Genomic DNA, 57,228 nt, shown 5'->3' with positions numbered 1-57,228 from the left:
CTGGCAGCGAGTCTGCTCCTTCCCGTTCGACGGGCGGCGCTGGCACCAGGACGAGTGGTTCTATCTGGCGCGAACCAGCCAGACCACGGTGAGCCCCGGCGGCCTCACGGAGCTGGAGGCGCGCAGTACCAAGGGGTTGAGATGGTGGACCTCCGCCGAACTGTCGGCGGCGCGTGAGACGGTGTACCCGACAAAGCTCGCCGAGCTGCTGCGCACGCTGCTCGACGAAGGACCCCCGAGTACGCCGGTCGTCCTCGCCCCGGAAATCGCCTAGGGGCGCCTGTGACCGGCGCACAATGGGGGGACGCACGGCTGAAGGGGAACATGCCATGAGCGCCGAGGACCTCGAGAAGTACGAGACCGAGATGGAGCTGAAGCTCTACCGGGAGTACCGAGACGTCGTCGGGCTGTTCAAATACGTGATCGAGACCGAGCGTCGCTTCTACCTCACCAACGACTACGAGATGCAGGTGCACTCGGTCCAGGGCGAGGTGTTCTTCGAGGTCTCGATGGCCGACGCATGGGTCTGGGACATGTACCGACCGGCCCGTTTCGTCAAGCAGGTCCGTGTCCTCACGTTCAAGGACGTGAACATCGAGGAGCTCAACAAGAGCGACCTGGAACTTCCCGGCAGCTGAAACCACCCGCAGGACTGAGCCGGTTCTCCACAACCGGCCCGTCGTCCACAGGGCCGCACACGGATCGTCACGGAGTGTCACCTTCAATAGCGGAGGTGGTATCAAATGAACGCGAACGCGACGCAGGCCCTGGGACGGTACGGAGAAGACCTGGCCGCCCGCTGGCTCACCGGGACCGGCATGCACGTCCTCGCCCGCAACTGGCGTTGTGGCCGCACCGGAGAGATCGACATCGTCGCCCGGGACGGCGACACCCTCGTCGTCTGCGAGGTGAAGACCCGCAGGGACGGCTCCTACGAACACCCCATGGCCGCCGTCACCGCGCGCAAGGCCGACCGCCTCAAACGGCTCGCCGACTGCTGGCTCCACCGGCACGGCGGAGCCCCGCCCGGCGGCGGCATCCGCATCGACCTGATCGGCGTCGTCCTGCCCCGCCGCGGCGCCCCGCACCTCACCCACGCCAAGGGGGTGGCGTGATGGGATTCGCCCGCACCTGCTCCGTCGCCCTGGTCGGCGTCGAAGGTGTCGTCGTCGAGGTACAGGCCGACCTCGAAGCCGGCGTCGCCGCGTTCACGCTCGTCGGACTCCCCGACAAGAGCCTCAGCGAGAGCCGCGACCGGGTCCGCGCCGCCATCGTCAACTCGGAAGCCGAGTGGCCGCAGCGGAAACTCACCGTCGGCCTCAGCCCGGCCTCCGTCCCCAAGAGCGGCAGCGGATTCGACCTGGCCGTCGCCGCCGCCGTACTCGGCGCGGCCGAACGCATCGACCCCCGGGCCATCGCGGACCTCGTCCTCATCGGCGAACTCGGCCTCGACGGCCGGGTCCGGCCCGTCCGCGGCATCCTGCCCGCCGTACTCGCCGCCGCCGAAGCCGGCTACGAACAGGTCGTCGTCCCCGAACAGACCGCCGGCGAGGCCGCACTCGTCCCCGGCGTCTCCGTCCTGGGCGTCCGCAGCCTGCGTCAGCTCATCGCCGTCCTCGCCGACGAACCCGTCCCCGAGGAGGAACCCCCGCAGGCCGGCCGGCCCGACGCGATGCTCGCAGGACTGCTCGTCCCCGGCGCCGGAGTCGGCACCGGGCTCGCCGCCGAGTCCGGGGACGGACCCGACCTCGCGGACGTCGCCGGGCAGCACACCGCCCGCACCGCCATCGAGGTCTCCGCCGCCGGCGGCCACCACCTGCTGCTCTCCGGACCGCCCGGCGCCGGAAAGACCATGCTCGCCGAACGGCTCCCCACGGTGTTGCCCCCGCTCACCCGGCAGGAATCCCTCGAAGTCACCGCCGTCCACTCCGTCGCCGGCATCCTGCCGCCCGGCGAACCCCTCGTCCGCCGCGCGCCCTACTGCGCACCCCACCACTCGGCGACCATGCAGTCCCTCGTCGGCGGCGGCAACGGGCTGCCGCGTCCCGGAGCGGTCTCCCTCGCTCATCGGGGCGTGCTGTTCCTGGACGAGGCGCCCGAGTTCTCCGGGAAAGCGCTCGACGCACTGCGGCAGCCACTGGAGTCCGGGCACGTGATCGTCGCCCGCGCCGCCGGGGTCGTGCGCCTACCCGCCCGGTTCCTGATGGTCCTCGCCGCCAACCCCTGCCCCTGCGGTCGGCACACCCTGCGCGGCTCGGACTGCGAATGCCCCTCCTCGATCATCCGCCGTTACCAGGCCCGGCTCTCCGGACCCCTCCTCGATCGGGTGGATCTGCGGGTCGAGGTCGAACCCGTCACCCGGTCCGATCTCCTCGGGCAGGGCGGGCGCGGCGAGACCAGCGCCGTGGTCGCCGAACGGGTCCGCGAGGCGCGCGACCGCGCCGCCGCCCGGCTCGACGGCACCCCCTGGCGCGTCAACAGCGAGATCCCCGGCCACGAGCTGCGCACCCGCTTCCTCGCCGTCTCCGGAGCCCTCGCCGCCGCCGAACGGGACATCGAACGCGGCCTGCTCACCGCCCGCGGCCTCGACCGGGTCCTCCGCGTCGCCTGGACGGTCGCCGACCTCGCCGGCCACGACCGGCCCGACGCCCAGGACCTCGCCCTCGCCCTCGAACTCCGCACGGGCATCGCCCGCGGCGTCGCGGCCCCGGTGCCGGCCCCGGTGCCGGCCCCGGTGCCGGTGCCTGCCGGAGCGGGAACGGGAGCGGGGGAATGGTCATGACGGGGGAAGCGCCCACGGACGGCGAGCGGGCTCCGGACGGCGAGCGGCTCGGGGACGGCGAGCGGGCTCGGGACGGCGAGCGGCTCGGGGACGGTGATCGGGCTCAGGACGGCGAGCGGTTCGCTCGGGCCGAGCTCACCCGGGTCGTCGAACCGGGCGACGAACACGCGGGGCGATGGCTGGGCCGGTACGGGGCCGTCGGATTCCTCGACCGGATCCGCGCCGCCGCGGACGGCGGCGACGACGCCTTCCCCGGGACCGGGGCCAAGCGGGTGCAGGGATGGTGCCACCGTGCCGCGCAGGCCGCGGCCGACGCCGCCCCCGAGCGGGACCTCGACGCCGTCGCCGCGCTCGGCGGACGATTCGTCGCCCCCGGCGACACCGAGTGGCCCCGCCAGCTCGACGACCTCGGGGACGCCCGGCCCGTCGGCCTCTGGGTGCGTGGCCCCGCCGACCTGCGGGCCTGGGCACTGCGCTCGGTCGCCGTCGTCGGGGCCCGTGCCTGCACCCCGTACGGCGCGCACATCGCCACCGGTCTGGCCTCCGGCCTCGCCGAACGCGGCTGGGTGGTCGTCTCCGGCGCGGCCTTCGGCATCGACGGCGCCGCGCACCGCGGTGCCCTGGCCGTCCACGGCGCCACGGTCGCCGTGCTCGCCTGCGGGGTCGACACCCCGTACCCGCGCGGTCACGCCGGACTGATCTGCCGCATCGCCGAACAGGGCCTCGTCCTCGGCGAGCTGCCGCCGGGCAGCCATCCCACCCCCGCCCGGTTCATCCTCCGCAACCGCGTCATCGCCGCGCTCACCCGCGGCACCGTCGTGGTGGAGGCCGAGTACCGCAGCGGATCCCTCGTCACCGCCCGTGCCGCGCAGCGGCTCGGCCGGCACACGATGGGAGTTCCCGGACCCGTCACCTCCGGCCTCTCCGCCGGTGTCCACGAACTCCTGCGTGACACCGGCACGCTCGTCACCGACGCGGCCGAAGTGATCGAACTCGTCGGTGCCATCGGTGAACTGGCACCCGCGCGCCACGGCCCCGTACTCCCCAGGGACTTCCTGGACCCCGACTGCACCAGAGTCCTCGACGCGCTGCCCGCCCACGGCACCACCACCGCGCAGGACATCGCCCTCCGCGGCGGCACCACCCCCGACGAGACCGTCGCGCGCCTGTACGAACTGCACTCACTGGGGTTCGTCGAACGTCTGGACGGTCGATGGAGATTGACGAACACGGGCAGAAGCGGGTCGAACATGCGGCGAGGCGGTACTTGACCTGGAGCATTCGGGTGAAAAGGTGAGGCAGATGAGCAACCGAGTTCTCTCGGCCGTACCCGCGGGGCCGCAGCGCGCCACGGACCGGGTTCGAAGATGTGGCCGAGCCCGGCTACCCGGACAGGCACGATCCCCGGGCGTTCGCGTACCGCGACAGTCCAGTCACGCTACGCTCGCCAGGATCCCCACCCAGACGGCAGAACGGCACAAGGCAACGCATGCCCCAGCACACCTCCGGGTCTGACCGCGCCGCGGTGCCCCCAGCAGCCCGGGGCACCGTGCGACCGCCCGCACCGTCATCGCTCGACGAGCTCTGGCGCTCCTACAAGGACACCGGCGACGAGCGCCTGCGGGAGCAGCTGATCCTGCACTACTCACCGCTGGTGAAGTACGTCGCCGGCCGGGTCAGCGTGGGGCTGCCCTCCAATGTGGAACAGGCCGACTTCGTCTCCTCCGGCGTCTTCGGACTCATCGACGCCATCGAGAAGTTCGACGTCGAGCGGTCGATCAAATTCGAGACGTACGCGATCACCCGCATCCGCGGCGCGATGATCGACGAACTCCGGGCCCTGGACTGGATCCCGCGCAGCGTGCGGCAGAAGGCGCGCAACGTCGAGCGCGCCTACGCGACCCTCGAGGCGCAGCTGCGCCGCACGCCCTCCGAGGGCGAGGTCGCCGCCGAGATGGGCATCGCCCTGGAGGAACTGCACGCGGTTTTCAGCCAGTTGTCGCTGGCGAATGTGGTCGCCCTGGAGGAGCTGCTGCACGTCGGCGGCGAGGGCGGCGACCGGCTGTCGCTGATGGACACCCTGGAGGACACCGCGGCGGACAACCCCGTCGAGGTCGCCGAGGACCGCGAGCTGCGCCGGCTGCTCGCCCGGGCCATCAACACGCTCCCGGAGCGCGAGAAGACCGTCGTCACCCTCTACTACTACGAGGGACTCACCCTCGCCGAGATCGGCCACGTCCTCGGCGTCACCGAGAGCCGGGTCAGCCAGATCCACACCAAGTCCGTGCTGCAGCTGCGAGCCAAGCTGGCCGATGTAGGGCGCTGACCCCGCGGGGCCGGTCGTACAGTGGAGCCGTGCCCAGGATTCGAGCGGCCTCCGTGGCCGAGCACCGGACCATGCAGCGCGGCGCCCTGCTGGACGCCGCGCGCTCCCTGCTGTCCGAAGGCGGGACGGAGGCGCTGACCTTCCCCGCCCTCGCCGAGCGCACGGGCCTGGCCCGCTCGTCCGTGTACGAGTACTTCCGCTCGCGCGCCGCTGTCGTCGAGGAGCTGTGCGCCGTCGACTTCCCCGTCTGGGCCGCCGAGGTCGAGGCCGCGATGGCCGCCGCGGACACGGCCGAGGGCCAGGTCGAGGCGTACGTCCGCACCCAGCTCGACCTCGTCGGGGACCGGCGCCACCGGGCCGTCGTCGCGATCTCGGCGAGCGAACTGGACGACGGCGCCCGCGAGAAGATCCGCGCGGCCCACGGCGGCCTCGTCGCGATGATCGTCGAAGCCCTCGCCGCCCTCGGCCAGCCGGAACCCCGCCTCGCCGCGATGCTCCTCCAGGGCGTCGTCGACGCCGCCGCCCGCCGCATCGAACTCGGCGCCGCGGAGGACCCGGCCACCATCGCCGAAACGGCCGTATCCATGGCCCTCCACGGCATCCGCCCGTCCTGACCCCGGGGCCCCCTCCCCCCTCCCCTCCCACCCCCGCCCCCTCCCTCCCGCCCCCGGAACGCCCCGCCTCAGGGCACGTCGAACACCGGCAGGAGCCGGGACGGCGGGCGGGCGATCAAGGTCAGGGGGTTCAGATACACGTCGCCTCTGAGTAGACCCCAGTGGAGGCAGCTCTCCTTGCAGTGCGGGGGAGTGGCGGACACGCTTGCCACCACCTCGCCCGCTGCCACCTCCGTGCCGCGTTCCGCTACCGGCTCCACCGGGGTGTACGTGGTGCGCAGGGGTGGGTCGCCCGTGGTCGGGAGGGTGATCGTGAGGACGCCGCGGCCGGCCACCCGGCCCGCGAAGGTGACCACCCCTGCCGCGGCCGCTCGGACCGGGGTGCCCGGCGGGGCCGCGAGGTCGACGCCGCGGTGGCCGGGGCCGTACGGGGAGGCCGGTGGGGACCAGGGGCGTACCACCTCGGGGCGCGGCGGGCCCACCGGCCAGACGAAGGCCACCGGGAGCGCCAGTGCGAGCAGCAGAGCGGTCGTGTTCATGGGCGACAGCGTCCCGCGACTGTCCGATCCGTGCGGATCATGGACGGTATCTGTGGACAACCGACCGGTTGTGGACAGCGCCGTCACCCGGCACGTCCGGGGTCCCGTACACTTCCTATGGCGACCCGGGTCACCGGGTCGACTTCGCACGCCCCGCCACCACCGTCAAAAAGTCGTGGCAGCGCCTTTCGGTCCCTCGTGGCACGGCGCGCCGGGGCGTCAGGACACAACCGAGAAACTCAAGGAGATACGGCCATGGCCGTCGTCACGATGCGGGAGCTGCTGGAGAGCGGCGTCCACTTCGGTCACCAGACCCGTCGCTGGAACCCGAAGATGAAGCGCTTCATCTTCACCGAGCGCAACGGCATCTACATCATCGACCTGCTCCAGTCGCTGTCGTACATCGACCGCGCCTACGAGTTCGTCAAGGAGACCGTCGCGCACGGCGGCTCCATCATGTTCGTCGGCACCAAGAAGCAGGCCCAGGAGGCCATCGCCGAGCAGGCCACGCGCGTGGGCATGCCCTACGTCAACCAGCGCTGGCTCGGCGGCATGCTGACCAACTTCTCCACCGTCTACAAGCGCCTTCAGCGTCTGAAGGAGCTCGAGGCGATCGACTTCGAGGACGTGGCCGCCTCCGGCCTCACCAAGAAGGAGCTCCTGGTCCTCTCCCGCGAGAAGGCCAAGCTGGAGAAGACCCTCGGTGGTATCCGCGAGATGCAGAAGGTGCCGAGCGCCGTCTGGATCGTCGACACCAAGAAGGAGCACATCGCCGTCGGTGAGGCGCGCAAGCTCCACATCCCGGTCGTCGCGATCCTCGACACCAACTGTGACCCCGACGAGGTCGACTACAAGATCCCGGGCAACGACGACGCGATCCGCTCCGTCACCCTGCTCACCCGCGTGATCGCCGACGCCGTCGCCGAGGGCCTCATCGCCCGTTCCGGCGCCGCGACCGGCGACTCGAAGCCGGGCGAGAAGGCCGCGGGCGAGCCGCTCGCCGAGTGGGAGCGCGACCTGCTCGAGGGCGAGAAGAAGGCCGACGACGCCGCGGAGAAGCCGGCCGAGGCCGCTGCCGAGGCCCCGGCCGCCGAGGCTGCTCCGGAGGCTCCGGCCGCCGACGCCGAGCAGGCCTGACCTTCACACTTCGGTTGCTGACGGCGGGGGCTCACGAGGCCCCCGCCGTCCACCCGTAGATCTTCGTAGATCTTTCAGACTTCGAGAGAGAAATACAGACTCATGGCGAACTACACCGCCGCTGACGTCAAGAAGCTCCGCGAGCTCACCGGCGCCGGCATGATGGACTGCAAGAAGGCGCTCGACGAGGCCGAGGGCAACGTCGACAAGGCCGTCGAGGCGCTGCGCATCAAGGGCCAGAAGGGTGTGGCCAAGCGCGAGGGCCGCTCCGCCGAGAACGGCGCCGTGGTCTCCCTCATCGCCGACGACAACACCTCCGGCGTCATCGTCGAGCTGAAGTGCGAGACGGACTTCGTCGCCAAGGGTGACAAGTTCCAGGCCGTGGCCAACGCGCTGGCCGCGCACGTCGCCGCCACCTCCCCGGCCGACATCGAGGCGCTGCTCGCCTCCGAGATCGAGCCCGGCAAGACCGTTCAGGCGTACGTCGACGAGGCCAACGCCAACCTCGGCGAGAAGATCGTCCTGGACCGCTTCGCGCAGTACGCCGACGGCTACGTCACCGCCTACATGCACCGCACCATGCCCGACCTGCCGCCGCAGATCGGTGTCCTGGTCGAGCTGGACCAGCCGAACGCCGAGGTCGCCAAGGGCGTCGCGCAGCACATCGCCGCCTTCGCGCCGAAGTACCTGTCCCGCGAGGACGTCCCGGCCGAGGTCGTCGAGTCCGAGCGCCGCGTCGCCGAGGAGACCACCCGCGCCGAGGGCAAGCCCGAGGCCGCTCTCCCGAAGATCGTCGAGGGTCGCGTCAACGGCTTCTTCAAGGAGGCCACCCTCCTCGGCCAGCCGTACGCGCTGGACAACAAGAAGTCCGTCGAGCAGGTCCTGAAGGACGCCGGTGTCACCCTGAAGCGCTTCGCGCGCATCAAGGTCGGCATCTGAGCCGGTATTTGATCGACACGGGAGCCCGCTAGGGTTTCCACAGCGGTCGCCGGCCGCCCAGGCGCCGGAGACCGCAGATCTGACGAGGAGGCCATTGCCGCAGGGACACCAGACCCACCGGCAATGGCCTTCTTCGTATGTGCACGAGGAGATCTCCATGAACCAGGGCGCCGCACAGGGCGACGACAATCACGGCAACAAGGCCGGCCGCTTCATGCTGAAGCTGTCCGGCGAGGCATTCTCCGGAGGCACCGGCCTCGGCGTCGACCCCGACGTCGTGCACGCCATCGCGCGCGAGATCGCCGCCGTCGTCCGTGACGGGGCGGAGATCGCCGTCGTCATCGGCGGTGGCAACTTCTTCCGGGGCGCCGAGCTCCAGGTCCGCGGCATGGACCGGGCCCGCTCGGACTACATGGGCATGCTCGGCACCGTCATGAACTGCCTCGCCCTCCAGGACTTCCTGGAGAAGGAGGGCATCGACTCCCGGGTCCAGACCGCCATCACCATGGGCCAGGTCGCGGAGCCGTACATCCCGCTGCGCGCCGTGCGCCACCTGGAGAAGGGCCGCGTGGTCATCTTCGGCGCCGGTATGGGCATGCCCTACTTCTCCACCGACACCACCGCGGCCCAGCGCGCGCTGGAGATCGACGCCGAGGCCCTGCTCATGGGCAAGAACGGCGTGGACGGCGTGTACGACTCCGACCCGAAGACCAACCCGGACGCGGTGAAGTTCGACGCGCTGGAGTACGGCGAGGTGCTCTCCCGCAACCTCAAGGTCGCGGACGCCACCGCCATCACGCTCTGCCGCGACAACAACCTCCCGATCCTCGTCTTCGAGCTTCTCGCGGAGGGCAATATCGCCCGCGCGGTGAAGGGTGAGAAGATCGGCACTCTCGTGAGCGACCAGGGCACCCGGGCCTGAAACCGGTACCGCCCCGCGAGGGGATGGACAGAGCCCTGCCGGTCGTACACCGTGCAGGACAAGACGCTACGACACGCAGGAGCAAGTGGTGATCGAAGAGACCCTCCTCGAGGCCGAGGAGAAGATGGAGAAGGCCGTCGTGGTCGCCAAGGAGGACTTCGCCGCGATCCGCACCGGCCGTGCGCACCCGGCGATGTTCAACAAGATCGTGGCCGACTACTACGGCGCCATCACGCCCATCAACCAGCTGGCGTCCTTCTCGGTGCCCGAGCCGCGCATGGCCGTGGTGACCCCGTTCGACAAGAGCGCGCTGCGCAACATCGAGCAGGCGATCCGCGACTCCGACCTCGGCGTCAACCCGAGCAACGACGGCAACATCATCCGTGTGGTGTTCCCGGAGCTGACCGAGGAGCGCCGCCGCGAGTACATCAAGGTCGCCAAGGGCAAGGCCGAGGACTCGAAGATCTCGATCCGCTCCGTGCGCCGCAAGGCCAAGGAGGCCATCGACAAGCTCGTCAAGGACGGCGAGGTCGGTGAGGACGAGGGCCGCCGCGCCGAGAAGGAGCTCGACGACACCACCGCGAAGTACGTCGCGCAGGTGGACGAGCTGCTCAAGCACAAGGAAGCCGAGCTGCTCGAGGTCTGATGAACGACTCTTCCTGGGGAGCCCCGGCCCCCGCCGGCTACTGGGGACCCGACCAGGGGCCCGCCCCGGCGGGTCCCGGGGGGCCGCTCCCGGCGGGTCCCGCATACGATCAGCACCGGGCACAGCAGACTGCGCCCATGCCCATCGTGCCCGACGTTCCGGCCGCCGGAGACCAGGAGCCCATGCCCACGCCGCCGCCCCAGCAGCCCCCGCAGAAGAAGAGCGCGGGGCGTGACCTGGGGGCGGCGATAGGGGTCGGCGTCGGCCTCGGTGCCGTCATCATCGCCTCGCTCTTCATCTGGAAGCCCGCGTTCGTCGGCGTGATAGCGCTCGCCGTTGTGGTCGGCCTGTGGGAGCTCACCACCCGGCTGCAGGAACGCAAGGGCATCAAGGCGCCGCTCGTCCCGCTCGCGGTCGGCGGCGCGGCGATGGTCGTCGCCGGGTACGTCCGCGGAGCCGAGGGCGCGTGGGTGGCGATGGCGCTCACCGCGCTCGCGGTGCTCGTCTGGCGGATGACGGAACCGCCCGAGGGCTACCTGAAGGACGTCACGGCGGGCGTGTTCGCGGCGTTCTACGTGCCGTTCCTGGCGACGTTCGTGGCGCTGATGCTCACCGCCGACGACGGGCCGGAGCGGGTGCTGACGTTCCTGCTGCTGACCGTGGTCAGTGACACCGGGGCGTACGCGATCGGCTGGCGGTTCGGCAAGCACAAGCTGGCCCCGAGGATCAGCCCCGGCAAGACCCGCGAGGGTCTGCTCGGCGCGGTGACTTTCGCGATGGCGGCGGGCGCGCTGTGCATGCAGTTCCTGATCGACGACGGCACGTGGTGGCAGGGCCTGCTGCTCGGCCTGGCGGTGGCGGCGAGCGCGACGCTCGGCGACCTCGGCGAGTCGATGATCAAGCGCGACCTGGGCATCAAGGACATGGGCACGCTGCTCCCGGGACACGGCGGCATCATGGACCGGCTGGACTCGCTGCTGCCGACGGCGCCGGTGGTCTGGCTGCTGCTGGTGCTGTTCGTCGGCACGGCCTGATCCTTCGGCACGTCGCCGGCGGCACGTCGGCGAAGGGCCCGTCACCCTGAGGGGTGACGGGCCCTTCGCTGTCTCCCGGCCGTCCGTGTCCGCCAAGTGGAGGACGTCCGTGGCGGGTCGCCGACCCCCCTTCGGGGTGATGGGGAGGATGCGACCATGACATCCGAGGCGGACACGGCAGGCGGCCGGGCGGGCGCGACCTCCATCCTGCTGACGCTGGCCGCGGGGCAGTTCCTGATGGCGCTCGACAGCTCCGTCATGAACGTCTCGATCGCGACGGTGGCCGACGACGTGGGTACGACGGTCACCGGCATCCAGGGCGCCATCACCGCCTACACGCTGGTGATGGCGATGTTCATGATCCCCGGCGGCAAGGTCGGGGCACTGATCGGCCGCAAGCGCGCCTTCATGATCGGCTGCGTGATCTACGGCTGCGGCTCCCTCACCACCGCGCTGGCCCCGAACCTTTCCGTCCTGCTGCTCGGCTGGTCGTTCCTCGAAGGCATCGGCGCGGCGCTGATCATGCCCGCGATCGTGGCGCTGGTGGCCGGCAACTTCCCCGTCGAGCGCCGCGCCGCCGCGTACGGGATCGTGGCGGCCGCGGGCGCCGTGGCGATCGGCCTCGGGCCGCTGATCGGCGGCATCGCCACGACGTACTTCTCCTGGCGCTGGGTCTTCGCCGGGGAGGTCCTGGTGGTGCTGGTCATCCTCGTGTTCGCCCGTCGCCTCGCCGACCCGGAGGCCGAGGAACACCCGCGCATCGACCTGCTCGGCGCGGTGCTGTCCGCCGCCGGTCTCGGGATCTTCGTCTACGGCGTGCTCCGCACCGACGAATGGGGCTGGTTCCGGCCGAAGCCCGACGCGCCGGCCTGGCTGGGCGTGTCCGTGGTCGTCTGGATGATGCTGGTGGGGCTGATGCTGATCTGGCTCTTCCTCCGCTGGGAGTCCCGCGTCGTGAAGCGCGGCGGGGAGCCGCTCGTCGACCCGTCCATGCTGGAGAACAGGCAGCTCACCGGCGGTCTGACGATGTTCTTCTTCCAGTACCTGATCCAGATGGGCGTCTTCTTCGTCGTTCCGCTCTTCCTGTCCGTCGCCCTCGGGCTGTCCGCACTGGCGACCGGTGTGCGGATCCTGCCGCTCTCGCTGACGCTGCTCGCGGCGGCGACGCTGATCCCGCGCTTCCTGCCGGACATCTCGCCCCGCCGGGTGGTACGGCTCGGAGTGCTCGCGCTGCTCGCGGGCGCGGTGGTCCTCATGGCCGCGCTCGACGCCGACGCCGGGGCGGAGGTCGTCACCGTCCCGCTGCTGCTGATCGGGCTCGGCATGGGGGCGCTGGCGTCCCAGCTGGGGTCGGTCACGGTGTCCGCGCTGCCGGACGAGCGGAGCGCGGAGGTCGGCGGCATCCAGAACGCCGTCACGAACCTCGGGGCGTCGATCGGTACGGCGCTCGCCGGATCGCTCCTGATCGCCGCGCTGACCTCGTCCTTCCTGAGCAGCATCGAGCAGAACCCGGCGATCCCGGCGGAGGTCGCGAACCAGGCCAACGTCGAACTGGCGAGCGGCGTGCCCTTCCTCTCGGACGCCCAGCTCGAGACCGCCCTGGAGGACGCGGGCGTCGCCCCGGACGTGGCCGCGGCCGCCCTGGACGCGAACGACGCCGCCCGCCTCGACGGCCTCCAGGCGGCCCTGGCGATCCTCGCTCTCTGCTCCGTCGTCGCCCTCTTCTTCACCGGCCGCATCCCCCGTACCCAACCCGGCTCGCCGGGTTCGTGACGGCGCCCCCGGCCGCCCGACGGTCTTCGGATCGGGGACATCCGCCCGCGTCTGCGACACTGGGGGGACCATGCCCAAGCCCGGAGAACTCACTTTCGTCGCCCCCCGCGGAGCCAAGAAGCCGCCGCGGCACCTCGCCGACCTCACGCCCGCCGAGCGCAAGGAGGCCGTCGCCGCGATCGGCGAGAAGCCGTTCCGCGCCAAGCAGCTGTCCACGCACTACTTCGCGCGGTACGCGCACGACCCCGTCGAGTGGACCGACATCCCCGCCGCCTCCCGCGAGAAGCTCGCCGGGGAGCTGCTGCCCGACCTGATGTCCGTCGTCCGGCACATCTCGTGCGACGACGACACCACCCGCAAGACGCTGTGGCGGCTGCACGACGGCACGCTCGTCGAGTCGGTGCTCATGCGGTACCCGGACCGGGTCACCATGTGCATCTCCTCGCAGGCCGGCTGCGGGATGAACTGCCCGTTCTGCGCCACCGGGCAGGCCGGGCTCGACCGGAACCTGTCGACGGCCGAGATCGTGCACCAGATCGTCGACGGCATGCGCGCGCTGCGTGACGGCGAGGTTCCCGGGGGCCCGGCCCGGCTCTCCAACATCGTCTTCATGGGCATGGGCGAGCCGCTCGCCAACTACAAGCGGGTCGTCGGCGCGATCCGCCGGCTGACCGACCCCGAGCCGGACGGCCTCGGCCTGTCGCAGCGCGGGATCACCGTGTCCACGGTCGGTCTCGTCCCGGCGATGCTGCGCTTCGCCGACGAGGGCTTCAAGTGCCGGCTCGCCGTCTCGCTGCACGCGCCCGACGACGAGCTGCGCGACACCCTCGTGCCGGTGAACACCCGCTGGAAGGTCCGCGAGGTCCTCGACGCGGCCTGGGAGTACGCGGAGAAGTCCGGCCGCCGGATCTCCATCGAGTACGCCCTGATCCGGGACATCAACGACCAGGCCTGGCGGGGCGACCTGCTCGGCCGGCTGCTCAAGGGCAGGCGGGTGCACGTCAACCTCATCCCGCTGAACCCGACGCCCGGCTCGAAGTGGACCGCCTCCCGTCCCGAGGACGAGAAGGCGTTCGTCGAGGCGATCGCCGCGCACGGCGTGCCGGTGACCGTCCGGGACACCCGTGGCCAGGAGATCGATGGAGCCTGCGGACAGCTCGCCGCGGCCGAACGGTAGTCTGGGCCTCGTACATCTGCATATTCCGACAGGGGAGCGCCACAGCGCTGAGAGTGCGGTAACACGCTGTTGAACAGGCACAGCGGCCGCAGACCCTCTGAACCTCGCCCAGGTCATTCTGGGTAGGAAGTTCGGTCGTTACTCGAGCTGTTGCGCCCTGCCCGCAGCCGGTGGATCCGCACGTCCCCGGCCGCGGGCAGGGCCGCGTCTTCTCCTGGTCATACCCAGGAGGAATCAGTGAGCACCAAGAAGGCCGCCGCCGTCGCGCTCGTCGCGGCGCTCGGCGTCACGACGCTGGCCGCGTGCGGCAGCGACAAGGCCGACACCGCCGGCGAGGGCACGAAGTCCAAGACCGTCACCCTCGTCAGCCACGACTCCTTCAACGCCTCCAAGGAGGTGCTGGCGGAGTTCACCGAGCAGACCGGCTACACGGTCAAGGTCCTCAAGAGCGGCGACGCCGGCGAGGCCGTCAACAAGGAGATCCTCACCAAGGGCTCCCCGCAGGGCGACGTGTTCTTCGGCATCGACAACACCCTGCTCTCCCGCGGCCTCGACAACGGCCTGTTCGAGCCGTACGAGGCGAAGGGCCTGGACCGGATTCCCGCCGAGCTGCAGCTCGACAAGGCCAAGCACCGGGTCACCCCGATCGACTCCGGCGACATCTGCGTCAACTACGACAAGAAGTACTTCGCGGACAAGAAGCTCGCCCCGCCGCAGACCTTCGACGACCTGGCGAAGCCGGCCTACAAGGACCTGCTCGTGGTGGAGAACCCCGAGCGGTCCTCCCCGGGCCTCGGCTTCCTGCTCGGCACCGCCGCCCAGTACGGCGACGACGGCTGGCAGGCGTACTGGAAGAAGCTGAAGGACAACGGCGTCAAGACCGTCGACAGCTGGGAGCTGGCCTACAACCAGGAGTTCTCCGGCTCCGCGGGCGGCAAGAAGGCCAAGGGCGACCGGCCGCTGGTCGTCTCGTACGCCTCCAGCCCGCCGGTCGAGGTGCTGTACTCCGAGCCGCAGCTGAAGGAGGCCCCGACCGGCGTCTCCACCGGCACCTGCTTCCGGCAGACCGAGTTCGCGGGCCTGCTGAACGGGGCGAAGAACCCCGAGGGCGGCAAGGCGCTGATCGACTTCCTGATCTCGAAGAAGTTCCAGGAGGACATGCCGCTGCAGATGTTCGTGAACCCGGTGGTGAAGGACGCGGCGCTGCCGGAGCTGTTCACGAAGCACGGCGAGGTGATCGCGAAGCCGCAGACCATGGCGCCGGAGAAGATCACCGAGAAGCGTGAGCAGTGGATCCAGACGTGGTCGTCGCTCGTCCTGAAGTAGTCGGGCGCCGGGACCTCCGGGGGAGCGCGGCGCGGCTGGGGCTGATGGCCCTGCCCGTCGCGTTCTTCGCCGTCTTCTTCGCCTGGCCCGTCGTGTCGATCGTGGGCCGCGGCGTGCGGACCGACGACGGCGCCTGGCAGTTCGGCCGGATCGGCGAGACGCTGAGCCGGCCGGACATCCTCGACGTGCTGTGGTTCACGGTCTGGCAGGCGGCCGCGTCCACGGCGCTCACCCTGCTGGTCGCGCTGCCCGGCGCGTACGTCTTCGCGCGCTTCGCCTTCCCCGGCAAGGCGGTGCTGCGGGCGGTCGTCACGGTCCCGTTCGTGCTGCCCACGGTCATGGTCGGCACGGCGTTCCTGGCGCTGGTCGGGCGCGGCGGGCTGTTCGACGAGCTGTGGGGCGTACGGCTCGACACGTCGGTGTGGGCGATCCTGCTCGCGCACATGTTCTTCAACTACGCGGTCGTCGTTCGGACCGTCGGCGGGCTGTGGGCGCAGCTCGATCCGCGGCAGGAGGAGGCCGCGCGGGTGCTCGGCGCCTCGCGGTGGCAGGCGTGGCGCCGGGTGACGCTGCCGGCGCTCGCGCCGTCGGTCGCCTCGGCCGCGCTGATGGTCTTCCTGTTCACGTTCACCTCCTTCGGCGTCGTGCAGGTCCTCGGCGGATCCGCGTACTCGACGATGGAGGCGGAGATCTACCGGCAGACCGCCCGGCTGCTGGACCTGCCGACGGCGGCGGTGCTGACGCTGGTGCAGTTCGCGGCCGTCGGCGCGATCCTCGCCGTGCACGCCCGGACGGTACGGAAGCGGGAGAGCGCGCTGAAGCTCGTCCCGGCGGAGCTCACCGCGCGCCGGCCGCGCGGCACCGGCCAGTGGGCGCTGCTCGGCGGCGTGCTGCTGTCGGTGACGCTGCTGATCCTGCTGCCGCTCGGGGTGCTCGTGGAGCGGTCCTTCTCCACGCCGGACGGGTACGGGCTCGACTACTACCGGGCGCTCGGGTCGGTCGACGAGGGCGGCACGTTCCTCGTGCCGCCGATGGAGGCGATCGGCAACTCGCTGGAGTACGCGCTCGTCGCCACCGCCGTCGCGCTGCTGATCGGCGGACTCGCCGCGGCGGCGCTGACGCGGCGGGCCGGGCGTCTTGTACGCGGGTTCGACGCGCTGCTGATGCTGCCGCTCGGGGTCTCGGCGGTGACCGTCGGCTTCGGGTTCCTGATCACGCTCGACGAGCCGCCGCTCGACCTGCGGGCCTCCTGGATCCTGGTGCCGCTCGCGCAGGCGCTGGTCGGTGTGCCGTTCGTCGTACGGACGATGCTGCCGGTGCTGCGGGCGGTCGACGCGCGGCTGCGGGAGGCGGCGGCGGTGCTGGGCGCGTCGCCGCTGAAGGCCTGGCGGGAGGTGGACCTGCCGATGGTGTGGCGGGCGCTGCTGATCGCGGCCGGGTTCGCGTTCGCGGTGTCGCTCGGCGAGTTCGGGGCGACGGTGTTCATCGCCCGGCCCGACAACCCCACCCTGCCGGTCGCGGTGGCGCGGCTGCTCGGCCGGCCCGGGGAGCTGAACTACGGGCAGGCGATGGCCCTTTCGACGATTCTGATGGCGGTGTGCGCGGCGGCCCTGCTGCTGCTCGAACGGCTGCGCACCGAGCGGACCTCCGGGGAGTTCTGATGCTGAGGCTGGACGGCGCGACGGTACGGTTCGGGGCGCGCGCCGCGCTCGACGCGGTGGACCTGGCGGTCGCCGAGCACGAGATCGTCTGTGTGCTCGGGCCGAGCGGCAGCGGCAAGTCGACGCTGCTGCGCGCCGTCGCGGGGCTGCAGGCACTGGACGGCGGCCGGGTGCTGCTCGGCGGCGCGGACCAGCACGGGGTGCCGGTGCACCAGCGTGGGGTCGGGCTGATGTTCCAGGACCACCAGCTGTTCCCGCAGCGGGACGTGGCGGGGAACGTCGCGTTCGGGCTGCGCATGCACGGCGCGGGCCGGGCTGAACAGGCCGCCCGTGTCGGGGAGTTGCTGGACCTGGTCGGACTGCCGGGCGCGGAGCGGCGGGCGGTCGCCGAGCTGTCCGGCGGCGAGCAGCAGCGGGTCGCGCTGGCCCGGGCGCTCGCGCCGCGGCCCCGGCTGCTGATGCTGGACGAGCCGCTGGGGCAGCTCGACCGGGGGCTGCGGGAGCGGCTCGTCGTCGAACTGCGGGAACTGTTCGGCCGGTTGGGCACGACGGTCCTCGCGGTCACGCACGACCAGGGCGAGGCGTTCGCCCTGGCCGACCGGGTGGTGGTGATGCGGGACGGCCGGATCGCCCAGACGGGTACGCCGCTCGAGGTCTGGCAGCGACCGGCCTCGGAGTTCGTCGCCCGCTTCCTCGGCTTCGACAACGTGGTCCCGGCGACGGTCACCGGCGACGCGGCGGACACCCCCTGGGGCAAGATCCCCGTCCCGCCCGGCTCGGCGGAGGGCCCCGGCCTCCTGCTGGTCCGCCCGACGGGCGTCCGCCTGGTCGCCCCCGACGAGGGCCTCCCGTGCACGGTGGGAACCCGCACCTTCCGCGGCCACCACGTGGCCGTCCACCTCCGCCCGGCGGAAGGCCCTCCACTGGAGGCCGAGTTGGCCCTCCGCGACGCCCCGGAGGAGGGCACGAGCGTGGGCGTCACCTTCGACGCGGCCGAGGTGGTGCTGCTGGGCGAGGGCGACAGCGAGGCCGAGGGCGGGCGCGAGCCCGCGGCCTAGCCGAGCCCGCGGATCCCGGCCGGCGGCCCGCTGGTCTCCGCGGCCTCGCCCGGGCCCATGGTCGGGGGCCGCAGCCGTTCGGGCGCGGCTCGCCTGCCGCGCCGGGCCCGCCGGGTCCCGTGGCTCCGCCGGGTTCCGGGCAGGACGGCCCGCAGCGTTCGGGCGCCGTACGCCTCGCCCTGCCCGGTCCCGCTCAGCAGCTGCCGCAAGCTCGCCTCGTCGCCTGCTGGTACGTGTGGGTCGCGCGGCCCAGGGCGAGGCCGTAGACGGAGAAGCCGCCGTACGCGACCGCGACCACCCACGGTGCGTGGTCGGCCAGGCCGACGTCGATGGCGCCCGTCCACGTCAGCGCGCCGATCGTGGCCAGGAAGATGCCGAACGGTGCGAGGGCGCCCGCTCCCGCCCAGCCCAGGGTGAGCAGGGGGAGGCGGGGGAGGGACCGGCCCCAGGGGCGGGTCAGGGCGAGGGCCAGGGTCATGCCCGTCAGGGCGAGCACCGCCGTGATGTCGATGCCGTGGTCGTACAGCCAGAGGCCCGTGTCGCTGGTGTAGGTGGGGTCGACGCCCGGTCGGCCCGTACCCGTGAAGCCGACGGTCGCGCCGAGCGCCCAGGCGGTCTTGAGCGTCGTGTACGGGACGAGGGTGGCGACGGCGACCAGGCCGGCGGTCCGGGCCGTCGCGGGAGCGCCGTGGGCGGCCTCGCGGCCCCCGCAGTAGGGGCACCGGCCGCGCGCCCGCCGCCGGTGGACCAGCGCGGCGCAGCCCCACAGCACCGCGCCGGCCACCGCGACGCCCTGGTTCGCGAAGGCCGCCCAGTCCATCGGCGGCTGGTTGCGGCCGGTGAGGACCGCCAGCAGGTGCACGGGGCTGAGCAGGAACGTGAAGCCCGAGCTCAGACAGAGGGCGACGACCGGCCAGGCGAGCCGGGAGGGCCAGGCGCGGTCGGGGCGGCGCGGCAGCGCGTACGCGAGGACCGTGGCGGCCCCGTACAGCCCGGCCGCCGTCCACTCCGCCGCCGGTCCGGTCCCCTTGCCGAGCAGCGCGTACCCGAACGCGGGGCCGGTCGCCGCGGCGACGGCGGCGCCCGCCGCGTACAGCACCGACCACCACAGCGCGCCGCGCTCCACCCATGACGGCCACGAGGCCGTGAGCTTCTTCCAGGTCATGGGCTCGAGCCTGGCCGCTCGGCGCCCACCTGGGCATCAGCCCGAGGGCGCGACCGGCTCCGCCGCGCGGCGGAGGCCGGGGGCGTCAGCCGCGCAGCGGCGCCGCGGCCAGGGTGGCGACCGCCCAGGTCAGGGGGGCGAAGACGGCCAGGAGGGCGGCGGTGCGCAGCAGGGCCGAGGTGCGCAGGACCGTGGGTGGGGCGCCGAGGCGGAGCAGGGCCTGGGTGGTGTGGGTGCGGCACTGCTTGGACTCCAGGGCCGCGGTCAGCAGGGTCGCCAGCGTGCAGGCGACCACCAGGGTCGCGCCCAGGACCGTCAGAGGGCCGAAGTCGTCGGCGAGGCCGTCGCCGGTGCCGACCGTGGCCACCGCGACCGCGCCCGACGCGACCGCGCAGACGATGCCGAGCGGGCGGCCGATCCGGCCCGCCTCGCTCATCAGGACGCGGCCGGCGAGCAGCCGGGTCGCGCCGGGGCGCAGTGTCTGGAGGAGGCGGCCGGCGACGTACGTGAGCGCGGGGCCGGCAAGCGCGAGACCGGCCGCGGTCAGGGTCCAGCCGACGAGGACGCCGAGCGGGCCGGCGTCGAAGCGGCCGGGCAGGGCCGCCGGGGAGCCTCCGGAGCGGCCCGCGTACGTCTCGACGGCGAGGCCGGTCGCGAGCAGCGCCACGCCCCACGGCAGTCCGCCGGGAACGCCGGAGGTGCCGGCGTCGGGGCGGGCGGGGCGCGGCCGGAGCGCCAGGCCGGCCGCCGTGGCGGCGGCGACCGGCAGGGCGGCGAGCAGGGTGAGCGCCGCGGCGAGCGGGATGGGCCGGTCGGCGGCGAGCAGGTCGGCCGCGGCGCCGTCGAACGGCAGGCCGGTGATGTCGCCGCGCAGGTGCAGGTAGAACAGCAGCGCCACCGTCGAGCCGAGCGTGCAGGCGACCGCAGTGGACGCGGCGGCCAGCGCGGTCAGCCGGGCGGGCCCGAGGCCGACCGCGGAGAGCCCGGGCCGCGGCCGGGTGCTGGGGTCCGTACGGGCGACGGCGACGGCGAACTGGACAGTGGCCGCCAGCGGGACCAGGCACCACAGGAGGCGCAGCGAGGACGCGGCCGAGTGCGCCGGGTGGCCGACGGCGTAGCCGAGCGTGGACAGCAGGAGGAATCCGACGCCCGCGGCCGCCGCGGCGACCAGCAGGCGCCGCAGCAGGACCAGCGGGTGGGTGCCCCGCGTCAGACGGAGAGCGAGCACGCGGCGCGGCCCTCCGAACCGGTGGGCGATGCGGTGCCGACGCGGCGGCCGTCGACGAGCGTGACGGCCCGGTCGGCGAGGCCGGCCACCTCGGTGTCGTGGGTGGCGAGCAGCACCGTGATGCGGTGCGAGCGGGCCGCGGCGGTGAGGGTGCGCAGCACCTGCGCCCCGTCGGCGCGGTGCAGGGTGGCCGTGGGCTCGTCGGCGAACAGCACGGACGGCGTGGTGACCAGCGCCCGCGCGGTCGCGATCCGCTGCCGCTCGGACTGGGTGAGGTCGTGCGGGCGCTTGCGCGCGGAGCCGCCGATGTCGAGCCGGTCCAGCCACTCCGTGGCGGCGGCCTTCGCCTTCCGGTGCGACAGGCCGCGCAGCAGCAGCGGCAGGGCGGTGTTCTCCCAGGCGGTCAGTTCGGGCACCAGGCCGGGTTCGGGGTCGATCCAGCCGAACCGGTCGCGGCGCAGCCGCTCGCGCTGCACGAGGCTCAGGGTGTGTACGGGGCCACTGTTGAACCAGACCTCGCCGCGGTCCGCGACGAGCTGGCCGGACAGGGCGCGCAGCAGGGTCGTCTTGCCGCTGCCGCGTGGCCCGGTGACGGCGAGGATCTCTCCTTCGCGGACCCCGAGGGAGACCCCGCTGAGGGCGGGCGTGCCGCCGAGGGTGTGGTGCAGGGAGCGTGCCCAGAGCACGTCGTTGTCCGGTGGGGCCACCATCGCGTACACCTCGATGTCGGATCTGATGTCGGTTCCCCCTTACGGGGGAACGAGGAGACGGGCCTTTGGGTCACGTGGGTCACTCGGCACCGTAAGGATTCAGATCCGCTTGTACGGACAGCACACGGCCCGGGCCGCCGCCATCCACTCGGATGGCGGCATGCCCGGGCCGGGGTCACGCCGTGAGGGCGGCGTGAGGTCCTGCGCCGCGGAGGGCGGGGACGGTCAGAGCTTGGTCCACGCCTCGGTGAGCACACCGCGCAGGATGCCTTCGATCTCGTCGAAGGTGCCCTGGTCGGCGATCAGCGGCGGGGCCAGCTGGATGACCGGGTCGCCACGGTCGTCGGCACGGCAGTACAGGCCGTTGTCGAAGAGCGCCTTGGAGAGGAAGCCGTAGAGCACGCGCTCGGTCTCCTCGTCCGTGAAGGACTCCTTGGTGGCCTTGTCCTTGACGAGCTCGATGCCGTAGAAGTAGCCGTTGCCGCGGACGTCGCCGACGATCGGCAGGTCGTGCAGCTTCTGCAGCGTCGAGAAGAAGGCGCCCTCGTTGTCCAGCACGTGCTGGTTGAGGCCTTCCTTGTCGAAGATGTCGAGGTTGGCGATGGCGACCGCCGACGACACCGGGTGGCCACCGAAGGTGTAGCCGTGCAGGAAGGTGTTGTCGCCCTTGTAGAACGGCTCCGCGATGCGGTCCGAGACGATGCAGGCGCCGATCGGGGAGTAGCCCGAGGTCATGCCCTTGGCGCAGGTGATCATGTCCGGCACGTAGCCGAACTTGTCACAGGCGAACATCGTGCCGAGGCGGCCGAAGGCGCAGATCGTCTCGTCGGAGACGAGGAGCACGTCGTACTCGTCACAGATCTCGCGGACCCGCTGGAAGTACCCGGGCGGCGGCGGGAAGCAGCCGCCGGCGTTCTGCACCGGCTCCAGGAAGACGGCCGCGACGGTCTCGGGGCCCTCGAAGAGGATCTGCTGCTCGATCTGGTCGGCGGCCCAGCGGCCGAAGGCCTCGGGGTCGTCGCCGTGGATCGGGGCGCGGTAGATGTTGGTGTTCGGCACCTTGTGCGCGCCGGGGACCAGCGGCTCGAAGGGGGCCTTCAGGGCCGGCAGGCCGGTGATCGACAGGGCGCCCTGCGGGGTGCCGTGGTAGGCGACCGCACGCGAGATGACCTTGTACTTGGTGTGCTTGCCCTGCAGCTTGTAGTACTGCTTGGCGAGCTTCCACGCGGTCTCGACGGCCTCGCCGCCACCGGTGGTGAAGAACACCTTGTTCAGGTCGCCCGGGGCGTAGTCCGCGAGCCGCTCGGCGAGCTCGACGGCCTTGGGGTGCGCGTACGACCACACGGGGAAGAACGCGAGCTCCTGGGCCTGCTTGTACGCGACCTCGGCCAGCTCACGGCGGCCGTGTCCGGCGTTGACCACGAAGAGACCGGCGAGACCGTCGAGGTAGCGCTTGCCCTTGTCGTCGAAGATGTAGGTGCCCTCACCACGCACGATGGTGGGAACGGGCGAGTTCTCGTACGACGACATGCGGGTGAAGTGCATCCACAGGTGGTCGTAGGCGGTCTTGCTGAGGTCCTGGCTCACGTCTATCGGGTTCCCCACATATAGGTCTGCTTCTTGAGCTTCAGGTAGACGAAGCTCTCGGTGGAGCGCACCCCGGGGAGGGTGCGGATGCGTTTGTTGATCACATCCAGAAGGTGGTCGTCGTCCTCGCAGACGATCTCCACCATCAGGTCGAAGGAGCCCGCGGTCATCACCACGTACTCACATTCGGCCATGGCAGTCAGGGCGTCGGCAACCGGATCCAGGTCACCCTCGACGTTGATGCCGACCATCGCCTGACGCCGGAATCCCACGGTGAGCGGGTCGGTGACGGCGACGATCTGCATGACGCCCTGGTCGAGCAGCTTCTGGACGCGCTGTCGCACGGCCGCCTCGGAGAGGCCCACGGCCTTGCCGATGGCGGCGTACGGACGGCGACCGTCCTCCTGGAGCTGTTCGATGATCGCCAGGGAGACGGCATCGATCGTCGGGGACGAACCGGTTCCGGTTCTGGAGTGGATGCTTTGACTGGCCACGGCTTCACTGTGCACGAGGTTCGTCGGTCTGGCAACCCGTGACCGATGAAATTCGTTGTTTTGGGTCCGCCATGACACTGAATCCGAAGTTGGGGGGCGCTGGGCCTGTTGAAAGCGTCGGAGAACCGACTAGGCTGAGGTGTCTCGCCCATCGGGACACCGCACGACGGAGTGCGGGACAGAACGTGACAGGAGGGGTGGCAAGTGACCACCGAGCTGCGCCGGCTGCGTAACTACATCAACGGGGAGTTCCGGGACGCCGCCGACGGGCGGACCATCGATGTGGTCAACCCGGCCACGGGCGAGGTCTTCGCCACGTCTCCGCTCTCCGGCCAGACCGACGTCGACGCCGCCATGGAAGCCGCCGCCGCGGCGTTCCCGGCCTGGCGCGACACCACGCCCGCGGAGCGCCAGAAGGTGCTCCTGAAGATCGCCGACGCCTTCGAGGAGCGCGCCGAGGACCTGATCGCCGCCGAAGTCGAGAACACCGGCAAGCCGGCCGCTCTCACCGCGAGCGAGGAGGTCCCGCCGATGGTGGACCAGATCCGCTTCTTCGCGGGTGCCGCCCGGATGCTCGAGGGCAAGTCCGCCGGCGAGTACATGGAGGGCATGACCTCGATCGTCCGCCGCGAGCCGGTGGGTGTGTGTGCGCAGGTCGCGCCGTGGAACTACCCGATGATGATGGCCGTGTGGAAGTTCGCCCCGGCCCTCGCCGCGGGCAACACGGTCGTCCTCAAGCCGTCCGACACGACCCCCGCGTCGACCGTGCTGATCGCCGAGATCATCGGCCAGATCGTCCCCAAGGGTGTCTTCAACGTCATCTGCGGCGACCGCGAGACCGGCAAGGCGATGGTCGAGCACAAGACCCCGGCCATGGCCTCCATCACCGGCTCCGTGCGCGCCGGCATGCAGGTCGCCGAGTCCGCCTCCAAGGACGTCAAGCGCGTCCACCTGGAGCTGGGCGGCAAGGCCCCGGTCGTCGTCTTCGAGGACACCGACATCGCCAAGGCCGTCGAGGACATCTCGGTGGCGGGCTTCTTCAACGCCGGCCAGGACTGTACCGCCGCGACCCGCGTGCTGGTGCACGAGTCGATCCACGACGAGTTCGTCACCGCGCTCGCCAAGGCCGCGGCCGACACCAAGACCGGCCAGCCGGACGACGAGGACGTGCTCTTCGGCCCGCTGAACAACGAGAACCAGCTCAAGCAGGTCTCCGGCTTCATCGACCGCCTCCCGGCCCACGCCAAGGTCGAGGCGGGCGGCCACCGCGTCGGTGACAAGGGCTACTTCTACGCCCCGACCGTCGTCTCCGGCCTGAAGCAGGACGACGAGATCGTCCAGAACGAGGTCTTCGGCCCGGTCATCACCGTCCAGTCCTTCCGGGACGAGGAGCAGGCCCTGGAGTTCGCCAACGGCGTCGAGTTCGCGCTCGCCTCCTCGGTCTGGACGAAGGACCACGCCCGCGCGATGCGCATGTCGAAGGCCCTGGACTTCGGCTGCGTGTGGATCAACACCCACATCCCGCTGGTCGCCGAGATGCCGCACGGCGGTTACAAGAAGTCCGGCTACGGCAAGGACCTCTCCGCCTACGGCTTCGAGGACTACACGCGCATCAAGCACGTGATGACGTCCCTCGGCTAGTCGCCGGACGATCCGGCCGCGGCCCCGACACCTTGATCGACAGGGTGTCGGGGCCGCGGCCGTTCGGTCGACGGACCGTCCATTGCTCCCGTCCGACCGGCCCGCGAGGCTGCTCGGGTGAGAGCGACAGCCAGGAAGAACATGTCCCGCCGGTCCCTGCTGCGCGGGCTGGGCGGCGCCGGCGCCGTGACCCTGCTCGCGGGCTGCGGAGTGCCCTCGGCCTACGTCGAGAAGGGCGAGCGGGCCGGGCCGGACCTGTCAGGACGCGACCGCTCGCTCGACTTCGCGAACTGGCCGCTCTACATCGACACCGACGACGAGGACACCACCAGGCGGCCGAGCCTGGACGCCTTCCGGGAGCGGACCGGGATCTCCGTCCGGTACACCGAGGAGATCAACGACAACGACGAGTTCTTCGGCAAGATCAGCCCGGCCCTGATGAACCGGCAGGAGACCGGCCGTGACCTGATCGTCGTCAGCGACTGGATGGCCGCCCGCTTCGTCCACCTCGGCTGGGTGCAGGAGATGGACCGCGGGGCCCAGCCGAACGTCACGAGACACCTGGACCCCCAGCTGCGCCGCCCGGCCTTCGACCCGGGCCGGCTGCACAGCGTGCCCTGGCAGTCCGGCATCACCGGCATCGCCTACAACCGGCGCCGGCTCGGCCGGGAGCTGCGCTCCACCAAGGACCTCTGGGCCGACGACCTGCGCGGCAAGGTCACCCTGCTGTCGGGTCTCGACGAGGCGATCGGCCTGCTCATGCAGGGCAACGGGGTGGACGTGACGCGCTGGACGGGCGACGACTTCCACGCCCTGTGCGAGCAGGTCGAGGGGCTGGTCGCCGAGCGCCACATCCGGCGCTTCACCGGCAACGACTACATCAAGGACCTGTCCACCGGCGACGTGCTGGCCTGCCAGGCGTACTCGGGCGACGTCATCCAGCTCCAGGCCGACAACCCGGACATCGAGTTCGTCGTGCCCGAGGAGGGCGGCGAGCTGTGGGCCGAGTCGCTGCTGATCCCCAACCTCGCGCGCCACAAGGCCAACGCGGAGCAGCTCGTCGACCACTACTACCAGCCCGAGGTCGCCGCCGAGCTGGCCGCCTGGGTCAACTACGTCTGCCCGGTGCCGGCCGCCCAGGACGTCCTCGCGGACTCCGGCGACGAGGAGTTGGCCGCCCTCGCCGAGGACCCGCTGATCTTCCCCGACGCCGCCATGCGGGGGCGGCTCGCGATCGGCCGGGACATCACCTCGCAGGAGCGTCCGGACTTCGCCAAGCGCTGGAACTCGATCGTCGGGCTGTGAGTTCTCCGTTCATGGAACGGATCGAACACACTGTCAACTCGCTGGTCACCTATGGTCTGTTCGCCGCCTGGGCGGTGCACGACGCGGAGGAGATGGCCTTCGGGCCGCGCTGGGTCCGGGAGAACGTCCCCGCGCTGCGCAAGAGGTTCCCGGAGGCGCCCGAGGCGGTGTGGCGGGCCATGGAGCGGGTCGACGAGCGGGAGTTCCGGGCTGCGGTCGCCGCGATGGCCGTGATCGTCGGCTCGGCCGCCGTCGCGGGAGCCCGCTCGGGCGGCCGGTCCGCCTTCTACCAGGGCGCGTTGAACGGCTTCGGCCTGCACGGCCTGGTGCATCTCGCGCAGGCCGCGGCGGTGCGCGGCTACACCCCGGGCTCCGCGACCTCGCCGTTCGTGGTCGTGCCGTTCACGCTCTGGGCGCGCGGCCGGCTGCGCCGGGCCGGGGTGCTGCGCCCGACCCGGGCGCGGGACGTGGCGACCGGCCTGGCGCTGGCCGCCGGCGCCACCGTCGTCTCCCACGCGATCGCCCGGAAGCTCACCGGGCCGCGGGCCTGACGCTCCCGAACCTCCGCACCCACCCCTATTTTTGAACGCGTTCATGATGGGCGTAGGCTGCGGCCATGAGCGACTCGAACGGGCCGAGAGCCCTCCGCGCGCGTATCCGTGTCTGGCTGGTCGTCTTCGTCGTCTGCCTGGTGCTGAGCGGGATCACCGCCTTCCCGCTCGTCACCGAACTCCGCCTCCTCGACTCCACGTTGACCTCCTGGGCCGCGCCGGTCGCCGAGCTCTTCCCGGAGCTCGCCGAGTGGATCGCCAAGGTCCGCGGCGGGCTCGAGGAGGCCGACGCCACCGCCCCGTACCTGCTGTACGGCACCGACTGGCTGGCCTTCGCCCACCTCGTCATCGCCGTCGCCTTCTACGGCGTGTACCGCGACCCCGTCCGCAACATCTGGGTCGTCGAGTTCGCGATGATCGCCTGCGTCGGCATCGTCCCGCTCGCCCTGATCTGCGGGCCGATCCGCGACATCCCCTTCTGGTGGTCGGTGATCGACATGTCCTTCGGGGTGTTCGGGATCGTCCCGCTGCTCGTCCTGCGACGGATGATCAAGCGCCTGGAGCTGCAGACCGGTCCGGCGCCCCGAACGTCGCCAGCATGAGGTTCAGCGCCACCTTGTTCATGTCCTGCCCCTTCGCGTCCGTGGCGTTGACGCTGTAGACCAGCGTGCGCGAGCCGTCGCGGGTCGAGGCGATCGCCGCGTTGTAGCCCCAGCGGCCACCGGTCTTGCCCCACACCTCGCGCCCGCCCAGCTTCTTCATCGACAGCCCGACGGCGTACGCGGCGGGCGCGCCGGACCTGAAGTCCGGCGCGTCCGGCAGCGTGAACATCTCCTCCAGGAGCGGGCCGCGCACCACCTGGCCTGCGAACAGCGCCCGCGTGAAGCGCTCCAGGTCCGCGGTCGTGGAGACGATGTCCCCCGCCGCCCAGCCGTCCGTCGAGTTCCACACCGACACGTCCCGCAGCCCGGTCGTGCCGTCGGCCCGCTTCATGGTCTGGTAGCCGTGGTTGTGCGGGCCGACGATGCGCGGGCTGGTTCCGGGGGAGTACGTGTCGCGCAGGCCGAGCGGGCGCAGGACGCGGGCGGCCACCTGGTGCTCGTACGAGTCGCCGGTCACCTTCTCGATCAGCAGCCCCGTGACCGTGTAGCCGATGTTCAGGTAGTGCTGCCGGGTGCCGGGCGCGAACTCCGGGCGCTTCGCCGTTGCCGAGCGGACCATGTCCTCCGGGTCGTGCACGACGAAGCGGTTCTCGTACCACTCCTCGACCGTCGTGCCCGGGAAGTCCGGGGCCGGGATGCCGTGCGTGTGGTTCAGCAACTGGCGCACGGTCACCCGGTCGTACGCCGCCGGGATCAGGTCCGGCAGGTAGGAGCGGGCGGTCCGGTCCAGGTCGAGCCGGCCCTCGGCGGCCAGCTGGAGGGCGACCGCCGCCGTGAAGACCTTGGTCACCGAGCCCGCCCGGAAGCGGGCGCCCGGGTCGGCCGGGCGGTTCGTCCGCAGGTCGTGGACGCCCGCCGTGCCGTGCCAGACCCCCTCGGAGCCGCCGACCCGGGCGAGTGCGGCCGTCGCGTCGGTGGACGGGAGCCCGGCGATCGCCGCGTCCAGAGCGGCGGTCGAAGAGGAAGCGGAAACAGGCGAGGTCGTGGAGCCGGTGGACGATGCCGTGCCGGCGGTCGCGGGGACGACCGAGGGGCCCGCCGCGACGCCGAGCACGAGCGCGGCGGCGAGCAGGGTCCGGGTGGTGCCGTTCATGGTCAACTCCTGGGTGGGAAACCGTCGTTGTCGTGATCCCATCCTGCTGACCTGCGGCTTCGTCCGGATCGCCCGCTCCGGCGATCTTCCGTCGGCCGGTCCCTCCCCTACGCGGGGGAGACCGCCGTGCCCGCGCCTCCCCCGGCCGGGGGAGTGCCCGGCGTGACGAGGCCCGTCTCGTACGCGCAGATCACCGCCTGGATCCGGTCCCGCAGCCCCAGCTTCGCCAGCACGTTCCCGACGTGCGTCTTCACGGTGTGCTCGCTGACCACCAGCTCCGCCGCGATCTCCGCGTTCGACAGGCCCCGCGCGAGCAGCAGCAGCGTCTCCCGCTCCCGCCCGGTGAGCGCGTCGAGCCGCGGATCGGTGCGCGCCGGGCCGCCCGCCGTGTACCGCTCCACCAGCCGGCGCGCCACGGACGGAGCGAGCAGCGAGTCGCCCGCCGCCACCACCCGTACCGCGTGCACCAGGTCGTCCCGCCGTACGTCCTTCAGCAGGAAGCCGCTGGCGCCCGCGTGCAGCGCCTCGAAGACGTACTCGTCCGCGTCGAAGGTCGTCAGCATCACCGTCCGGCAGCCGCCGTGCGCGGCGATCGCCCGGCACGCCTCGATGCCGTCCATGCGCGGCATCCGGATGTCGAGCAGCGCCACGTCCGGGGCGTGCTCGCGCACCGCCTCGACCGCCTCCGCCCCGTCGGCGGCCTCGGCGACCACCTCGATGTCCGGCTGCGCGTCCAGGATCATCGCGAAGCCGCTGCGCACCAGCTCCTGGTCGTCCGCCACCATCACGCGGATCGTCAACTCCGTACCTCCGCAACAGAATCCAGCGGGATCTCGACCCGCACCTCGAAGCCCCGGCCGCCCGGGCCCGGACCGGTGACGGCCGTGCCGCCGTGGGCCGCCGCCCGCTCCCGCAGCCCGATCAGCCCGTGCCCGCCGGACGGCCCCCGCACTCCGCGCGGCCCCCGCCCGTCGTCGGTCACCGTCACTGTCAGGAGGCCCGCCGCACGGCCGAGCCGGACGGCGGTGGTGCGGGCGGCGGCGTGCTTCACCACGTTCGTCAGCGCCTCCTGCACGATCCGGTGCACCGTCGCGCCCAGCGCGGGCGGCAGCGGTCCCGGCCCGCCCGCGGTGTCGTACGTGACGTCCAGACCGCCGGCCCGGACCCGGGCGAGCAGCTCCGGAATCGCGTCCAGGCCCGGCTGCGGCTCCCGGGGCGCCGGGCCGTCCTCCTCCCGCAGCACGCCCAGCATCCGGCGCAGCTGCGCCATCGCGTCCCGGCCGGTCTCCGAGATCGCGTCGAACGCCGCCTCCGCCTTCTCCGGCGCCGCGCGCACCGCGAGCGGCCCGGCCTCCGCCTGCACGATCATCAGGCTCACGGCGTGCGACAGGATGTCGTGCATCTCCCGGGCGATCCTCGCCCGTTCACGCGCCGCCGCCCGTTCCGCCTCGACCAGGGTGGCTCGCTGCCGGGCGTCGGTGAGCCGGCCGAAGACGTACGCGGCGGCGAACACGAAGAGCGAGAAGGTCAGTTCGCGGGCCGACTGCGTGTTGAGCCACACCGACGCCGGCACCGCCACGATCAGCAGCAGGGCCGCCGCGAGCCGGGTCCGGGGAGGGGAGAGCGAGGCGATCGTGTAGACGATGACCAGGCCGGTGTACGGCAGCGGCTGCCCCGGCCCCTCCACGGCCAGCTTGTACAGGGCGCTGGTCGCCAGGATCGCCAGGAGCACGGTGAACGGCGCCCGCCGGCGCCAGACCAGCGGCAGCACGGTCAGCGTCGTCAGCCCGTAGGCGGGCCAGGTCGCCGGCTCCACCTCGGGCGGGCGGGGCACCACGAACGGCATCGTCATCGCGGCCTGGACGAGGAGCGTGAGCCCGATGTCCACGGCCCACGGATTGACCTCGCCCAGCAGCCGGGCCCGCTGCCACCAGTTCCGCACGCCCCCGTACCCCCTCGCGGCTCGCGTCCCTCTGCTGCCTACGCCTCGCGCCTGCGCAGTTCCGCGGCGAGCACGTCGACACGGTTGGTGGTGATCGAGTCCACCCCGTGGTCGATCAGCTTACGCATCGTGCGCCGGGTGTCCGCGGTCCAGGCGGAGAGCAGCAGCCCGTCCCGGTGCACCCGCTCCGCGAGCGCCCGACTCGCCAGCCCGAAGCGGTAGTTGAGGAACCGCGGCTTCACCGCGTCGAGCAGCACGGGACGTGGCGGGGCGAGCGAGGTCCAGGTCAGCGCGATCTCCGCGGCCGGGTCCGCGGCCCGGACCTGGAGCATCGCGACGCCGCCGGCGCAGTACGAGACCCGGTCGCCCGCCCCGAACTCGTGGACGGTGCCGACGATCTCGCGGACCGACGCCTCGTCGCCGCCCGGCAGGTCGATCATCAGCGGGTGCGTTCCGGCCGCCTCCAGCGCCTCGTCCAGAGTGGGGACCCCTTCGCCGGTGAGCCCCCGCAGCTCGTCGTACGCGAGCCCGGACAGCGGCCGGTCGTGGCCCCAGAGCCGCTTCAGCGTGTCGTCGTGCAGGAGGACGGGGACTCCGTCGCGGGTGAGCCGGACGTCGATCTCGACGACGTCCGCCCCCCGCTCGACCGCCGAGGCGATCGAGGGGAGCGTGTTCTCGCGGACGCGGTACGGGTCACCGCGGTGGGCTACGACTCTGACGTTGCGCATGCCCCCATTCTCACGGCTGTCAGTGCGCCAGCCACTTGTCCGTGTAGGCGTCGATCTCGCCGGCCAGCCGGGCTTTGCCGGCCTCGTCGAGGAAGGAGGCCTCGACCGCGTTCTTCGCGAGCGCGGCCACGCCGCGCTCGTCGAGGCCGAGCAGCCGGGCGGCGACCGCGTACTCGTTCTCGAGATCGGTGCCGAACATCGGCGGGTCGTCGCTGTTGACGGTCACCAGCACACCGGCGTCCACCATCTGCCGGATCGGATGCTCCTCCAGCGTGGCAACGGCCCGGGTCGCGATGTTGGACGTCGGGCAGACCTCCAGCGCGATCCGGTTCGCGGCGAGGTGCGCGAGCAGCTCCGGGTCCTGCACCGAACTGGTGCCGTGGCCGATGCGCTCCGCGCCCAGCTCGTTCAGCGCGTCCCAGACGGTCTGCGGGCCGGTCGTCTCGCCGGCGTGCGGGACGGAGTGCAGGCCGGCCGCGCGCGCCTGGTCGAAGTACGGCTTGAACTGCGGGCGGGGCACGCCGATCTCCGGGCCGCCGAGCCCGAAGGAGACCAGGCCCTCGGGGCGCAGCCCGTCGGTGACGGCGAGTCGCGCGGTCTCGGCGGCGGCCTCCAGGCCGGCCTCGCCCGGGATGTCGAAGCACCAGCGCAGGACGACGCCCAGCTCGGTCTCGGCGGCCCGGCGGGCGTCCTCGATGGCCTCCATGAACGCCCGCTCGTCGATGCCGCGGCGGGTCGAACTGAAGGGCGTGATGGTGAGTTCGGCGTACCGGATGTTCTGCCGGGCCATGTCACGGGCGACCTCGAAGGTCAGCAGCCGGACGTCCTCGGGGGTGCGGACCAGGTCCACGACCGACAGGTACACCTCGATGAAGTGCGCGAAGTCGGTGAAGGTGAAGTAGTCGGCGAGCGCCTCGGGGTCCGTCGGGACCTTGGAGTCCGGGTGCCGGGCGGCCAGCTCGGAGACGATCCGCGGGGACGCGGACCCGACGTGGTGGACGTGGAGTTCGGCCTTGGGCAGGCCCGCGATGAAGGGATGCAGGTCGGTCATCACGTCATCGTAGGCCGGGCGGGCTTCGTGTCCGACGGACGTCGTAGCATGGCCGGACCACGATGGGGGAGGACCATGACGGACAGCAGCGGACAGCCGCAGGACGGCCAGGGCGGGTACGACCCCGCCGACCCGTGGGCCCCGCCGGAGCGGGTGGAGCTGGGCAAATCCGCCGGGCAGCCGCCGACGCCGACGCCGCCGCCCGTGCACGACCAGCCGACGATGGCGGCCGTGCCGCCCGCCGACGTGCCCCCGCCCCCGGTCGCGCCGACCGGCCCGGGCTACGGCTACCCCACCGCCCCGGCCCCGCCCGCCGGGCAGTACGGCTACCCCGGCTACCCGGGCTACGGCGGCTACGGCCAGGGAGGCTGGCCGCAGGCCCCGTCGAACGGCATGGGCACGGCGGCCATGGTGCTCGGCATCCTCGCGCTCACCATCGGCTGGTGCTACGGCGTGCCCGCTCTGGTGCTCGGCGTGCTCGCCCTGATCTTCGGCATCCTGGGCCGCAAGCGCGTCCAGCGGGGCGAGGCGAACAACGGCGGCCAGGCGCTGGCCGGCATCATCATGGGCTCGATCGGCATCGTCATCGGCGTGATCTTCATCGCCCTGTTCGCCTACATCATCGCGAACGCCGACAAGTTCGACGAGGACAGCGACTACGACGACGACCCGTTCCAGACCACCCTGGTCGTCCCCGGCCGCTCGTAGCCGCTCGTCACCGCCCGGCCCGGGCTCACCCCTCCCGCAGCCGCGCCCGGGCCTCCATCAGCGCGAAGCCGAGCAGATTCAGGCCGCGCCAGCGCGCCGGGTCCGCGGCGCGGTCGTCGTCCGCGGCCAGGCCGATGCCCCAGACCCGGTCCAGCGGGCTGGCCTCGACCAGGACCCGGCCGCCCGTGCCCAGCAGGAACGCGCGCAGCGCGTCGTCCGAGCCGAACTTGTGCACGCTGCCGGCCACCACGATCCCGAAGCGCTCCCGCTCCCAGACGGCGTCGTCGAAGCCGCGCACCAGTCGCCCGGCCTTCTTCGCCTGCGCCGGGCTGTTCGCCTCCAGCGCCGCCCGCTCCGCCTCCGCGTCGCCGAACAGGCGCGCCTTCTCGGCCATCATCCAGTGCTCGGCGGTCGCATAGCGTATTCCCGCGACCTCGAAAGGCGACGGCCACCACTGGCTCAGACAACTCGCCGAGAGCTGTCCGTCCGGCCTCGGGCGGTGCCCCCAGAAGTGCAGGAACTTGACCCTCTCACCCCGTCTGACCTGCTGCGTCAGTTCCTCGATCGTTCCCATGCACGCGAGTGTGGCAGCTGCCACGGACAATGCGTACGGAGATTTTCCGGCAGCCTCGACACATGGTCGACCGATTCCGTCGCGTAATCAAAAGGCAACAACGGAATCACTTGTTGGCCCTGGATCCCTCTGTCAGGATCGGCACTCAATTCGAGCTGGGACAACGGAGAGCGTCATGGGCAACCGCTTCCAGGCGACGGACCGCTTCGCGGACGGCGCGCAGTACATCGGCGGGCGGCTGCAGCCCGGCACATCGGGGAAGAAGCACAGCGTGGTCGACCCGGCGACCGGCGAGAGCGTCTACACGTACGAGCTCGCCTCCACCGCCGACGTGGACGCCGCCGTCGCCGCCGCCAAGGACGCGTTCCCCGGCTGGGCCGGCGCCACGCCCGGCGAGCGCTCGGACGCGCTGCACCGCTTCGCGGGCGTCCTCGCCGAGCAGGCCGAGGACCTCGCGCGGGCCGAGTCCCTGCAGTGCGGCAAGCCGATCCGGCTGTCCACCGAGTTCGACGTGCCGGGTACCGTCGACAACACCGCCTTCTTCGCGGGCGCGGCCCGCCACCTCCAGGGCCAGTCCGCCGGCGAGTACAGCGGCGACCACACCTCGTACGTACGGCGCGAGCCGATCGGCGTGGTCGGTTCCATCGCCCCCTGGAACTACCCGCTCCAGATGGCCGCCTGGAAGATCCTCCCGGCGATCGCGGCCGGCAACACGATCGTCCTCAAGCCCGCCGAGCTCACCCCGCTGACCTCGCTGATGTTCGCCGAGGCCGCCACCGCCGCCGGCATCCCGGACGGTGTCGTCAACATCGTCACCGGCGCCGGCCGGGACGCGGGCGAGCACCTCGTCGGCCACGGCGACGTCGCCATGACCTCCTTCACCGGCTCCACGCCGGTCGGCAAGCGGGTCGCCGAGATCGCCACCGCCACGGTCAAGCGGCTGCACCTCGAACTCGGCGGCAAGGCCCCGTTCGTCGTCTTCGACGACGCCGACGTCGAGGCCGCCGCGCACGGTGCCGTCGCCGCCTCCCTCATCAACAGCGGCCAGGACTGCACGGCGGCCACCCGTGCCTACGTCCAGCGCCCGCTGTACCGCGCCTTCGTCGAGCGAGTCGCGGAGCTGATGGAGACCGTCCGGCTCGGCGACCCGTTCGACCCGGCCACCGACATGGGCCCGCTGATCAGCCACGCCCAGCGCGACCGCGTCGCCGGCTTCGTCGAGCGCGCCCGGGGCTACGCCACCGTCGTCACCGGCGGCGAAGTCCCTGGTGGCGATCTGGAGAAGGGCGCGTACTATCGCCCCACCCTGATCACCGACGCGGCGCAGGACAGCGAGGTCGTGCAGTCGGAGATCTTCGGCCCGGTGCTCGTCGTACTGCCCTTCGACGGCGACGACGAGGGCATCCGGCTCGCCAACGACACCCCCTACGGTCTCGCCGCCTCCGCGTGGAGCCGCGACGTGTACCGGGCGAACCGGGCCACCCGCGAGATCAAGGCGGGCTGCGTCTGGGTCAACGACCACATCCCGATCATCAGCGAGATGCCGCACGGCGGCTACAAGGCATCCGGCTTCGGAAAGGACATGTCCGCCTACTCCTTCGAGGAGTACACGCAGGTCAAGCACGTGATGTTCGACAACACGGCGGTCGCCGCGAAGGACTGGCACCGCACGATCTTCGGGGACCGACCGTAACGATATGCGGCTACCGCCGCGTGGACCTCGCCGCCCGACCAGCGGCCCATCACCATCCCGAAAGGGCACAGCGCATGGAGCAGTACGAGCCCGAAAGCCTCTCCGCCGCGCAGATAGCGGCGATGCGACGCAGTCTGACGAGCGGCCGGGGCGCGCTCACCCGCCGTTCGATGCTGCGCGCCTCGGGCATCGGCGCGCTCACCGTCGGCGGCCTCGGGGCCCTGACCGCCTGCGGCATCCCGCCCGCCAAGCGGGAGGGCCAGGGGCCGGCGTCCACGGACTTCTCGGTGAAGGAGAAGCAGCTCAACTTCTCCAACTGGACCGAGTACATGGACGTCAGTGAGGACGAGAAGCACCGACCGACGCTGGAGGCGTTCACCCAGCGGACCGGGATCAAGGTCAAGTACACCGAGGACATCAACGACAACGTCGAGTTCTTCGGCAAGATCAAGCCCCAGCTCGCGGCCGGCCAGGACACCGGCCGCGACCTGATCATCGTCACCGACTGGCTGGCCGCCCGTATCGTCCGGCTCGGCTGGGCGCAGAAGCTCGACGCGGCCAACATGCCGCACGCGTTCGCCAACCTGGCCCCGCAGTTCCGCAGCCCCGACTGGGACCCGGGCCGCACCTACTCGTACCCGTGGACCGGCATTCCCACGGTCATCGCGTACAACATCAAGGCCACCGGCGGCCGCAAGGTCGAGTCCTTCGGCCAGCTGCTCGACGACCCGGCGCTCAAGGGCCGGGTCGGTCTCCTCACCGAGATGCGTGACACGGTCGGTCACGCCCTGCTCGACATGGGCAAGGACCCGGGCAAGTTCACCGACGACGACTTCGACGCCGCGATCGCGCGGGTGCAGAAGGCCGTCGACAAGAAGCAGATCCGCCGCTTCACCGGCAACGACTACACCGCGGACCTCAGCAAGGGCGACATCGCCGCGTGTCTCGCCTGGGCCGGTGACCTCATCCAGCTCCAGGTCGACAACCCGGACATCCGCTTCGCGATCCCGAAGACCGGCTACATCACGTCCTCCGACAACATGCTGGTCCCGGCCAAGGCGCGGCACAAGACGAACGCCGAGCGGCTCATCGACTACTACTACGAGCCCAAGGTCGCCGCCGAGCTCGCCGCCTACATCAACTACGTCTGCCCGGTCGACGGCGTGCGCGAGGAACTCGCGAAGATCGACCCCGCCCTTGCGGCCAACACCCTGATCCTCCCGGACAAGGAAATGGCGTCCAAGGCCCACGCCTTCCGCTCGCTGACCAGCAAGGAAGAGACGGCGTACGAGGAGAAGTTCGCCAAGCTCATCGGCGCCTGAGCCGGCCCCGTGTCCGCTGTCCTGCCCCTCAAGACCCTGGGATCGCACCCATGACTGACAAGAACACCGGCGGCGACGTCCGTCTCTCCGGGATCAGCAAGTCCTACGGCTCCTTCCACGCCGTCAAGCCGCTGGACCTGACCGTGCCGCAGGGCTCCTTCTTCGCCCTGCTCGGCGCGTCCGGCTGCGGCAAGACGACCACGCTGCGGATGATCGCCGGCCTGGAGGAGCCCACCACCGGCACCGTCTTCCTCGGCGACAAGGACGTCACCGACCTCCCGCCGTACAAGCGCCCGGTCAACACGGTCTTCCAGTCCTACGCGCTCTTCCCGCACATGGACATCTTCGAGAACATCGCCTTCGGTCTGCGCCGGCGCGGCATCAAGTCCGTGAAGAAGCAGGTCGACGAGATGATCGAGCTGGTCCAGCTCGGCGAGCACGCCCGCAAGAAGCCGCACCAGCTCTCCGGCGGCCAGCAGCAGCGCGTCGCCGTCGCCCGCGCCCTGATCAACCACCCGCAGGTGCTGCTCCTCGACGAGCCGCTCGGCGCCCTCGACCTCAAGCTGCGCCGCCAGATGCAGCTGGAGCTCAAGCGGATCCAGACCGAGGTCGGCATCACCTTCGTCCACGTCACCCACGACCAGGAGGAGGCCATGACCATGGCCGACCAGGTCGCGGTGATGAACGGCGGCCGGGTCGAGCAGCTCGGCGCGCCCGCCGACCTGTACGAGAACCCGCGCACCACCTTCGTCGCCAACTTCCTCGGCACCTCGAACCTCATCGAGGCCGAGGTCGTCGAGACCGGCGGCTCGGACGTCCTTGTCACCGCCGGCGGCGGCAAGCTCCGCGTGCCCGGCGACCGCTGTACCGACGCGGTCCGCACGGGCGGCAAGGTGCTGGTGGGCGTGCGCCCGGAGAAGATATCGCTCGCGCACGCCGACGACGCGGGCTCGATCGGCGACGGCCGCAACCGGGTCACCGGACGGATCGTCGACTCGTCCTTCATCGGCGTCTCCACCCAGTACGTGATCAACAGCCCGGCCGGCGCCGAACTCCAGGTCTACGAGCAGAACATCGAGCGCGACACCCGCCTGGTGCCCGGCGCCCAGGTCGTCCTGCACTGGAACCCGGCCCACACCTTCGGCCTCGACGCCGCCCAGGACATCGACGCGGGTGTCGAGACGGTGGAGGACGCCTCATGACCGCTTCCACCCTGACCAAGGAGGAGGCGGCGCCGCCGGCGGCGGAGCCCGTCCTGCGCAAGCCCTCCCGCCGCAAGCGGCTCGTCCCGTACTGGCTGCTGCTGCCCGGCATCGTCTGGCTGCTCGTCTTCTTCGTGCTGCCGATGGTGTACCAGGCGTCCACCTCCGTGCAGACCGGCTCGCTGGAGCAGGGCTTCCAGGTCACCTGGCACTTCCAGACCTACTGGGACGCCTTCCAGGAGTACTGGCCGCAGTTCGTCCGGTCCCTGCTGTACGCGGGCACCGCCACGATCCTGTGCCTGCTCTTCGGCTACCCGCTCGCGTACCTCATCGCCTTCAAGGCGGGCCGCTGGCGCAACCTGATCCTCGTCCTCGTCATCGCGCCGTTCTTCACCAGCTTCCTGATCCGGACGCTGGCCTGGAAGACGATCCTCGCGGACGACAGCCTCGTGGTGACCGCGCTCAACACCCTGCACGTCCTGGACGTGACCAGCTGGATCGGCTGGACCGAGGGCGACCGGGTGCTCGCCACGCCCATGGCGGTGGTCTGCGGTCTGACGTACAACTTCCTGCCGTTCATGATCCTGCCGCTCTACACCTCGCTGGAGCGGATCGACGGCCGGCTGCACGAGGCCGCGCAGGACCTGTACGCGTCGCCCGCCACCACCTTCCGGAAGGTGACGTTCCCGCTGTCGATGCCGGGCGTCGTCTCCGGCACCCTGCTCACCTTCATCCCGGCGAGCGGCGACTACGTCAACGCGGAACTGCTCGGCTCGACGGACACCCGCATGATCGGCAACGTCATCCAGTCGCAGTACCTGCGCATCCTCGACTACCCGACCGCCGCGGCGCTGTCGTTCATCCTCATGGCGATCGTGCTGGTCATGGTCACCGTCTACATCCGCCGGGCGGGAACGGAGGACCTGGTCTGATGCGTTGGATCCGTCGGAACCTCGTCGTGATCGCGGGCCTGCTGACGCTCGCGTACCTGATCCTGCCGAACGTCGTCGTGACGGTGTTCTCCTTCAACAACCCGACCGGGCGGTTCAACTACGCCTGGCAGGAGTTCTCCCTGGAGGCGTGGCAGGACCCCTGCGGAGTGGCCGACATGTGCGGCTCGCTCTCGCTCTCCCTCCAGATCGCCTTCTGGGCGACCGTCGGCGCCACCGTGCTCGGCACGATGATCGCCTTCGCGTTGGTCCGCTACCGGTTCCGGGCGCGCGGCGCGGTCAACTCGCTCATCTTCCTGCCTATGGCCATGCCGGAGATCGTGATGGCGGCCTCGCTGCTCGCGCTCTTCCTCAACATGGGCATCGAGCTGGGCTTCTGGACGATCCTGATCGCCCACATCATGTTCTGCCTCAGCTTCGTCGTCGCCGCCGTCAAGGCCCGTGTCCTGTCCATGGACCCGCGCCTGGAGGAGGCCGCCCGCGACCTCTATGCCGGCCCGGTGCAGACCTTCGTCCGGGTGACGCTGCCGATCGCGGCGCCGGGCATCGCGTCCGGAGCGCTGCTGTCCTTCGCGCTCTCCTTCGACGACTTCATCATCACCAACTTCAACTCGGGCAACACCGTCACCTTCCCCATGTTCGTCTGGGGCTCGGCACAGCGCGGCACGCCCGTCCAGATCAACGTCATCGGCACGGCCATGTTCATCATTGCCGTACTGGTGGTCGTCGCCGGACAGATCGTCACGAACCGGCGGAAGAAAACCGCGACAACCTGAACGACCTGAGCAACACCTGAAGGAGTTGGAAACCATGGCCCCAGCCGCCATGCGTCTCGCTGCACAATCTCTCTCCGACGCCCAGCCCGTCCCCTTCTGGCTGGAAGACCCCGGCAAGCCCGGAGCCCTGCCCGCCCTCACCGACACCGAGCGCTGCGATCTGCTCGTCGTCGGCGGCGGATACAGCGGACTGTGGACCGCGCTCCTCGCCAAGGAGCGCGACCCCTCCCGGGATGTCGTCCTGATCGAGGGCAACGAGGTGGGCTGGGCCGCCTCGGGCCGCAACGGAGGCTTCTGCGCCGCCTCCCTCACCCACGGCTTCGGCAACGGGCTCGCCCGCTGGCCGGACGAGCTGGGCACGCTGGAGAAGCTCGGCGAGCGCAACCTCGACGCCATCGAGGAGGCGGTCGCCCGCTACGACCTGGACTGCGAGTTCGAGCGGACCGGCGAGATCGACGTCGCCACCGAGCCGTACCAGGTCGAGGAACTCCACGAGTGGTACGAGGAGGCGGACCGGCTCGGCCTCGCCGACGGGCTGGAACTCCTCGACCAGGACGCGGTCCGCGCCGAGGTCGCCTCGCCTACCTTCCTCGGCGGCATGTGGGACCGGCGCGGCGTTGCCATGCTCCACCCGGCCAAGCTGGCCTGGGGCCTGAAGCGGGCCTGCACGGCCGCCGGCGTACGCATCTACGAGAACACCCGCGCCCTGGAGCTGGTCTCCGTCGGCACGGGCATGGGCGTGAAGACCCCGTACGGCAAGATCGTCGCCCGCCGGGTCGCGCTCGGCACCAACGTCTTCCCCTCGCTGGTCAAGCGGGTGCGGAGCTACGTCGTGCCGGTGTACGACTACGCGCTGATGACCGAGCCGCTGAGCGCGGAGCAGCTGGCCTCGATCGGCTGGAAGAACCGGCAGGGCCTCGGCGACAGCGCCAACCAGTTCCACTACTTCCGGATCACCGCGGACAACCGCATCCTGTGGGGCGGCTACGACGCGATCTACCGCTTCGGCGGCCGGGTCAGCGCCGAGATGGACCACCGCCCGGAGACGTACCTCAAGCTCGCCGAGCACTTCTTCCGCTGCTTCCCGCAGCTGGAGGGGCTGCGGTTCAGCCACGCCTGGGGCGGCGCGATCGACACCTGCTCGCGCTTCTCGGCCTTCTTCGGCACGGCGTACCAGGGCAAGGTCGCGTACGCGGCCGGGTTCACCGGCCTCGGCGTCGGCGCGACCCGCTTCGGCGCGGACGTCATGCTCGACCTGCTGGCGGGCGAGCGGACCGAGCGGACGGAGCTGGAGATGGTCCGCTCCAAGCCGCTGCCCTTCCCGCCCGAGCCGCTGGCCTGGGCCGGGATCGGGATCACCAAGTGGTCGCTGGCCCGGGCGGACGAGAACGGCGGCCGGCGGAACCTGTGGCTGAAGGCGATGGACCGGGTGGGCCTGGGCTTCGACAGCTAGACCGCCCTTCCGAGGCCTATGCGCCCGGTGTGCGCCCCCGCGCACGCCGGGCGTTCCCGTTTCGCCGCGGATCACCACCGATTTCTTTCCCCGACCCGCGTCATGATCGAGGCCGACCCCCCTCTCCTCCCGTGTGGGCAACGTGTCCGCACACGGAAGGAGACCGTTCGCCATGACTGCTTCGGGGGCCAAGGCCGCAGTGGAGTGGCTCGTCTCGGTGGCGCCGGATCCCGACGCGTGCCGGTGGGAGTGGGAGCGCAACCCGCTCGGGGTGGCGCTGCTGCCCGCCGGCCGGCGCTGGGACGTGCTGATCCTGCCGGGGGAGCTCGGCTATCCCACGTTCGACGTACTGACCCGGCTGGTGGACCGGCCGGGCCCGGTCCTCGCCGACTTCGGCGACGCCCGGATGGGCTTCTTCGTACCGCCCGGCACGGTCGCCCGCTGGGTCGGCACGGGGGTGCGCGGCGCCGGCGGCGGCACCTGGATCGTCGTCCCCTACCCGGGGAAGGTCACCGGGGGCGTGCGCTGGCTGATCCCGCCGGACGGCTCGGGAACCCTCACCGACGCCTCACTGCTCGAACTCGCGATGCACGAGGCGGCGGGGCGGCTGGCGCGGGAGGCCCCGCAAGAGGGGGACTGAAGAACCTCCGGGCGGTCCATTCCGCAGTTGATTCGCCGTCGAGGCGAATCGGTGTGCGCACGAACGGGCGATGATCGCCAGTTCTGATCTTCTGCCTCCGAAGGGGCACAGGTCACATACGGTCGTGGACGTGCAGCTTCGCTACGCCTTCCGTATTGACCCCAGCCCAGGTCAGCGCATCGCACTGGGCCGGGCGTTCGGGTGCGCGCGGGTGGTGTGGAACGACTGCCTCGCAGCCCGGCAGGACGCACATGCCGCGGGTTTGCCCTACCCGAAGTCGGCTCACCTGTCGCGCCGGTTCATCACCGAGGCCAAGCAAACTCCCGAGCGGGCATGGCTCGGGCAGGTGTCGGCGGTCGTACTGCAGCAGTCTCTGCGGGACCTGGACATGGCGTTCGCGCAGTTCTTCGCCAGCCTCAAGGGAACCCGCAAAGGACCGAGAGTCGGGGAGCCGCGGTTCTCGTCGAAGCGCGACGGTCGGCAAGCGGTCCGATTCACTGCGAACGCGAAGTGGTCGATTTCGGCAAACGGGAAGTTGAATCTTCCGAAGATCGGCCCCGTCCGGGTTCGATGGTCCCGATCACTGCCGTCCGTGCCGTCCACCGTGACGGTGATCAAGGACTCGTCTGGCCGGTACTGGGCTAGTTTCGTCGTCGAGACCGATACCGCCCTTGACCTCCTGCCCGAACTCGGCAGCGACCAAGGGGTCGACTTGGGGCTGACTCATTTCGCCGTCATGGCGGATGGCTCAAGGGTCACCTCACCCAGGATTCTCCGCAGGGCGGAGAAGAAGCTCATGAAGGAACAGCGCCGTCTTTCCCGCAAGACCAAGGGGTCGAACAACCGGAACAAGCAGCGGACGAAGGTAGCCAAGGCGCACGCCAAGGTTGCCGACGCGCGTCGAGACTTCCATCACAAGCTCTCCACCAAGCTGATCCGCGATAACCAAGCCGTCAGTGTGGAGACCCTGAACGTGAGGGGCCTCGCCCGGGGCCGTCTGGCCAAGTCGGTGCACGACGCGGGATGGTCCGCGTTCCTGAGCATGCTGGAGTACAAGGCGGTTAAGCACGGCCGTACGCTCACCAAGGTCGACCGCACCTATCCCTCCTCGCAGATCTGCTCCGCCTGCGGGCATCGTGACGGTCCGAAACCCCTACACATCCGTGCGTGGACGTGCAGCCGGTGCGGCACCCGACACGACCGCGACTGGAACGCGGGCCAGAACATCAAGCGGGAAGGCCGCCGCATACGAGCGGCCACACAGACGGCACCATCCACCCCCGGGCCGGGGGCCTCACGCCGGCGACGGTGCGAGTAAACGCCTGCGGAGCGCATGTAAGACCTGGGCTTGCCCGGGCAACGCGTGCAACCCCCGTCAATGTCGGGGAGGAACCAGGAACCCACCCGAAGCCTCGCCGATCAGTGGCGTGAGGCAGGCGGAATCACTCGCTGGAGGCGGGTGAGGAGGCCAACACTGGCCCCTGGACGAACTCCCACTCCAGGTACCCCATCAATCGGCACTGTCTTGACGCATGCGGGTGGCGCAGACGGCGAGGATGAGCACGCCTAGGCAGAGGCTGGCCGCCACATCGAGCGGCCAATGGTACCCGCGCAGGACCAGCCCGGTGCCCGTCGCCAGGGTCAGTACCCAGGCGGCGGGCATCGCCCATCGCGTGCCGAGGAGCATTGCCGCGCCGAAGTAGGCGACCACCGCCGTCGCCGTGTGTCCGGACGGGTAGTAGCCCTCGGCCCAGGGTTCGAGGGGGCCGGGGCGGGCCGTCCACTCCTTCAGCGGGATCACGAGCAGCGGCACGGCGGCCATGGCCAGCCCTGTGTACAGGGCCGCGAGGCGGTGGCCGCGCCGGAACGCGTACGCCATCGCGCAGCCGAGCACCGGCAGAGCGACCGTCATGTTGCCGAGGTCCGCGCCGAGTTCGGACAGACCGCGCGGCACGGAGTCCACCAGGGCGCGCGAGACGCGGACGTCGAGGCGGGCCAGTGGGCCGTCGACGAGGACCTGCCAGGTGACGAGGGTCAGGACCAGGATCGCCCAGAAGACGGCCGACCGCCCCGGAGCAGGGGGGGTTGCTCCGGGGCGGTCGTCAGGACCGGGCTGCCGCGCGCCCCGGGGGGTGTGGGGCGGGCGACCGTCCGATCGGTGAGGAGTTCCGGAGCCGGTGGCTCCAGCGGTGTGCGCGAGGGCACGGTCAGGACGAGGCTGGGGAGGCTCCGCCCTGCTGCCCACAGTCCCCTGCGGGCGGGGTGTTTCTCTCATCTGCAGAAACCGTACGGCAGAGGCCGGGGGACCGACAGCCGGATTCCCATCCCGCCATCGGCCCCCCACAACCTCTTCACACGGAGCGTCAGATCCGGGCGAACGCGGACTCGATGACGTCGAGACCCTCGTTCAGCAGGTCGTCGCCGATGACCAGCGGCGGCAGGAAACGGAGCACGTTGCCGTAGGTGCCACAGGTGAGGACGAGCACGCCCTCGGCGTGGCAGGCCTTCGCCAGCGCGCCGGCGGCCTCCGGGTTCGGCTCCTTGGTCGCCGGGTCCTTGACCAGCTCGATCGCGATCATGGCGCCGCGGCCGCGGATGTCGCCGATGATCTCGAACTTCTCCTGCATCGCGGACAGGCGCGACTTCATGATCGACTCGATGTTCTTCGCCGCGGCGTTGAGGTCGAGCTCCTTCATGGTCTCGATGGCGCCGAGCGCACCGGCGCAGGCCACCGGGTTGCCGCCGTAGGTGCCGCCCAGGCCGCCGCCGTGGACGGAGTCCATGATCTCGGCGCGGCCGGTCACGGCCGCCAGCGGCAGACCGCCGGCGATGCCCTTGGCGGTGGTGATCAGGTCCGGGACGATGCCCTCGTCCTCGCAGGCGAACCACTGGCCGGTGCGGCAGAAGCCGGACTGGATCTCGTCCGCGACGAAGACGATGCCGTTGTCGTTGGCGAACTTCACGATCGCCGGCAGGAAGCCCTTGGCCGGCTCGATGAAGCCACCCTCGCCGAGGACCGGCTCGATGACGATCGCGGCGACGTTCTCGGCGCCGATCTGCTTGGTGATGTTGTCGATCGCCTGGGCGGCGGCCTCGGGGCCGCAGTTCTCGGCACCGGTGGGCCAGCGGTAGCCGTAGGCGACCGGCACGCGGTAGACCTCGGGGGCGAACGGGCCGAAGCCCTGCTTGTACGGCATGTTCTTCGCCGTCATGCCCATGGTGAGGTTCGTACGGCCGTGGTAGCCGTGGTCGAAGACGACGACGGCCTGGCGCTTGGTGTACGAGCGGGCGATCTTGACCGCGTTCTCGACGGCCTCGGCGCCGGAGTTGAACAGCGCGGACTTCTTCGCGTGGTCGCCCGGGGTCAGCTCGGCGAGCGCCTCGCAGACCTCGACATAGCCCTCGTACGGCGTGACCATGAAACAGGTGTGGGTGAAGTCGGCGAGCTGCGCGGCTGCGCGGCGCACGACGGCCTCGGCGGAGGCGCCGACCGTGGTCACGGCGATGCCGGAGCCGAAGTCGATCAGACGGTTGCCGTCGACGTCCTCGATGACGCCGCCGCCGGCCTTGGCCGTGAAGACGGGGAGCACGGAGCCCACGCCACCGGCCACGGTGTCGAGGCGGCGGGCCTGAAGCTCCTGCGACTTCGGACCGGGGATGGCGGTGACGACGCGCCGCTCCTGCGGGACAGCGTTCATGCGGGGCTCCTGGGGGTTTTCTGGACGCACTGTGTGGGTTTCTTCCGCAGGCTAGGCGGGCGGGCGGGGGGCGGGCATGCGCCGATCGGGAGTGTTGGGGGTCGCGCCGTTGTCCGCGGCGGACATAACGCGGTGCGCGGGCCCGGCCGCCCCCATTGTGCGGCGCGGGCCGCGGCCGGGCCGTGAGACGCGTCCGCAGAACGCTGAACCTCCCCTGCCGGGGCACTAGATTGACGCTCGGACAGATGCGATGCGGGTGCGGCCTGGCTGGTCAGGGGGCAGGGGTTCATGGAGACCGACGGAACGTACGAGGCACGTCACGCGCGCGACGCGCGCGACGAAGCGCCCCCGCGCGTGGGGGACGGCGCGTCGCCGAGCGCGGGCGCCGAGCCGCCGGCCGTCCCTCCGGTCCCGGCGGACGAGCCCCCGGCAGCCCGACGGCTCCCCGGGGACGAGCCCCTGGCGGCCCCACCGCTCCCGGCCCAGGCGCCGCCGGCCGCCGGTCAGGCGCCGCAGGCGCCCGGCGAGGCGTTGCCACCGGAGTCCGCCCACGGCCTTCCGCGGACTCCGGCCCAGGCCTCCGCTCAGGCGCTCACCGAGCCGCCGGCTCAGGCTCGCGGTCAGGCATCGGCTCAAGCCTCCGGCCAGGCGTGGGCCGGGGCTCGCGGCGAGGAACCGGTTCAGGCACCCGGCCAGGCGCCGGCCCCAGTCCCTCCGGTCCCGGTCCAGGCGCCGGCCGCAGTCCCTCCGGTCCCGGTCCAGGCCCCGCCGGCGCCCGCTCAGGCCCCGGCGCTCGCCCCTGCCCCGCCCGCCGCCGCGGTGCCCGCGGCCCCTGCGCCGTCCGCGGCCCCGGCGGCTCCGAAAGCCCCGCCCGCCGCCACGCCCGCGGCCCCGCCCGCACCGAAAGCCCCGCCCTCCCTCGCCCCCGGCGCGTCCGCGTCCGCCTCCGCCTCCGCGTCCGCCCCCGCCCCCGTCGTCGAGTGGCTCGATGCGCCGCGGCCCGAGGCCGGGCCCGGGATCTGGCGGTTCCGGCATGTGCCGGCGCGGGCGCCGGAGCCCGCGCGGCTCGCGCCGATCACCGTCGCCGGGCTGCTGATCCCGCTGGCCGTCGGCCTGATCCTGTGGTCGGCGTGGCGGCGCGGCACCGTCCCGTACCTGTGGATCCCGCTCCAGACCCTCACCCCGCAGGACTGGTGGCACCCGGGCACCACCTCGCCCCGCGACTGGCACGGCGCCGAGGCCCATGTCGTCTACAGCGGCGTCGTCTTCCTCGCCATCGTGTACACGGTCGGCAAGCTCGGCTCCTGGGGCCGGGTGATCCACCACTACCTCGACCGCTTCGGGCCCGGCACCCGCGCCGCGCTCGCCGCGGCCGGAGCCCTCGCGGCGCTCGTGTTCGTCTGGCCCACCGCCTTCGGCGTCGGCTGGGACCCGCTGCCGATCGCCCAGCCCGTGCTCTCCCTGGTCGTCCTGGCGGGCGGCGGATACGGCGTGCTCACCTCACCGTTCCTCGTCTACCCCCTGTACGCGGTGATCACCGCCGCCGTCGTCTGGCCCTTCGCCCGCGTCGGCGGCTGGCCGGCGCTCGTCCGGCAGTGGCGCGCCCGGTCCGTGCGCCCCGCCGTTCCCACCGCCGCGGCCCCGTCCGCGCCCGCCTCCCAGTGGCCGGACCTGCGCGCCGCCGGCGAGCGGCCCGCGGCCGACCGGCTCACCTCCGAGGTGCGCGCCGGGCGCATGAACGACGTGGACTGCGCCCGCGTGCGCCGCGCCTGGCGGCAGGCCCGCCGGGACGCCCGCCGCCGGGCGGCCTTCGTCGACACCGTGCTCGGCACCGGCGCCGGGACGGCCCTGCACCCCTCCGGCGCCCGCGACCTGCCGAGCCGCGCGTCCGAGCACGACCTGCTCGTCGGCCAGGTCCGCATCGGCCGGTACGCGGCCGCCGAGCGCACCCCGTACGCCTACCGGGGCGCCGGCGTGGCGCTCGACCCCGGGCTGCTCGCCACCTCGCTCCTCGCGGTGGGCCCGTCCGGCGCCGGCAAGACCCGCTCCCTGACCGCGCCCGTCGTCGAGTCGCTCACCCTCCAGGCGCTGACCGGCGCCTGCGCCGTCGTCGCCGTCGGCGCGCCGGGCGCCTCCGCGGGACCCGAGGACGCGTACGACGTCGTGATCCGGCTCGGCGACCCGGGCTCCCGGTACGACCTCGACCTGTACGCCGGCGCCACCGACGCCGACGAGGCGGCCGCGATCCTCGCCGAGGGGCTGGTCGGCGACGTCGAGGGCGTCGAGACCCGGCGCGCCGCCACCGCGCTGGCCCAGCTGATCGGCCCCTACCGGGAGGCGCACGGCGCCTTCCCGTCCGTCCCGGCCCTGCGCGAGCTGCTCGAGGCGCGCCCCGAGACGCTCCAGACCCTGATGGACCTGCTGCCGGCGGACGGCGCCTCGGGCATGCGCCGCGAGCTGGAGTCCCGGATCCGGCAGGTCGGCGCCGCCGCCGACGTGGGTCCGGCGCTCGCTGACCGGCTGGCGTCGCTCGACCGTCCGGCGTTCTCCGAGTTCTTCGGCGCGGGCCGGGAGACGCGGCCGTTCTCCCTCCGGTCCGTCGCCCAGCACCCGCTGCGGGTCCGCGTCACCCTGCCGGGAGGCGCGTACGAGGAGACCTCTCGCCTGCTGGCGCGGCTGCTGCTCGCCCAGTTCCAGACGGTCGCCCGCGCGGACACCGGCCGCCGGCACTTCGTCTGCCTCGTCCTCGACGACGCGGCGGGCGCGCTCACCCCCGGGACGGTGCGCGCCCTCCAGCGGCTGCGGCCGCAGAACGCGGGTGTCGTGCTCGCGCTGCGGACGCTCGGGGAGGTGCCGGAGGCGCTGCACGGGCAGCTCCTCGCCGCGGTCGGCTGCCGGATGGCGCTCGCCGGCGTCACCACCTGGGACGGCCGCGCCTTCGCCGAGGCGTGGGGCACCGAACGGGTGGAGACCACCGAGGTCGCCCAGCACACCGTCTTCGCCGACCAGCCGATGACCCGCGCCCTGCACGCGCTGCGGAAGCGGATCACCGGCAAGGCGGTCACCACCGACGCGGTGACGGTGCGCGAGGTCGAGAGGGAGCGCTGGTCGGCGTCCGAGCTGGCGCACGAGGTGCCCGCCGGACACGCGGTGCTGTCCGTGACACACGTACGCGGCGAGAACACGCCACCGCTCCTCGTCGACCTGCGCGGCTGACCGCGTCCTCGTGGACCGGCCGGCCGGCCGCCGCGCGGGTCCGCGAGAGCGGGCGCGGGGACCCGTGTGCCCTGGCACAATCGGGAGGCGCCGATCCCCGGACCGGCGCCTTTCCGCTGCCCCGGCAGTCCTCTGCTCAAAGGTCCGACGGTCCATGCCGCCCACCCTCGCGTCGCTCGTCCAGCACTCCGCCCTGAAACTCACCGTCCGCGCAGGTGAGGACCGGCTCGCCACGCCGGTGCGCTGGGCCCACGTCAGCGAGCTCGCCGACCCCGTCCCGTACATGGAGGGCGGCGAGCTGCTGCTCACCACCGCGCTGACCCTGGACGCGGAGGACCCGGAGGCGACCCGGCGGTACGTCCGGCGGCTGGTCGGAGCGGGCGTGGTCGGGCTCGGGTTCGCGATCGGCGTCAACTACGAGGACATCCCCGAGGCGCTGGTCGACGCGGCGCGCGAGGAGGGGCTGCCGCTCCTGGAGGTGCCGCGCCGGACGCCGTTCCTGGCGATCAGCAAGGCCGTCTCGGCGGCGATCGCGGCCGACCAGTACCGGGCGGTGACGGCTGGCTTCGAGGCGCAGCGCGAGATGACCCGCGCGGCGCTCGCGGAAGGGCCGGACGCGGTCGTGGCCCGGCTCGCCGCGCACGTCGACGGATGGGCGGCGCTGTACGACACGTCCGGCGCCGTGCTCGCGGTGTCGCCCGAGTGGGCGGCCCGGCGGGCCGCCCGGCTGACCGCGGACGTGGAGCGGCTCCGCGAGCGGCCCGCGCCGGCGAGCGCGGTCGTCGGCGGCACGGAGGACCGGGTGGAGCTGCAGTCGCTCGGGACCGGGCGGCGGGTCCGGGGCGCGCTGGCGGTGGGCACGGGCGCGCCGCTCGGGACGGCCGAGCGGTACGCGGTGCACTCGGCGATCGCGCTGCTGACCCTGACCACGGAGCGCTCGCGCTCGCTCCAGGCGGCCGAGCAGCGGCTGGGCGCGGCGGTGCTGCGGATGCTGCTGTCCGGCCAGCCGGACCACGCGCGGGCGGTGGCCGGCGACCTGTACGGCGGGCTGCTCGACGCGCCGTTCCGGCTGCTGATCGCCGAGCCGGTGGGCCCGGCGGGGGAGCGGGACGCGGAACCGCCGCTGCCGGTGCTGGCCGAGGCGCTGGAGTCGGCGGCGGCCCGGTCGGGCGAGACGGTGCTCGTCGTGCCGGAGAACGAGGACCGGCTGGTGGTCCTGGCGGGCGACGGCGGGGCGGTGGTCGAGGCGTGCGACGGGTACGCGGAGCGTGAGGCGGAGGACGCCGGGGTGGTCGTCGGCCTGTCCGCGCCGACCGGTCCGATCGCCGCGAACGCGGCGTACAAGCAGGCCGAGCAGTCGCTGTCGGTGGCGCGGCGGCGCGGCCGGGCCCTGGTCGAGCACGAGGAGCTGGCGGCGGGCTCGGTGCTGCCGCTGCTCGCGGACGACGCGGTACGGGCCTTCGCCGACGGCATGCTCCGCGCGCTGCGCGAGCACGACGCGACGGGCCGCGGCGACCTCGTGGCCTCCCTCCGCGCCTGGCTCTCCCGCCACGGCCAGTGGGACGCGGCCGCGGCCGACCTCGGCGTCCACCGCCACACCCTGCGCTACCGCATGCGCCGCGTCGAGGAGATCCTCGGCCGCTCCCTCGACGACCCCGACGTCCGCATGGAACTCTGGCTAGCCCTCAAGGCCACGGGCACGGACACAGACCCGTCCTGACCCCGGTCGCCGCGCGCGTCAGCGCGTCGGCCCGACCGGGGCGAGCGGCACTCCCGCGCTGCACGCAGGCCCGACCCGGGCGCGGGCGAGACGATGCCACCGCCGACCGTCGCGGCCTCCGGCCCGCGCCGGCCCGAGCGGAACAGGCTCGCCCCTCCCGCGCCGCAGCCGCGACTTGCGCGCCTCTGCCGCACCTCCGCACCCCCTCCGGACGACGAGAAGACGTGCCGGAATTGCGCGTCTTCTGCCCGAAGTCGGGCAAAATTCTTGGCCCTTCCGCGTCGAAGTCCCTAATCTCCTGCTCATGACAAGCCCTGCCGTCGATCCGGCCTCCGAGGTCCAGCCCCTGCCTTCACCCACCGACGCCGTCCCCCGTCGCATCACCGGTGCCATCTGGGCGGCGCTCGGGATCGTGTATGTCGTGTGGGGGTCGACGTACCTCGGGATTCGGGTGGTCGTCGAGACGATGCCGCCGTTCCTGTCCGCGGGAGGGCGGTTCGTCACCGCGGGGCTGCTGCTCGCGGCGATCATCGCCTGGCGGCAGGGGCCCGCGGCGCTGAAGGTGGACCGGCGGCAGCTCGCCTCCGCCGCGATTGTCGGCGTGCTCCTCCTCCTCGGCGGCAACGGGCTCATCGTCCTCGCCGAGACCTCCGTGCCCTCCGGCCTCGCCGCGCTCCTCGTCGCCGTCGTCCCCGCCTGGGTCGTCCTCATCAAGGCGTCCTTCGGCGAGCGGCCCACCCTCGGCGGCGTGGCCGGCGTTCTGCTCGGCCTCGTCGGGCTCGCCGTCCTGACCCTGCCGGGCCTGACCGGCGCCGTCCGCATCGGCGGCGTCCTGCTGGTCGTCCTCGCCACCCTGCTCTGGTCCGTGGGCTCGTTCTCGTCCTCCCGGATCCCGATGCCCAAGAACCCGTTCACCGCCAGCGCGTACGAGATGATCGCCGGCGGCCTCGCCTGCGCCGCGCTCGGCCTGATCCGCGGCGAGCAGCACGGTCTCGACCTCGGCGAGGTCTCCACCCGCTCCTGGGTCGCCTGGGCCTACCTCGTCGTCTTCGGCTCGATCATCGCCTTCACCGCGTACGCCTGGCTGCTCCAGACCGCCCCGCTCTCCCTCGTCGCCACGTACGCGTACGTCAACCCGGTCGTCGCCGTCCTGCTCGGTGCGGTCGTGCTCGGCGAGGCGCTGACCCTGCCCATCGTGATCGGCGGCGCGATCGTCGTCCTCGGGGTCGGCCTCATCGTGTCCACGGAGCGGCGCTCCTGACCTGCCGCTTCGGCCAAAGCGGACAGCACCCCCGCGCCACCACTCCATCCCGGACAAACGCTCATCCGGCCGCCCGGCCCTAACGTGAAGCCAAGACAAGCGCGAGCACCACTCCGCGACGACCGCACACGAAAGGGCCGGGCACGCAAATGACTGCCACCCACGCCTTCTGGCTCGCCGGCCGCGAGGCCACCGGCGAGACGACCTTCGACGTCACGTCCTCCTGGGACGGCCGTCTCGTCGGCAAGGTCAGCGTGCCCACCGAGGCCCAGGTCGAGGAGGCCGTCGCCGCGGCCCACGCCGTCGTGGACGAGTTCGCCGCCACGCCGGCCCACGTCCGCGCCGCCGCCCTCGACCACGTCGCGAAGCGTCTCGCCGAGCGCACCGAGGAGATCGCCCAGCTGATCTCCGCCGAGAACGGCAAGCCCATCAAGTGGGCCCGCGGCGAGGTCGGCCGTGCCGTCTCCGTGTTCCGCTGGGCCGCCGAGGAGGCCCGCCGCTTCAACAGCGGCGAGGCCCAGCGCCTGGACACCGACGCCGGCGGCGTCGGCCGGCTCGCCCTCACCCGCCGCATCCCCAAGGGCGTCGTGCTCGGCATCGCGCCGTTCAACTTCCCGCTCAACCTGAGCGCCCACAAGGTCGCCCCGGCCATCGCCGTCGGTGCCCCGATCATCCTCAAGCCGGCCCCGGCCACCCCGATCTCCTCCCTCGTCCTGGGCGAGATCCTGGCCGAGACCGACCTGCCGGCCGGTTCCTGGTCCGTCCTGACCGTGCCGAACGACCGGATGCCCGCCCTCGTCCAGGACGAGCGCCTCCCGGTCATCTCCTTCACCGGCTCCGACAAGGTCGGCTACGCCATCCAGGAGTCCGTGCCGCACAAGCACTGCACCCTGGAGCTCGGCGGCAACGCCGCCGCCGTCGTCCTCGGCGACTGGGCCTCCGAGGCCGACCTGGACTGGGCGGCGACCCGCATCGCCACCTTCTCCAACTACCAGGGCGGCCAGTCCTGCATCTCCGTGCAGCGCGTGATCGCCGACGCCGCCGTGTACGACCGGCTGCTGCCGAAGATCGTCGCCGCCGTCGAGGCGCAGGTCACCGGCGACCCGACGGACGACGCCACCGACGTCGGCCCGCTGGTCGACGAGAACGCCGCCAAGCGCGTCGAGTCCTGGGTCGACGAGGCCGTCGCGGCCGGCGCCAAGCTGCTCGCCGGCGGCAAGCGCGAGGGCGCCTCGTACGCCCCGACCGTCCTCACCGAGCTGCCCGCCGACGTCACCCTGGCCCGCGCCGAGGTCTTCGGCCCGGTGCTGACCGTCGCCAAGGTGGACGGCGAGGCCGAGGCGTTCGCCGCGGTCAACGACTCGGACTTCGGCCTCCAGGCCGGCGTCTTCACCCACGACCTGCAGACCGCCTTCCGCGCCCACCGCGCCCTGGAGGTCGGCGGCGTGATCATCGGCGACGTCCCGTCCTACCGCGCCGACCAGATGCCGTACGGAGGCGCCAAGAAGTCCGGCGTCGGCCGCGAGGGCGTCAAGTACGCGATGGACGACTACACCTACGAGCGCGTCCTGGTCCTCACGGGCCTGGCGCTCTAGCAGCGCGGTACGGGCGTACGCCGACACGTACGCCCGTACGCACCGAGACCGACGGCCGGAGCCCACTGTGCGGGGGCTCCGGCCGTCCTCGTTTCCGCTCGGTCTTCGCGTGCCCGCCCTCCGGTTGACGGCATCCCCCGTCCGGCGTAGTCCGGAAGAAGAGAGGGGGAAATCCGCCGAGTCGGAGAGGAGTTCCATCATGCTCGGCGACCTGATAGGCGAGGAACAGGGCCAGACCACAGGGATGCGGGTGCTGTCCACCGACGGCGGTCACCCCGTCATCGAGGCCTCCTTCCAGGCGACCGGCACCATGCTGGGAGTCGAGATCGAGGACCTGGGCACGTACGAATCCGTCCTGCGCGCCGACGGCACCCTCTGGGGCGAAGGACAGGGCTTCACCATGACCAAGGAGGGCGAGACCGTCACCTGGCACGGCTCCGGCGTCGGCACCTTCGACGACACCGGCGCGGTCGACTGGCGCGGCGCCCTCTACTTCGAGACCACCGCCGACCGCTTCAGCCGGCTCAACGGTGTCGCCGGTGTCTACGAGTTCCATGTGACCGCCGACGGCAAGGCCACCGCCAAGCTGTGGGAGTGGAAGTAGCGCCACCGGAGGAACCGCATCGGACCGCCGCCCGGGGGCTCCCGGCCGTCCTCCCGTCTTTCCGAACCACCGGAAATCGGGTACTACGGTCGAGTAGCCACAAGCCCCCGACGAGCGGCGAGGTGAGCTCCTCATGACCGCACCCACCCAGCGGCCCAAGGTCACCGAAAGAGAAGCGCGACAGGTCGCCGAGGCGGCGCGCGAGCAGGACTGGCGCAAACCCAGTTTCGCCAAGGAACTCTTCCTCGGCCGGTTCCGGCTGGACCTCGTCCACCCGCACCCGCTGCCCGCGGACGAGGACGTCCGGCGTGGCGAGGCCTTCCTCGCGAGGCTCCGCGAGTTCTGCGAGACCCGCGTCGACGGCGTGCGCATCGAGCGCGAGGCCCGCGTCCCCGACGAGGTCGTCACCGGCCTCAAGGAGCTGGGCGCGCTCGGCATGAAGATCGACCCCAAGTACGGCGGGCTCGGCCTCACCCAGGTGTACTACAACAAGGCGCTGGCACTCGTCGGCTCCGTCAGCCCCGCGCTGGGCGCGATGCTCTCCGCGCATCAGTCGATCGGCGTACCGCAGCCGCTGAAGCTCTTCGGCACGCAGGAGCAGAAGGACGCGTTCCTGCCCCGGCTGGCCCGTACGGACATCTCGGCCTTCCTGCTCACCGAGCCGGACGTCGGCTCCGACCCGGCCCGGCTCGCCACCACCGCGGTGCCGGACGGCGACGACACGTACGTCGTCGACGGCGTGAAGCTGTGGACCACCAACGGCGTCGTCGCCGACCTGCTCGTCGTCATGGCCCGCGTCCCGAAGTCCGAGGGCCACCGCGGCGGCATCACCGCCTTCGTCGTCGAGGCCGACTCGCCCGGCATCACCGTCGAGCACCGCAACGCCTTCATGGGCCTGCGCGGCCTGGAGAACGGCGTCACCCGCTTCCACGCCGTCCGGGTGCCCGCGGCGAACCGGATCGGCCCCGAGGGCGCCGGCCTCAAGATCGCGCTCACCACCCTCAACACCGGCCGGCTCTCGCTGCCCGCCGCCTGCGTCGGCGCGGGCAAGTGGTGCCTGAAGATCGCCCGCGAGTGGTCGGCGGTCCGCGAGCAGTGGGGCAGGCCGGTCGCGAGGCACGAGGCCGTCGGCACGAAGATCTCCTTCATCGCGGCCACCACCTTCGCCCTGGAGGCGATGGTCGACCTGGCCTCCCAGATGGCCGACGAGGACCGCAACGACATCCGCATCGAGGCGGCGCTCGCCAAGCTGTACGGCTCCGAAATGGCCTGGCTGATGGCCGACGAACTGGTCCAGATCCGCGGCGGGCGTGGCTACGAGACCGCCGCGTCGCTTGCCGCGCGCGGCGAACGTGCCGTCCCCGCCGAGCAGTTGCTGCGCGACCTGCGGATCAACCGGATCTTCGAGGGCTCCACGGAGATCATGCACCTGCTGATCGCCCGCGAGGCCGTGGACGCGCACCTTGCCGTCGCCGGCGACATCATCGACCCCGACAAGTCCCTCTCCGACAAGGCGCGGGCCGGGGCAAGGGCGGGCGGCTTCTACGCCCGCTGGCTGCCGAAGCTGGTCGCCGGACCGGGCCAGGTGCCGGGCGCGTACGCGGAGTTCGGCGAACTCGCGACGCACGTCCGGTACGTGGAGCGGACCTCGCGCAAGCTCGCCCGCTCGACGTTCTACGCGATGTCGCGGTGGCAGGGCCGGATGGAGACCAAGCAGGCGTTCCTCGGCCGGATCGTCGACATCGGCGCGGAGCTGTTCGCCATGAGCGCGGCGTGCGTACGGGCCGCGCACCTGCGGGAGGCCGGCGACCACGGCCGCGAGTCGTACCGGCTCGCGGACGCGTTCTGCCGACAGTCCCGGCTGCGGGTGGAGGAGCTGTTCGGCCGCCTCTGGTCCAACACGGACGATGTCGACCGACGCATCGTGGAGGGCGTCCTGGACGGCGCGTACGAGTGGCTGGAAGCGGGCATCATCGACCCCTCCGGCACGGCCCCCTGGATCGCCGACGCGACCCCGGGCCCCACCACCGAACAGAACGCCCACCGCAAGATCCCGTAGCGGTGTGGGCACCCCACCCCGTGTGGCGCTGCCCCCCGCCGCCGTGTGGGCAATCGTCCCGCAGGGGCGATGGGGGTCCCCCCTGCTCGAGCGAAGCCGAGAGCTTGGGGGGAGGGTGGGCACACGGGACGGCGCCCCTGCGGGCGCGTTCCGCACATGCTCCTGCCCGCACCCCGGGCGCGGCGCGCTTGCAAGGCACGGCGCCCACGGGGTGCGGGTACGAGCATGAGGCGGAGGCGCCCGCCAAGGGCGCCGTTCCGTTGTGCCCACCGGTTCCGCCCTGCGGAACGATTGCCCACAACTGCGGGGGAGGGGCGGGACGGCCTTCGTCCCGTTTCGGATGACGGAACGGGCGACCGCCGGGGCGCGCCGACCGGCAGGATGGCTCGCGTGACCGTCATCGACATCCCCGGCTCCAAGTCCGTCACCGCCCGCGCGCTCTTCCTCGCCGCCGCCGCCCGCGGGACCACCACGCTCCTCAAGCCGCTGCGTTCCGACGACAGCGAGGGCTTCGCCGAGGGGTTGAAGGCCCTCGGCTACGAGGTGCGGCAGGAGCCCGGTGCCTGGCACATCACCGGGCGGCCCGAGGGACCCGCCCACGACACCGCCGAGGTGTACTGCCGCGACGGCGCCACCACCGCCCGGTTCCTGCCGGCGCTCGTCGCCGCCGGCCACGGCACGTACCGCTTCGACGCCTCCGCGCAGATGCGCCGCCGTCCCCTCGGCCCGCTCACCACCGCCCTGCGCACCCTCGGCGTCGACCTCCGGCACGAGGCGCAGGAGGGCCACCACCCGCTCACCGTCACCGCCCGCGGCATCAAGGGCGGGCCGCTCACCCTCGACGCCGGCGAGTCGTCCCAGTACCTCACCGCGCTGCTGATGCTCGGCCCGCTGACCGCCGAGGGGCTCGCGATCACCGTCACCGACCTGGTGTCGGAGCCGTACGTCGAGATCACCCTCGCGATGATGCGGGCCTTCGGCGCCCGGGTGACCCGCGAGGACGGGCCCGCGGGCCGCACGTACACCGTCGAGCCGACCGGCTACACGGCCACGACCTACGCCGTCGAGCCCGACGCCTCCACCTCCAGCTACTTCTTCGCCGCCGCCGCCCTCGACGCCGGCCGCTCCGTCACCGTCCCCGGCCTCGGCACCGGCGCCCTCCAGGGCGACCTCGCCTTCGTCGACGTCCTGCGCCGCATGGGCGCCGACGTGTCCGTCACCGCCGAGGGCACCACCGTCACCGGCACCGGGACCCTGCGCGGACTGACCGTCAACATGCGCGACATCTCCGACACCATGCCGACCCTCGCCGCCCTCGCGCCCTTCACCGACGGCCCGGTCCGCATCGAGGACGTCGCGAACACCCGCGTCAAGGAGTGCGACCGGCTCGACGCCTGCGCCGAGAACCTCCGCCGCCTGGGCATCACCGTGCGCACCGGCCCCGACTGGATCGAGATCCAGCCCGGCACGCCGACGGGCCCGGCCGAGATCGCCACGCACGGCGACCACCGCATCGTCATGTCCTTCGCGGTGACCGCCCTGCGCACCCCCGGAATCTCCTTCGACGACCCCGGCTGCGTCCGCAAGACCTTCCCCGAGTTCCACCACGTCTTCGAGGAGTTCCGCAGGGCCGCTGTCTGAGCGCCGCGCCGACCGCCGATAATCG

Annotated in this window: 52 protein-coding genes (1 of these 52 cut by a window edge); 37 read left to right on the top strand and 15 right to left on the bottom strand. The window is 71.9% G+C overall.

Translation table 11 applies throughout. From position 1 onward, the window contains the following. The 7 genes from R2D22_RS10630 to R2D22_RS10600 form a co-directional block, all read left to right on the top strand. On the top strand, positions 1–274 hold the 3' end of the coding sequence (locus R2D22_RS10630; RefSeq protein ID WP_318102852.1) for an NUDIX hydrolase. The gene continues 296 nt to the left of window position 1, outside the view; the window shows 274 of its 570 coding nt (coding positions 297–570); its start codon lies off the left edge, out of view; its stop codon occupies positions 272–274. A 55-nt stretch (positions 275–329) separates the two neighbouring features. Then, on the top strand, positions 330–638 hold the full coding sequence (locus R2D22_RS10625) for a DUF2469 domain-containing protein (RefSeq protein ID WP_005311352.1): 309 nt from the start codon (positions 330–332) through the stop codon (positions 636–638). Positions 639–743: 105 nt separating this feature from the next. After that, the gene (locus R2D22_RS10620; RefSeq protein ID WP_318102851.1) at positions 744–1,115 is read left to right on the top strand and encodes a YraN family protein; all 372 of its coding nucleotides are present in this window, start codon (positions 744–746) and stop codon (positions 1,113–1,115) included. Continuing rightward, positions 1,115–2,782 carry a YifB family Mg chelatase-like AAA ATPase gene (locus tag R2D22_RS10615; RefSeq protein ID WP_318102850.1) on the top strand — a complete coding sequence of 556 codons (1,668 nt, stop codon included), beginning with the start codon at positions 1,115–1,117 and terminating at the stop codon, positions 2,780–2,782. Before R2D22_RS10620 ends, R2D22_RS10615 begins: the two co-directional genes overlap by 1 nt. Next, on the top strand, positions 2,779–4,053 hold the full coding sequence (dprA, locus tag R2D22_RS10610; RefSeq protein WP_318102849.1) for a DNA-processing protein DprA: 1,275 nt from the start codon (positions 2,779–2,781) through the stop codon (positions 4,051–4,053). The genes R2D22_RS10615 and dprA overlap by 4 nt, the downstream gene beginning before the upstream one ends. 218 nt (positions 4,054–4,271) lie before the next feature. Further along, positions 4,272–5,108, top strand: coding sequence for an RNA polymerase sigma factor WhiG (gene whiG / locus R2D22_RS10605; RefSeq protein ID WP_318102848.1), 837 nt, complete (start codon positions 4,272–4,274; stop codon positions 5,106–5,108). Between the two features lie 53 nt (positions 5,109–5,161). Next, positions 5,162–5,722, top strand: coding sequence for a TetR/AcrR family transcriptional regulator (locus R2D22_RS10600; protein ID WP_318109688.1), 561 nt, complete (start codon positions 5,162–5,164; stop codon positions 5,720–5,722). Positions 5,723–5,790: 68 nt separating this feature from the next. Here the strand turns inward: R2D22_RS10600 and R2D22_RS10595 are convergent, their stop codons facing one another. Then, positions 5,791–6,261 carry a M23 family metallopeptidase gene (locus R2D22_RS10595; RefSeq protein WP_318102847.1) on the bottom strand — a complete coding sequence of 157 codons (471 nt, stop codon included), beginning with the start codon at positions 6,259–6,261 and terminating at the stop codon, positions 5,791–5,793. A gap of 255 nt (positions 6,262–6,516) precedes the next feature. On the opposite strand from R2D22_RS10595, the gene rpsB reads away from it, so the two are divergent. From rpsB to R2D22_RS10545, 10 genes are all read left to right on the top strand, one after another. Further along, positions 6,517–7,398: a 30S ribosomal protein S2 gene (gene rpsB, locus R2D22_RS10590; RefSeq protein WP_318102846.1), complete on the top strand. Its 882-nt coding sequence runs from the start codon at positions 6,517–6,519 to the stop codon at positions 7,396–7,398. Between the two features lie 102 nt (positions 7,399–7,500). Next, positions 7,501–8,337 (top strand): translation elongation factor Ts, encoded by an 837-nt coding sequence (tsf, locus tag R2D22_RS10585; protein WP_318102845.1) that lies wholly within the window; start codon positions 7,501–7,503, stop codon positions 8,335–8,337. A 157-nt stretch (positions 8,338–8,494) separates the two neighbouring features. After that, positions 8,495–9,259, top strand: coding sequence for a UMP kinase (gene pyrH, locus R2D22_RS10580; RefSeq protein ID WP_318102844.1), 765 nt, complete (start codon positions 8,495–8,497; stop codon positions 9,257–9,259). Between the two features lie 88 nt (positions 9,260–9,347). Beyond that, the gene (gene frr, locus R2D22_RS10575; RefSeq protein ID WP_318102843.1) at positions 9,348–9,905 is read left to right on the top strand and encodes a ribosome recycling factor; all 558 of its coding nucleotides are present in this window, start codon (positions 9,348–9,350) and stop codon (positions 9,903–9,905) included. Beyond that, the gene (locus tag R2D22_RS10570; protein ID WP_318102842.1) at positions 9,905–10,939 is read left to right on the top strand and encodes a phosphatidate cytidylyltransferase; all 1,035 of its coding nucleotides are present in this window, start codon (positions 9,905–9,907) and stop codon (positions 10,937–10,939) included. The genes frr and R2D22_RS10570 overlap by 1 nt, the downstream gene beginning before the upstream one ends. A gap of 156 nt (positions 10,940–11,095) precedes the next feature. Next, complete coding sequence (locus tag R2D22_RS10565) at positions 11,096–12,712, top strand: MFS transporter (RefSeq protein WP_318102841.1); 1,617 nt, start codon at positions 11,096–11,098, stop codon at positions 12,710–12,712. 70 nt (positions 12,713–12,782) lie between these two features. Next, positions 12,783–13,889 carry a dual-specificity RNA methyltransferase RlmN gene (gene rlmN / locus R2D22_RS10560; RefSeq protein WP_318102840.1) on the top strand — a complete coding sequence of 369 codons (1,107 nt, stop codon included), beginning with the start codon at positions 12,783–12,785 and terminating at the stop codon, positions 13,887–13,889. 237 nt (positions 13,890–14,126) lie between these two features. Then, positions 14,127–15,215: a thiamine ABC transporter substrate-binding protein gene (locus R2D22_RS10555; protein WP_318102839.1), complete on the top strand. Its 1,089-nt coding sequence runs from the start codon at positions 14,127–14,129 to the stop codon at positions 15,213–15,215. Positions 15,216–15,259: 44 nt separating this feature from the next. Then, positions 15,260–16,876: an ABC transporter permease gene (locus R2D22_RS10550; protein WP_318102838.1), complete on the top strand. Its 1,617-nt coding sequence runs from the start codon at positions 15,260–15,262 to the stop codon at positions 16,874–16,876. After that, positions 16,876–17,934 carry an ABC transporter ATP-binding protein gene (locus tag R2D22_RS10545; RefSeq protein ID WP_318102837.1) on the top strand — a complete coding sequence of 353 codons (1,059 nt, stop codon included), beginning with the start codon at positions 16,876–16,878 and terminating at the stop codon, positions 17,932–17,934. Before R2D22_RS10550 ends, R2D22_RS10545 begins: the two co-directional genes overlap by 1 nt. Here R2D22_RS10545 and R2D22_RS10540 read toward each other — a convergent pair. The 6 genes from R2D22_RS10540 to R2D22_RS10515 form a co-directional block, all read right to left on the bottom strand. Further along, positions 17,931–18,143: a hypothetical protein gene (locus tag R2D22_RS10540; protein WP_318102836.1), complete on the bottom strand. Its 213-nt coding sequence runs from the start codon at positions 18,141–18,143 to the stop codon at positions 17,931–17,933. The two genes, R2D22_RS10545 and R2D22_RS10540, sit on opposite strands and share 4 nt — an antisense overlap. Continuing rightward, on the bottom strand, positions 18,128–19,099 hold the full coding sequence (locus tag R2D22_RS10535; RefSeq protein ID WP_318102835.1) for a hypothetical protein: 972 nt from the start codon (positions 19,097–19,099) through the stop codon (positions 18,128–18,130). The genes R2D22_RS10540 and R2D22_RS10535 overlap by 16 nt, the downstream gene beginning before the upstream one ends. A gap of 85 nt (positions 19,100–19,184) precedes the next feature. Beyond that, positions 19,185–20,327: a hypothetical protein gene (locus R2D22_RS10530; protein WP_318102834.1), complete on the bottom strand. Its 1,143-nt coding sequence runs from the start codon at positions 20,325–20,327 to the stop codon at positions 19,185–19,187. Further along, positions 20,309–21,037 (bottom strand): ABC transporter ATP-binding protein, encoded by a 729-nt coding sequence (locus tag R2D22_RS10525; RefSeq protein ID WP_318102833.1) that lies wholly within the window; start codon positions 21,035–21,037, stop codon positions 20,309–20,311. Before R2D22_RS10525 ends, R2D22_RS10530 begins: the two co-directional genes overlap by 19 nt. Positions 21,038–21,262: 225 nt before the next feature. After that, on the bottom strand, positions 21,263–22,642 hold the full coding sequence (locus tag R2D22_RS10520) for an aspartate aminotransferase family protein (RefSeq protein ID WP_318102832.1): 1,380 nt from the start codon (positions 22,640–22,642) through the stop codon (positions 21,263–21,265). Continuing rightward, positions 22,627–23,133 (bottom strand): Lrp/AsnC family transcriptional regulator, encoded by a 507-nt coding sequence (locus tag R2D22_RS10515; protein ID WP_411977002.1) that lies wholly within the window; start codon positions 23,131–23,133, stop codon positions 22,627–22,629. The genes R2D22_RS10520 and R2D22_RS10515 overlap by 16 nt, the downstream gene beginning before the upstream one ends. 189 nt (positions 23,134–23,322) lie before the next feature. Between R2D22_RS10515 and R2D22_RS10510 the strand changes: the two genes are divergently transcribed. From R2D22_RS10510 to R2D22_RS10495, 4 genes are all read left to right on the top strand, one after another. Next, entirely contained in the window at positions 23,323–24,759 is a 1,437-nt protein-coding gene (locus R2D22_RS10510) for a gamma-aminobutyraldehyde dehydrogenase (protein ID WP_318102830.1), read from the top strand. Positions 24,760–24,900: 141 nt separating this feature from the next. After that, positions 24,901–26,064 (top strand): ABC transporter substrate-binding protein, encoded by a 1,164-nt coding sequence (locus R2D22_RS10505; protein WP_318102829.1) that lies wholly within the window; start codon positions 24,901–24,903, stop codon positions 26,062–26,064. Between the two features lie 11 nt (positions 26,065–26,075). Continuing rightward, positions 26,076–26,615 (top strand): HXXEE domain-containing protein, encoded by a 540-nt coding sequence (locus R2D22_RS10500; RefSeq protein WP_318109686.1) that lies wholly within the window; start codon positions 26,076–26,078, stop codon positions 26,613–26,615. 65 nt (positions 26,616–26,680) lie between these two features. Then, complete coding sequence (locus R2D22_RS10495) at positions 26,681–27,217, top strand: hypothetical protein (protein WP_318102828.1); 537 nt, start codon at positions 26,681–26,683, stop codon at positions 27,215–27,217. Here the strand turns inward: R2D22_RS10495 and R2D22_RS10490 are convergent. The 5 genes from R2D22_RS10490 to R2D22_RS10470 form a co-directional block, all read right to left on the bottom strand. After that, a complete protein-coding gene (locus R2D22_RS10490) occupies positions 27,165–28,370 on the bottom strand; it encodes a serine hydrolase domain-containing protein (RefSeq protein ID WP_318102827.1) in 1,206 nt (401 codons plus the stop codon). The genes R2D22_RS10495 and R2D22_RS10490 overlap by 53 nt on opposite strands. A 107-nt stretch (positions 28,371–28,477) precedes the next feature. Beyond that, positions 28,478–29,170 (bottom strand): response regulator transcription factor, encoded by a 693-nt coding sequence (locus tag R2D22_RS10485; protein WP_318102826.1) that lies wholly within the window; start codon positions 29,168–29,170, stop codon positions 28,478–28,480. Then, positions 29,167–30,312 (bottom strand): sensor histidine kinase, encoded by a 1,146-nt coding sequence (locus R2D22_RS10480; RefSeq protein ID WP_318102825.1) that lies wholly within the window; start codon positions 30,310–30,312, stop codon positions 29,167–29,169. The genes R2D22_RS10485 and R2D22_RS10480 overlap by 4 nt, the downstream gene beginning before the upstream one ends. Before the next feature lie 38 nt (positions 30,313–30,350). Beyond that, positions 30,351–31,040 carry a glycerophosphodiester phosphodiesterase gene (locus R2D22_RS10475; protein WP_318102824.1) on the bottom strand — a complete coding sequence of 230 codons (690 nt, stop codon included), beginning with the start codon at positions 31,038–31,040 and terminating at the stop codon, positions 30,351–30,353. A 19-nt stretch (positions 31,041–31,059) separates the two neighbouring features. Then, positions 31,060–32,091: an adenosine deaminase gene (locus R2D22_RS10470; RefSeq protein WP_318102823.1), complete on the bottom strand. Its 1,032-nt coding sequence runs from the start codon at positions 32,089–32,091 to the stop codon at positions 31,060–31,062. Positions 32,092–32,166: 75 nt separating this feature from the next. Here R2D22_RS10470 and R2D22_RS10465 point away from each other — a divergent pair, with 75 nt between their 5' ends. Next, a complete protein-coding gene (locus R2D22_RS10465) occupies positions 32,167–32,799 on the top strand; it encodes a DUF4190 domain-containing protein (RefSeq protein WP_318102822.1) in 633 nt (210 codons plus the stop codon). Between the two features lie 25 nt (positions 32,800–32,824). Here the strand turns inward: R2D22_RS10465 and R2D22_RS10460 are convergent, their stop codons facing one another. Then, a complete protein-coding gene (locus R2D22_RS10460) occupies positions 32,825–33,373 on the bottom strand; it encodes an NADAR family protein (protein ID WP_318102821.1) in 549 nt (182 codons plus the stop codon). 175 nt (positions 33,374–33,548) lie between these two features. On the opposite strand from R2D22_RS10460, the gene R2D22_RS10455 reads away from it, so the two are divergent. The 8 genes from R2D22_RS10455 to R2D22_RS10420 all read left to right on the top strand — a co-directional run bounded on the left by R2D22_RS10455 (position 33,549) and on the right by R2D22_RS10420 (position 42,727). After that, positions 33,549–35,066, top strand: a complete 1,518-nt coding sequence (locus tag R2D22_RS10455) for a gamma-aminobutyraldehyde dehydrogenase (RefSeq protein WP_318102820.1) — start codon at positions 33,549–33,551, stop codon at positions 35,064–35,066. Between the two features lie 74 nt (positions 35,067–35,140). Beyond that, positions 35,141–36,388 carry an ABC transporter substrate-binding protein gene (locus R2D22_RS10450; protein WP_318102819.1) on the top strand — a complete coding sequence of 416 codons (1,248 nt, stop codon included), beginning with the start codon at positions 35,141–35,143 and terminating at the stop codon, positions 36,386–36,388. 50 nt (positions 36,389–36,438) lie between these two features. Then, a complete protein-coding gene (locus tag R2D22_RS10445) occupies positions 36,439–37,590 on the top strand; it encodes an ABC transporter ATP-binding protein (RefSeq protein ID WP_318102818.1) in 1,152 nt (383 codons plus the stop codon). Then, a complete protein-coding gene (locus R2D22_RS10440; protein WP_318102817.1) occupies positions 37,587–38,522 on the top strand; it encodes an ABC transporter permease in 936 nt (311 codons plus the stop codon). Before R2D22_RS10445 ends, R2D22_RS10440 begins: the two co-directional genes overlap by 4 nt. Continuing rightward, entirely contained in the window at positions 38,522–39,316 is a 795-nt protein-coding gene (locus tag R2D22_RS10435) for an ABC transporter permease (RefSeq protein WP_318102816.1), read from the top strand. Before R2D22_RS10440 ends, R2D22_RS10435 begins: the two co-directional genes overlap by 1 nt. 34 nt (positions 39,317–39,350) lie before the next feature. Beyond that, the gene (locus R2D22_RS10430) at positions 39,351–40,769 is read left to right on the top strand and encodes an NAD(P)/FAD-dependent oxidoreductase (protein WP_318102815.1); all 1,419 of its coding nucleotides are present in this window, start codon (positions 39,351–39,353) and stop codon (positions 40,767–40,769) included. A gap of 172 nt (positions 40,770–40,941) precedes the next feature. Continuing rightward, positions 40,942–41,409 (top strand): hypothetical protein, encoded by a 468-nt coding sequence (locus tag R2D22_RS10425; RefSeq protein ID WP_318102814.1) that lies wholly within the window; start codon positions 40,942–40,944, stop codon positions 41,407–41,409. Between the two features lie 130 nt (positions 41,410–41,539). After that, positions 41,540–42,727, top strand: coding sequence for an RNA-guided endonuclease InsQ/TnpB family protein (locus R2D22_RS10420; protein ID WP_318102813.1), 1,188 nt, complete (start codon positions 41,540–41,542; stop codon positions 42,725–42,727). Positions 42,728–42,919: 192 nt separating this feature from the next. On the opposite strand, the gene R2D22_RS10415 is transcribed toward R2D22_RS10420, so the two are convergent. Further along, positions 42,920–43,684, bottom strand: coding sequence for a phosphatase PAP2 family protein (locus R2D22_RS10415; RefSeq protein WP_318102812.1), 765 nt, complete (start codon positions 43,682–43,684; stop codon positions 42,920–42,922). Between the two features lie 88 nt (positions 43,685–43,772). Beyond that, positions 43,773–45,107, bottom strand: coding sequence for a 4-aminobutyrate--2-oxoglutarate transaminase (gabT, locus tag R2D22_RS10410; protein WP_318102811.1), 1,335 nt, complete (start codon positions 45,105–45,107; stop codon positions 43,773–43,775). An 819-nt stretch (positions 45,108–45,926) separates the two neighbouring features. On the opposite strand from gabT, the gene R2D22_RS10405 reads away from it, so the two are divergent. From R2D22_RS10405 to aroA, 7 genes are all read left to right on the top strand, one after another. Further along, positions 45,927–48,323 (top strand): type IV secretory system conjugative DNA transfer family protein, encoded by a 2,397-nt coding sequence (locus R2D22_RS10405; RefSeq protein WP_318102810.1) that lies wholly within the window; start codon positions 45,927–45,929, stop codon positions 48,321–48,323. 154 nt (positions 48,324–48,477) lie between these two features. Continuing rightward, positions 48,478–50,043 carry a PucR family transcriptional regulator gene (locus R2D22_RS10400; RefSeq protein WP_318102809.1) on the top strand — a complete coding sequence of 522 codons (1,566 nt, stop codon included), beginning with the start codon at positions 48,478–48,480 and terminating at the stop codon, positions 50,041–50,043. A gap of 304 nt (positions 50,044–50,347) precedes the next feature. Further along, positions 50,348–51,304 carry an EamA family transporter gene (locus R2D22_RS10395; RefSeq protein ID WP_318102808.1) on the top strand — a complete coding sequence of 319 codons (957 nt, stop codon included), beginning with the start codon at positions 50,348–50,350 and terminating at the stop codon, positions 51,302–51,304. A 149-nt stretch (positions 51,305–51,453) separates the two neighbouring features. Next, a complete protein-coding gene (locus R2D22_RS10390; RefSeq protein WP_318102807.1) occupies positions 51,454–52,899 on the top strand; it encodes an aldehyde dehydrogenase family protein in 1,446 nt (481 codons plus the stop codon). A 199-nt stretch (positions 52,900–53,098) separates the two neighbouring features. After that, the gene (locus tag R2D22_RS10385) at positions 53,099–53,503 is read left to right on the top strand and encodes a hypothetical protein (RefSeq protein ID WP_318102806.1); all 405 of its coding nucleotides are present in this window, start codon (positions 53,099–53,101) and stop codon (positions 53,501–53,503) included. 133 nt (positions 53,504–53,636) lie between these two features. Continuing rightward, complete coding sequence (locus R2D22_RS10380) at positions 53,637–55,562, top strand: acyl-CoA dehydrogenase family protein (protein WP_318102805.1); 1,926 nt, start codon at positions 53,637–53,639, stop codon at positions 55,560–55,562. Positions 55,563–55,952: 390 nt separating this feature from the next. Next, positions 55,953–57,203: a 3-phosphoshikimate 1-carboxyvinyltransferase gene (gene aroA, locus R2D22_RS10375; protein ID WP_318102804.1), complete on the top strand. Its 1,251-nt coding sequence runs from the start codon at positions 55,953–55,955 to the stop codon at positions 57,201–57,203. Positions 57,204–57,228 lie beyond the last annotated feature (25 nt).

This window comes from Streptomyces sp. HUAS YS2, from assembly GCF_033343995.1.
In the GTDB taxonomy this organism is placed as follows: domain Bacteria; phylum Actinomycetota; class Actinomycetes; order Streptomycetales; family Streptomycetaceae; genus Streptomyces; species Streptomyces solicathayae.
Note: the sequence above shows the minus strand (reverse complement) of the source record. Positions and strands in the feature narration are given on the sequence as shown.

Bases quoted from the DNA above. Each gene is read 5' to 3' on its own strand.
- R2D22_RS10625 (WP_005311352.1), top strand. From the start codon at position 330: ATGAGCGCCGAGGACCTCGAGAAGTACGAGACCGAGATGGAGCTGAAG.
- R2D22_RS10620 (WP_318102851.1), top strand. From the start codon at position 744: ATGAACGCGAACGCGACGCAGGCCCTGGGACGGTACGGAGAAGACCTG.
- R2D22_RS10615 (WP_318102850.1), top strand. From the start codon at position 1,115: ATGGGATTCGCCCGCACCTGCTCCGTCGCCCTGGTCGGCGTCGAAGGT.
- dprA (WP_318102849.1), top strand. From the start codon at position 2,779: ATGACGGGGGAAGCGCCCACGGACGGCGAGCGGGCTCCGGACGGCGAG.
- whiG (WP_318102848.1), top strand. From the start codon at position 4,272: ATGCCCCAGCACACCTCCGGGTCTGACCGCGCCGCGGTGCCCCCAGCA.
- R2D22_RS10595 (WP_318102847.1), bottom strand. From the start codon at position 6,261: ATGAACACGACCGCTCTGCTGCTCGCACTGGCGCTCCCGGTGGCCTTC.
- rpsB (WP_318102846.1), top strand. From the start codon at position 6,517: ATGGCCGTCGTCACGATGCGGGAGCTGCTGGAGAGCGGCGTCCACTTC.
- tsf (WP_318102845.1), top strand. From the start codon at position 7,501: ATGGCGAACTACACCGCCGCTGACGTCAAGAAGCTCCGCGAGCTCACC.
- pyrH (WP_318102844.1), top strand. From the start codon at position 8,495: ATGAACCAGGGCGCCGCACAGGGCGACGACAATCACGGCAACAAGGCC.
- R2D22_RS10570 (WP_318102842.1), top strand. From the start codon at position 9,905: ATGAACGACTCTTCCTGGGGAGCCCCGGCCCCCGCCGGCTACTGGGGA.
- R2D22_RS10565 (WP_318102841.1), top strand. From the start codon at position 11,096: ATGACATCCGAGGCGGACACGGCAGGCGGCCGGGCGGGCGCGACCTCC.
- rlmN (WP_318102840.1), top strand. From the start codon at position 12,783: ATGCCCAAGCCCGGAGAACTCACTTTCGTCGCCCCCCGCGGAGCCAAG.
- R2D22_RS10550 (WP_318102838.1), top strand. From the start codon at position 15,260: ATGGCCCTGCCCGTCGCGTTCTTCGCCGTCTTCTTCGCCTGGCCCGTC.
- R2D22_RS10545 (WP_318102837.1), top strand. From the start codon at position 16,876: ATGCTGAGGCTGGACGGCGCGACGGTACGGTTCGGGGCGCGCGCCGCG.
- R2D22_RS10535 (WP_318102835.1), bottom strand. From the start codon at position 19,099: ATGACCTGGAAGAAGCTCACGGCCTCGTGGCCGTCATGGGTGGAGCGC.
- R2D22_RS10525 (WP_318102833.1), bottom strand. From the start codon at position 21,037: ATGGTGGCCCCACCGGACAACGACGTGCTCTGGGCACGCTCCCTGCAC.
- R2D22_RS10505 (WP_318102829.1), top strand. From the start codon at position 24,901: ATGTCCCGCCGGTCCCTGCTGCGCGGGCTGGGCGGCGCCGGCGCCGTG.
- R2D22_RS10500 (WP_318109686.1), top strand. From the start codon at position 26,076: ATGGAACGGATCGAACACACTGTCAACTCGCTGGTCACCTATGGTCTG.
- R2D22_RS10495 (WP_318102828.1), top strand. From the start codon at position 26,681: ATGAGCGACTCGAACGGGCCGAGAGCCCTCCGCGCGCGTATCCGTGTC.
- R2D22_RS10490 (WP_318102827.1), bottom strand. From the start codon at position 28,370: ATGAACGGCACCACCCGGACCCTGCTCGCCGCCGCGCTCGTGCTCGGC.
- R2D22_RS10475 (WP_318102824.1), bottom strand. From the start codon at position 31,040: ATGCGCAACGTCAGAGTCGTAGCCCACCGCGGTGACCCGTACCGCGTC.
- R2D22_RS10470 (WP_318102823.1), bottom strand. From the start codon at position 32,091: ATGACCGACCTGCATCCCTTCATCGCGGGCCTGCCCAAGGCCGAACTC.
- R2D22_RS10465 (WP_318102822.1), top strand. From the start codon at position 32,167: ATGACGGACAGCAGCGGACAGCCGCAGGACGGCCAGGGCGGGTACGAC.
- R2D22_RS10460 (WP_318102821.1), bottom strand. From the start codon at position 33,373: ATGGGAACGATCGAGGAACTGACGCAGCAGGTCAGACGGGGTGAGAGG.
- R2D22_RS10455 (WP_318102820.1), top strand. From the start codon at position 33,549: ATGGGCAACCGCTTCCAGGCGACGGACCGCTTCGCGGACGGCGCGCAG.
- R2D22_RS10450 (WP_318102819.1), top strand. From the start codon at position 35,141: ATGGAGCAGTACGAGCCCGAAAGCCTCTCCGCCGCGCAGATAGCGGCG.
- R2D22_RS10445 (WP_318102818.1), top strand. From the start codon at position 36,439: ATGACTGACAAGAACACCGGCGGCGACGTCCGTCTCTCCGGGATCAGC.
- R2D22_RS10440 (WP_318102817.1), top strand. From the start codon at position 37,587: ATGACCGCTTCCACCCTGACCAAGGAGGAGGCGGCGCCGCCGGCGGCG.
- R2D22_RS10435 (WP_318102816.1), top strand. From the start codon at position 38,522: ATGCGTTGGATCCGTCGGAACCTCGTCGTGATCGCGGGCCTGCTGACG.
- R2D22_RS10430 (WP_318102815.1), top strand. From the start codon at position 39,351: ATGGCCCCAGCCGCCATGCGTCTCGCTGCACAATCTCTCTCCGACGCC.
- R2D22_RS10425 (WP_318102814.1), top strand. From the start codon at position 40,942: ATGACTGCTTCGGGGGCCAAGGCCGCAGTGGAGTGGCTCGTCTCGGTG.
- R2D22_RS10415 (WP_318102812.1), bottom strand. From the start codon at position 43,684: ATGAGAGAAACACCCCGCCCGCAGGGGACTGTGGGCAGCAGGGCGGAG.
- gabT (WP_318102811.1), bottom strand. From the start codon at position 45,107: ATGAACGCTGTCCCGCAGGAGCGGCGCGTCGTCACCGCCATCCCCGGT.
- R2D22_RS10400 (WP_318102809.1), top strand. From the start codon at position 48,478: ATGCCGCCCACCCTCGCGTCGCTCGTCCAGCACTCCGCCCTGAAACTC.
- R2D22_RS10395 (WP_318102808.1), top strand. From the start codon at position 50,348: ATGACAAGCCCTGCCGTCGATCCGGCCTCCGAGGTCCAGCCCCTGCCT.
- R2D22_RS10390 (WP_318102807.1), top strand. From the start codon at position 51,454: ATGACTGCCACCCACGCCTTCTGGCTCGCCGGCCGCGAGGCCACCGGC.
- R2D22_RS10385 (WP_318102806.1), top strand. From the start codon at position 53,099: ATGCTCGGCGACCTGATAGGCGAGGAACAGGGCCAGACCACAGGGATG.
- R2D22_RS10380 (WP_318102805.1), top strand. From the start codon at position 53,637: ATGACCGCACCCACCCAGCGGCCCAAGGTCACCGAAAGAGAAGCGCGA.